Annotated in this window: 49 protein-coding genes (1 of these 49 running past the window's edge); 29 read left to right on the top strand and 20 right to left on the bottom strand. The window is 42.0% G+C overall.

The window, feature by feature from the left end; all coding sequences use genetic code 11:
• The 7 genes from ABDW32_RS09745 to ABDW32_RS09715 form a co-directional block, all read right to left on the bottom strand.
• Positions 1 to 1,034, bottom strand: the 5' portion of a protein-coding gene (locus ABDW32_RS09745; RefSeq protein ID WP_343561837.1) for an enolase C-terminal domain-like protein. It extends 139 nt beyond the left edge of the window; 1,034 of the gene's 1,173 nt are visible here — the first part of the coding sequence; it begins with the start codon at positions 1,032 to 1,034; the stop codon falls past the left edge of the window.
• Positions 1,031 to 1,927: an aldo/keto reductase gene (locus ABDW32_RS09740; protein ID WP_343561835.1), complete on the bottom strand. Its 897-nt coding sequence runs from the start codon at positions 1,925 to 1,927 to the stop codon at positions 1,031 to 1,033. Before ABDW32_RS09740 ends, ABDW32_RS09745 begins: the two co-directional genes overlap by 4 nt.
• Before the next feature lie 31 nt (positions 1,928 to 1,958).
• Positions 1,959 to 2,495, bottom strand: coding sequence for an RNA polymerase sigma-70 factor (locus ABDW32_RS09735; protein ID WP_343561833.1), 537 nt, complete (start codon positions 2,493 to 2,495; stop codon positions 1,959 to 1,961).
• Positions 2,496 to 2,754: 259 nt separating this feature from the next.
• Positions 2,755 to 4,581: a glycoside hydrolase family 97 catalytic domain-containing protein gene (locus ABDW32_RS09730; protein ID WP_343561831.1), complete on the bottom strand. Its 1,827-nt coding sequence runs from the start codon at positions 4,579 to 4,581 to the stop codon at positions 2,755 to 2,757.
• A gap of 134 nt (positions 4,582 to 4,715) precedes the next feature.
• Positions 4,716 to 6,329: a glycoside hydrolase 43 family protein gene (locus ABDW32_RS09725; RefSeq protein ID WP_343561829.1), complete on the bottom strand. Its 1,614-nt coding sequence runs from the start codon at positions 6,327 to 6,329 to the stop codon at positions 4,716 to 4,718.
• A gap of 94 nt (positions 6,330 to 6,423) precedes the next feature.
• Complete coding sequence (locus ABDW32_RS09720; protein WP_343561827.1) at positions 6,424 to 8,871, bottom strand: hypothetical protein; 2,448 nt, start codon at positions 8,869 to 8,871, stop codon at positions 6,424 to 6,426.
• Positions 8,872 to 8,917: 46 nt separating this feature from the next.
• On the bottom strand, positions 8,918 to 10,909 hold the full coding sequence (locus ABDW32_RS09715; protein ID WP_343561825.1) for a DUF5054 domain-containing protein: 1,992 nt from the start codon (positions 10,907 to 10,909) through the stop codon (positions 8,918 to 8,920).
• Between the two features lie 449 nt (positions 10,910 to 11,358).
• Between ABDW32_RS09715 and ABDW32_RS09710 the strand changes: the two genes are divergently transcribed.
• The 3 genes from ABDW32_RS09710 (at position 11,359) to ABDW32_RS09700 (ending at position 14,174) form a co-directional block, all read left to right on the top strand.
• The gene (locus ABDW32_RS09710) at positions 11,359 to 11,934 is read left to right on the top strand and encodes a Crp/Fnr family transcriptional regulator (RefSeq protein WP_343561823.1); all 576 of its coding nucleotides are present in this window, start codon (positions 11,359 to 11,361) and stop codon (positions 11,932 to 11,934) included.
• 115 nt (positions 11,935 to 12,049) lie between these two features.
• A complete protein-coding gene (locus ABDW32_RS09705; protein WP_343561821.1) occupies positions 12,050 to 12,745 on the top strand; it encodes a type 1 glutamine amidotransferase domain-containing protein in 696 nt (231 codons plus the stop codon).
• A gap of 661 nt (positions 12,746 to 13,406) precedes the next feature.
• Complete coding sequence (locus ABDW32_RS09700) at positions 13,407 to 14,174, top strand: DUF4382 domain-containing protein (protein WP_343561820.1); 768 nt, start codon at positions 13,407 to 13,409, stop codon at positions 14,172 to 14,174.
• Positions 14,175 to 14,253: 79 nt separating this feature from the next.
• Here the strand turns inward: ABDW32_RS09700 and ABDW32_RS09695 are convergent, their stop codons facing one another.
• On the bottom strand, positions 14,254 to 16,716 hold the full coding sequence (locus tag ABDW32_RS09695) for a PIG-L family deacetylase (protein ID WP_343561818.1): 2,463 nt from the start codon (positions 16,714 to 16,716) through the stop codon (positions 14,254 to 14,256).
• Between the two features lie 302 nt (positions 16,717 to 17,018).
• Between ABDW32_RS09695 and ABDW32_RS09690 the strand changes: the two genes are divergently transcribed.
• From ABDW32_RS09690 to ABDW32_RS09680, 3 genes are all read left to right on the top strand, one after another.
• Positions 17,019 to 18,050, top strand: a complete 1,032-nt coding sequence (locus ABDW32_RS09690) for a fatty acid desaturase (protein WP_343561816.1) — start codon at positions 17,019 to 17,021, stop codon at positions 18,048 to 18,050.
• Between the two features lie 419 nt (positions 18,051 to 18,469).
• A complete protein-coding gene (locus ABDW32_RS09685; RefSeq protein WP_343561814.1) occupies positions 18,470 to 18,766 on the top strand; it encodes a hypothetical protein in 297 nt (98 codons plus the stop codon).
• Between the two features lie 181 nt (positions 18,767 to 18,947).
• Positions 18,948 to 19,415 (top strand): PA2169 family four-helix-bundle protein, encoded by a 468-nt coding sequence (locus ABDW32_RS09680; protein ID WP_343561812.1) that lies wholly within the window; start codon positions 18,948 to 18,950, stop codon positions 19,413 to 19,415.
• 94 nt (positions 19,416 to 19,509) lie between these two features.
• On the opposite strand, the gene ABDW32_RS09675 is transcribed toward ABDW32_RS09680, so the two are convergent.
• Positions 19,510 to 19,767: a hypothetical protein gene (locus ABDW32_RS09675; RefSeq protein WP_343561810.1), complete on the bottom strand. Its 258-nt coding sequence runs from the start codon at positions 19,765 to 19,767 to the stop codon at positions 19,510 to 19,512.
• A 344-nt stretch (positions 19,768 to 20,111) separates the two neighbouring features.
• The gene (locus tag ABDW32_RS09670) at positions 20,112 to 20,618 is read right to left on the bottom strand and encodes a pyridoxamine 5'-phosphate oxidase family protein (protein ID WP_343561808.1); all 507 of its coding nucleotides are present in this window, start codon (positions 20,616 to 20,618) and stop codon (positions 20,112 to 20,114) included.
• Between the two features lie 287 nt (positions 20,619 to 20,905).
• Between ABDW32_RS09670 and ABDW32_RS09665 the strand changes: the two genes are divergently transcribed.
• On the top strand, positions 20,906 to 21,040 hold the full coding sequence (locus ABDW32_RS09665; RefSeq protein ID WP_343561806.1) for a hypothetical protein: 135 nt from the start codon (positions 20,906 to 20,908) through the stop codon (positions 21,038 to 21,040).
• 62 nt (positions 21,041 to 21,102) lie between these two features.
• On the opposite strand, the gene ABDW32_RS09660 is transcribed toward ABDW32_RS09665, so the two are convergent.
• The 3 genes from ABDW32_RS09660 to ABDW32_RS09650 are packed head-to-tail and all read right to left on the bottom strand — an operon-like array spanning position 21,103 to position 24,606.
• The gene (locus ABDW32_RS09660) at positions 21,103 to 23,304 is read right to left on the bottom strand and encodes a TonB-dependent siderophore receptor (protein ID WP_343561804.1); all 2,202 of its coding nucleotides are present in this window, start codon (positions 23,302 to 23,304) and stop codon (positions 21,103 to 21,105) included.
• A 13-nt stretch (positions 23,305 to 23,317) separates the two neighbouring features.
• Entirely contained in the window at positions 23,318 to 23,482 is a 165-nt protein-coding gene (locus ABDW32_RS09655; protein ID WP_343561802.1) for a hypothetical protein, read from the bottom strand.
• Positions 23,479 to 24,606 (bottom strand): PepSY domain-containing protein, encoded by a 1,128-nt coding sequence (locus tag ABDW32_RS09650; protein ID WP_343561800.1) that lies wholly within the window; start codon positions 24,604 to 24,606, stop codon positions 23,479 to 23,481. The genes ABDW32_RS09655 and ABDW32_RS09650 overlap by 4 nt, the downstream gene beginning before the upstream one ends.
• Before the next feature lie 388 nt (positions 24,607 to 24,994).
• Here ABDW32_RS09650 and ABDW32_RS09645 point away from each other — a divergent pair, with 388 nt between their 5' ends.
• From ABDW32_RS09645 to ABDW32_RS09610, 8 genes are all read left to right on the top strand, one after another.
• Entirely contained in the window at positions 24,995 to 25,588 is a 594-nt protein-coding gene (locus ABDW32_RS09645) for a sigma-70 family RNA polymerase sigma factor (RefSeq protein WP_343561798.1), read from the top strand.
• Between the two features lie 117 nt (positions 25,589 to 25,705).
• Positions 25,706 to 26,773 carry a FecR domain-containing protein gene (locus tag ABDW32_RS09640; RefSeq protein ID WP_343561796.1) on the top strand — a complete coding sequence of 356 codons (1,068 nt, stop codon included), beginning with the start codon at positions 25,706 to 25,708 and terminating at the stop codon, positions 26,771 to 26,773.
• A 152-nt stretch (positions 26,774 to 26,925) separates the two neighbouring features.
• A complete protein-coding gene (locus ABDW32_RS09635) occupies positions 26,926 to 30,438 on the top strand; it encodes a TonB-dependent receptor (RefSeq protein WP_343561794.1) in 3,513 nt (1,170 codons plus the stop codon).
• A gap of 10 nt (positions 30,439 to 30,448) precedes the next feature.
• Positions 30,449 to 31,888, top strand: coding sequence for a RagB/SusD family nutrient uptake outer membrane protein (locus ABDW32_RS09630; RefSeq protein WP_343561792.1), 1,440 nt, complete (start codon positions 30,449 to 30,451; stop codon positions 31,886 to 31,888).
• A gap of 38 nt (positions 31,889 to 31,926) precedes the next feature.
• Positions 31,927 to 33,006 (top strand): TlpA disulfide reductase family protein, encoded by a 1,080-nt coding sequence (locus tag ABDW32_RS09625; protein WP_343561790.1) that lies wholly within the window; start codon positions 31,927 to 31,929, stop codon positions 33,004 to 33,006.
• Between the two features lies 1 nt (position 33,007).
• Positions 33,008 to 34,195: a TlpA disulfide reductase family protein gene (locus tag ABDW32_RS09620; RefSeq protein ID WP_343561788.1), complete on the top strand. Its 1,188-nt coding sequence runs from the start codon at positions 33,008 to 33,010 to the stop codon at positions 34,193 to 34,195.
• Between the two features lie 28 nt (positions 34,196 to 34,223).
• Positions 34,224 to 36,500, top strand: coding sequence for a redoxin domain-containing protein (locus ABDW32_RS09615; protein ID WP_343561786.1), 2,277 nt, complete (start codon positions 34,224 to 34,226; stop codon positions 36,498 to 36,500).
• Positions 36,501 to 36,651: 151 nt separating this feature from the next.
• Positions 36,652 to 39,144 carry a mechanosensitive ion channel domain-containing protein gene (locus ABDW32_RS09610; protein ID WP_343561782.1) on the top strand — a complete coding sequence of 831 codons (2,493 nt, stop codon included), beginning with the start codon at positions 36,652 to 36,654 and terminating at the stop codon, positions 39,142 to 39,144.
• A gap of 26 nt (positions 39,145 to 39,170) precedes the next feature.
• On the opposite strand, the gene ABDW32_RS09605 is transcribed toward ABDW32_RS09610, so the two are convergent.
• Positions 39,171 to 39,557, bottom strand: coding sequence for a hypothetical protein (locus tag ABDW32_RS09605; protein ID WP_343561780.1), 387 nt, complete (start codon positions 39,555 to 39,557; stop codon positions 39,171 to 39,173).
• A gap of 122 nt (positions 39,558 to 39,679) precedes the next feature.
• Here ABDW32_RS09605 and ABDW32_RS09600 point away from each other — a divergent pair, with 122 nt between their 5' ends.
• Positions 39,680 to 40,933 carry a putative DNA modification/repair radical SAM protein gene (locus ABDW32_RS09600; protein WP_343561778.1) on the top strand — a complete coding sequence of 418 codons (1,254 nt, stop codon included), beginning with the start codon at positions 39,680 to 39,682 and terminating at the stop codon, positions 40,931 to 40,933.
• Complete coding sequence (locus ABDW32_RS09595; protein WP_343561776.1) at positions 40,933 to 41,691, top strand: TIGR03915 family putative DNA repair protein; 759 nt, start codon at positions 40,933 to 40,935, stop codon at positions 41,689 to 41,691. Before ABDW32_RS09600 ends, ABDW32_RS09595 begins: the two co-directional genes overlap by 1 nt.
• Positions 41,692 to 41,732: 41 nt before the next feature.
• On the opposite strand, the gene ABDW32_RS09590 is transcribed toward ABDW32_RS09595, so the two are convergent.
• Positions 41,733 to 42,929 (bottom strand): GTP-binding protein, encoded by a 1,197-nt coding sequence (locus tag ABDW32_RS09590; RefSeq protein WP_343561774.1) that lies wholly within the window; start codon positions 42,927 to 42,929, stop codon positions 41,733 to 41,735.
• 159 nt (positions 42,930 to 43,088) lie between these two features.
• Positions 43,089 to 43,226, bottom strand: coding sequence for a hypothetical protein (locus tag ABDW32_RS09585; protein ID WP_343561772.1), 138 nt, complete (start codon positions 43,224 to 43,226; stop codon positions 43,089 to 43,091).
• 15 nt (positions 43,227 to 43,241) lie between these two features.
• On the opposite strand from ABDW32_RS09585, the gene ABDW32_RS09580 reads away from it, so the two are divergent.
• From ABDW32_RS09580 to ABDW32_RS09570, 3 genes are all read left to right on the top strand, one after another.
• On the top strand, positions 43,242 to 43,838 hold the full coding sequence (locus ABDW32_RS09580) for a porin family protein (protein WP_343561770.1): 597 nt from the start codon (positions 43,242 to 43,244) through the stop codon (positions 43,836 to 43,838).
• Positions 43,839 to 43,923: 85 nt separating this feature from the next.
• A complete protein-coding gene (locus tag ABDW32_RS09575) occupies positions 43,924 to 44,964 on the top strand; it encodes a histidine kinase (RefSeq protein ID WP_343561768.1) in 1,041 nt (346 codons plus the stop codon).
• A 6-nt stretch (positions 44,965 to 44,970) separates the two neighbouring features.
• Positions 44,971 to 45,699, top strand: coding sequence for a LytTR family DNA-binding domain-containing protein (locus ABDW32_RS09570; RefSeq protein WP_343561766.1), 729 nt, complete (start codon positions 44,971 to 44,973; stop codon positions 45,697 to 45,699).
• Here ABDW32_RS09570 and ABDW32_RS09565 read toward each other — a convergent pair.
• Positions 45,696 to 46,607: a DUF6268 family outer membrane beta-barrel protein gene (locus tag ABDW32_RS09565; protein WP_343561764.1), complete on the bottom strand. Its 912-nt coding sequence runs from the start codon at positions 46,605 to 46,607 to the stop codon at positions 45,696 to 45,698. The two genes, ABDW32_RS09570 and ABDW32_RS09565, sit on opposite strands and share 4 nt — an antisense overlap.
• A 270-nt stretch (positions 46,608 to 46,877) precedes the next feature.
• On the opposite strand from ABDW32_RS09565, the gene ABDW32_RS09560 reads away from it, so the two are divergent.
• Positions 46,878 to 48,113, top strand: coding sequence for a hypothetical protein (locus tag ABDW32_RS09560; RefSeq protein WP_343561762.1), 1,236 nt, complete (start codon positions 46,878 to 46,880; stop codon positions 48,111 to 48,113).
• A gap of 149 nt (positions 48,114 to 48,262) precedes the next feature.
• Here ABDW32_RS09560 and ABDW32_RS09555 read toward each other — a convergent pair whose 3' ends face one another.
• Positions 48,263 to 49,210: a hypothetical protein gene (locus tag ABDW32_RS09555; protein WP_343561760.1), complete on the bottom strand. Its 948-nt coding sequence runs from the start codon at positions 49,208 to 49,210 to the stop codon at positions 48,263 to 48,265.
• Positions 49,211 to 49,243: 33 nt separating this feature from the next.
• Complete coding sequence (locus tag ABDW32_RS09550; protein ID WP_343561758.1) at positions 49,244 to 49,651, bottom strand: hypothetical protein; 408 nt, start codon at positions 49,649 to 49,651, stop codon at positions 49,244 to 49,246.
• Between the two features lie 486 nt (positions 49,652 to 50,137).
• Here ABDW32_RS09550 and ABDW32_RS09545 point away from each other — a divergent pair, with 486 nt between their 5' ends.
• The 4 genes from ABDW32_RS09545 (at position 50,138) to arsB (ending at position 52,698) form a co-directional block, all read left to right on the top strand.
• Positions 50,138 to 50,470, top strand: coding sequence for a metalloregulator ArsR/SmtB family transcription factor (locus tag ABDW32_RS09545; protein ID WP_077436641.1), 333 nt, complete (start codon positions 50,138 to 50,140; stop codon positions 50,468 to 50,470).
• A gap of 70 nt (positions 50,471 to 50,540) precedes the next feature.
• Positions 50,541 to 51,014: a DUF6428 family protein gene (locus ABDW32_RS09540; RefSeq protein WP_343561755.1), complete on the top strand. Its 474-nt coding sequence runs from the start codon at positions 50,541 to 50,543 to the stop codon at positions 51,012 to 51,014.
• A gap of 19 nt (positions 51,015 to 51,033) precedes the next feature.
• A complete protein-coding gene (locus ABDW32_RS09535; RefSeq protein ID WP_343561753.1) occupies positions 51,034 to 51,648 on the top strand; it encodes a protein-tyrosine-phosphatase in 615 nt (204 codons plus the stop codon).
• Positions 51,649 to 51,651: 3 nt separating this feature from the next.
• Positions 51,652 to 52,698 carry an ACR3 family arsenite efflux transporter gene (gene arsB, locus ABDW32_RS09530; protein WP_343561751.1) on the top strand — a complete coding sequence of 349 codons (1,047 nt, stop codon included), beginning with the start codon at positions 51,652 to 51,654 and terminating at the stop codon, positions 52,696 to 52,698.
• Positions 52,699 to 52,730: 32 nt separating this feature from the next.
• Here arsB and ABDW32_RS09525 read toward each other — a convergent pair whose 3' ends face one another.
• Positions 52,731 to 52,901 carry a hypothetical protein gene (locus ABDW32_RS09525; protein WP_343561750.1) on the bottom strand — a complete coding sequence of 57 codons (171 nt, stop codon included), beginning with the start codon at positions 52,899 to 52,901 and terminating at the stop codon, positions 52,731 to 52,733.
• Positions 52,902 to 53,156: 255 nt separating this feature from the next.
• On the opposite strand from ABDW32_RS09525, the gene ABDW32_RS09520 reads away from it, so the two are divergent.
• From ABDW32_RS09520 to kdpB, 4 genes are all read left to right on the top strand, one after another.
• A complete protein-coding gene (locus ABDW32_RS09520) occupies positions 53,157 to 53,300 on the top strand; it encodes a hypothetical protein (protein WP_343561748.1) in 144 nt (47 codons plus the stop codon).
• 100 nt (positions 53,301 to 53,400) lie between these two features.
• A complete protein-coding gene (locus tag ABDW32_RS09515; protein ID WP_343561746.1) occupies positions 53,401 to 53,784 on the top strand; it encodes a hypothetical protein in 384 nt (127 codons plus the stop codon).
• 166 nt (positions 53,785 to 53,950) lie between these two features.
• A complete protein-coding gene (kdpA, locus tag ABDW32_RS09510; RefSeq protein WP_343561743.1) occupies positions 53,951 to 55,639 on the top strand; it encodes a potassium-transporting ATPase subunit KdpA in 1,689 nt (562 codons plus the stop codon).
• A 22-nt stretch (positions 55,640 to 55,661) separates the two neighbouring features.
• Entirely contained in the window at positions 55,662 to 57,671 is a 2,010-nt protein-coding gene (kdpB, locus tag ABDW32_RS09505; RefSeq protein ID WP_343561741.1) for a potassium-transporting ATPase subunit KdpB, read from the top strand.

Here is a 57,671-nt window from a genome sequence, read left to right as displayed (position 1 = left end):
CCATTTTCCAATGATGGTCGAATCAAAAAATACTTTTCCAAGCCATACATCAGTGAATACAGGTATTCTATCATGCCGGTTTCTTTGGCTGTAGTCATTAAAAAGCTCGAATATAAGGAATAACCGCCAGAAGATAACTGCAAATTGCGATCCGCACATAAATCCCTAACTTCCATCCATTCTTTTATTCCACCAAATTGGGTCGGAACGGGCTGTAAATGTTTTATCCCACAATTGGCAAGCATCGGAAATATTTTAGAGGTCCGCTCAGATTCGCCATAAGCTACGGGAACTGACGTACGCTTGCACAGCTCCTCAATCTGATCATAGGCCGCTGAATGTAACGGTTCTTCGAGCCAAGCCAATTCATCCTCACCAATAGCATCCAAAAATCTAAATACCTCTTTGCAAGACCATATCTGATTGACATCCACCGCTACCCGCATGTCTTTTCCCGCCATTTTGCGCACATGTTTTACACGTTCGATGTCAGCCGCCAGATTTGTACCGAAGTCCTTTCCAATCTTCATCTTATAGCAATCCACTCCAGCATCCAAAAAGAGCGCAACTTCCTTTTCCAGTTCCTGTAATGTATAGTTAGTTCCACCACCACTTCCATAGATTTTTACGCGGTTCCGATTGCCACCGATATAACGATATAATGGTAGATTACGACGCCTGGCTGCCAAATCGTATAAAGCCATATCCACCTGTCCTAAAAGAGCTGATGCCGCACCTTTAAACCCTTCATTTCGAATAGACCAGTACAACTTAGGAAAAAATTCTGCATAGGTTAAACCTTCACAATGGAACAATATGGGAAATAGGCAGGTTTCCAAGATATTGGTATAACTATTATAAACAGGTGCTTCTCCTACAAATCCCTCAGCATCTTCGATGCGAATAACTGATATGCCAAAACTTGGAAATGGCCCCATCGTCGCATCCTGAAAAGGAGTTATGTTGGCAACAGGTTCCAAAACTCGAATACTGACTTTTTGGATATTAAAAATCTCCTGATCTATTCTATTCATTTATTATCATTAAACGTTTGAAGGATTTCGTTATAAATATTGACTGGCAGCACGCCTTGTTTGATTGCGTCTAAAGAATTCTGCAGCTGTTGCCTGTTAGCTGCCCCCAGGACTATTTTGAATACAGCATTCATATTCAATAAAAACCGTAATGCGAGCACTTCCAATGGTAAATTATGCCGTTCTGCAATAGCCTGAATTCGTCGCGCTTGTTCAACCGTCCCAACGTCGAGCCATTCAGGTATACGCTGTGAAAACTCCTGAAACTTACAACCTAAAAGCCCCATATTCAGTGGACTCGCCGCACAATATTCCGTTTGGGACTTTTGGCATATCGGTATACTATTTTGGAGCGCCTCTATACTACATGCGTTCAGCTTATTATACTCCATAAGAATATCAAATCGACCTTCTTTCAGAAATGGTAGGAACCAACTAGGGGGATTTCCGCCGATGCCAATTTTTTTGGCCAATCCTTGTTCTTTAAAATGCTCTATAGCTGAAATTACCCTTTCAGCGTTATCTACCGTCAATACTGCAGGTTCATGTAAAAAAAGTACATCAACAGTTGATACCCCAAGTGTCTTTAAACTTTCGTCTACACTACGCTGCATGCCAGCAGTGGAGTAATCGTATTTAGCTTCGGTAGCGACATAACTTTTTAATCGGCCAACTTTTGTGCTAATTAAAGGTCTTTCACCGGTCCATAGTTCCAGAGCCTGCCCAACAATGGACTCTGCATCTCCATAAGCCGGAGCGGTATCCAAAGCATGTATACCATGAGATAATGCTTCATGAATTGCCTGTATAGATTCTTCAGGATCTACGCCCCCCCATACACCACCCAATCCCGCTGTACCTAATATTATTTTATCTATTCCCAGATTACCCATCGCTTTTAGTTGAATTATAAGATCTAAATTACTAAGAAGCAACCATATAATCTTTAAGATTTACAGTGAGAACTTTTAATGCTTTCGTAATATGATATTCCACCCCTTTTAGCGAAATTCCCATTTGTCGAGCAATGTCTTTACCACTGATGTATTGATGCCGGCTCAGTTCAAAGACTTCCCGGGTCTTAATGGGCATTGTGTCCAACGCCTGCTCTGTTATTTTCTTAATTTCTTTCAGAAAAATTCGCTCTTCATTTATTTCATTGAGATTATTGATCTGCAATTGCAGCTCCCATTCGTTCCAACTATCTAATGGTTCTATCAGTTGACGATGGATTCGTTGGTGTTTCAAATAGTCTAAGGCCTTATTTTTTATGACTTTTAACAAGAAACATCTCGGAGACAACAATGTTTCTTCTTGCATACGTTCCCATGTTGCCATTAAGGCATCAGCTGTAATATCTTCCGCAACAGCATCAATGCGAACAAAAGATTTGGCAAACAAAAAGGATCGTTGATGATACTCTTTAAATAATTGATCAAAATGCTGTACTATCTGTTTCATTACATAATTAGGTAATAGGAAAAGTCAAATCATTTCCCATCTATTTTTATGTAAAGTTTAAAATCTACCAGCGACACAACTAGGTCAAATTTGACCATTATCGGTGTTTTATTTGCAAGGCTATTCTTACATACGACTTTCGATGAACAATACTCCTCCTACAAATATCACATCCATTCCAAAGAATAGGTAATGAAACAAAAAACAGCTGCGAACAAAGATGTCCGCAGTTGTTTTGAATTGTTAAGGTTGTAAGTTCTTACTTTATTTTATCCAGGATCAATACCGCACCAGCATCGGGCTCTAATGTTATGGTAAAAACCTTGGACGTAAGTCCAAATTCTTTCTTATCAACCACATTTTTTCTGAGTGCCTGTGCATCCTGACTCCACAATTGCGCTTTGAAACGATCAGGTGTTCCAAGAAAGGGAAGATCAATTTTCATATCCTGTTTTATCTTTGCCCCAAGCATAGCAATATACCAGCGATTACCCGAGCGACGTGCGATAACACCACATTCACCAATGTCCGATTTGAGCACTTTAGTTTCATCCCATGTGACAGGGAGGCCACGATAGAATGCTGCCGCATTTTCAGACTCATCGATCAGCGTTTCGTGCTCTCCTCCCGCTCCTCCGGCTTTATGTGGTGCATCCGCCGGACGATCGTACCAATAGATAAACTGCCATGGACTGTACAACATCACTGCTTTAGCCATTTGGGCAGCCTTTCCCCCCATTTTGGTATTTACGCGAACAGCATGATAACAGTTGGTATAATCACCAGCACCTGCAATAGCACGTGTAAACATTGTGATCAAACTCTGTTCAGAACTTGGTGATTCTTCATCGCCACGTATGCCTTCTTGCGTAATGAGATTGGGAAAAGTTCGTGAATACCCAGTAGGTCGGTATTCATCATGTACATCAACCATTAACTTGTATTTAGCAGCCTTGCGGATTGCTTCGTGCAACCAAACCGTCGCCTGTTGCCCACCGACATTGACAAAACCAAATTTAAGTCCTTTGATACCCCATTTATGATAGATCGGCAAGATTTGGTCCAATTGCGTTTCCAAAGCTCTTTTATTCACATATAGTAAGATGCCTATATTTTTCTTAGCAGCATAGTCAATAATTTGCTGCAGGTCCAGAGGTCCTTTTGAACGTGCCGGATCAACATTTACGCTAGAAGCATCAGATGATGTCGATTCTTCGGGCCCATACCATCCCGCATCAAACTCAACGTATTCAATCTGATTTCGGGCAGCGAAGTCAACGGCAGCAACCCCACCGGCAGTCGTTAATGTTACTTCACGTAACACTTTACCCGGTTTTATCCAAGAAGTATCTGCGATTTCGTTGGACTTATTTAAATTAAGGATGAAGTAGTTGTTTTCAAGCAGTTCCCCCGCTGTCTTTCCAACCATAATATAACGCCATGGGCTCTCATAACCTGCTTTATCCAAGGCTACGGGTCCGGATAATGCAGATTGAACGGTATAACTTTTCGAATCACCTCTATAAGTAAACTTCATTCGTGAAAAATCCACCAAAGCTGCCTCCCCAATGGCCATAAATAAATTTGGTGCTGGATTAACCACCAAAGGTCTTTCAAACTCTCCTTTAAGCTGGCTTAATGTCGTTTTTGTGTAAGCGCTCTGCGCTGCGCCCGCGATCCAAGTTGTGGCGTCACTGCCAAATTGGAAAGCCGTTTGTTCAGAATTGATAACGGATCCAGCAAAATCATCGGCGTCAAAGCCGTATCTTAATGCGATCCCTTCGTCGTACAAGCGAATATAGAGCTGCATATTTTTATGATTTCCACTGGACTGTAATTGTAACTCAAGTTCATTATAGTTGTCTTTGATAGCGTTGCGCTCACCAAAAAGAGGTTTCCATTGATGACTTACAGCCCGTTTATCGCTCTTGATCAGCTGCCAGTTACCTTGAACTATATCTTCGGTCCAGTCAAAATTTAAGATCTTGATGTCCGTCAACCTTTGGGAGGCTGAAGATAAATGTATCTTATTGTTACCCGAAGCAAGATGGACCTCGGCCGATAGAACCTTATTCGGGCTTTCCAATCTTAATTTTTGACCTTGCACAATTATAGTACAGGATATAAATAAGGTTATTAAAATAAATCTAAACATACATTAGCATTGAATATATTGATGTACATTTCTAATAATAAAAGATTCTTAATGTTAAGACGTATTTACTTATTGGTAAATCTAAACCAATTAAAGTCAGCATAACCATCTACTCCTTCTGCCGTTTTACTATAGTTGAACAATGCAAAACGATTTGCTGTCCAAGGTAGCCCCAACTGCATCTTTAAATCATTTCCAATAGCATAAAAGTTCTCACCATCGGTGCTATAATAGAATTTTGCTATAAACCCCTTATCAGTAACACGTGCCCGTACCCAAAGTTTGTCACCTTCAAAGTTCTCTTTACTCTCGATAATCTTATCATCATTACTCATGATAATTTTACGTTTACCGTTAACCTGCTCCACAGCCACAAAAGCATATGGGAATTCAAAAACACCAAATCCAGCCACATTGCCATTTTTTAGTCCTTTCAAATCGATTTCAACAGTACCTTCCGAACTTGGCCCCTGCACCCGTTGTGTTAACGTATTACGGGCAGTTTTTAAAGAATCTGCTCGAGAAGCATGCAAACGCATATACCCTTTTCGTTCCCGAAGGGACCACTTGCTATTGTCAGGGTTGTGATTCCATTGCCATTGCAATCCTAGTTTTGTACCATTGAACTCATCAGTCGTAGCTGGAGTTTTTATTGGGTAAGTCTTTCCCACATTTGGTTTCTTGTAAGTAATCACGTCCTTGTTACCCGTTCCGAGCATAGGCCATCCATCCTCCCATTTGACAGGTAAAAGATGGGGAACCCGACCTATCGCACCACGATCTTGCATAATAATAAACCACCAGTCCCCGTTTTTCAATTGCACCATTCCACCTTGGTGCAGGCCGTTATCAGGATAGGAACTGTTATCATTGAGAATCAATTTATGCTCATAAGGTCCATAGATATTATCTGAGCGCAAGCAGATCTGCCAGCCCTGTGTTCCACCCGCCGGACAGGTGATATAGTACTTGCCATTGATCTTGTACATATGTGCTCCTTCCATTCCAAAATGACCACCAAGCTCGTTCGCGTTCTTAAAACTGCCTTGCCAGATTTTGACTTTATCACTCTTGACCGATTTAACATCTGCATTCAGCTCTGTTAGGTATAATGTACCTTGACCATGTACAACATAAATTTTACCGTTATCATCAAAGAACAATCCAGGGTCATACAGATATTCGGGAAAGATCGTTCGCTTCCATGGTCCCTCTGGCTTATCCGCTTCGCAGATCGAGAAGTTACCCTTTTCACGTCCCCAACCATACGGCGTACAAAATCCAGCATAGAATTTCCCATTGTGATGCTTTAAAGTTGCAGCCCAAGAGCCATTGAGATACAATGTACCTCCTTCCATATTGTAACGGGGGTCTTCCTCATAATGATCCACGGCATAACCTACCATTTCCCAATTGACCAAATCTTTGGATTTTACAATCGGAGCACCTGGTACATAGTGCATGCTCGTTGAGATCATATAAAAGTCGTCGCCCACACGGATTACATCGGGATCTGGCCAATCGCCCCAAAGCAAGGGATTGGTAAAGGTTCCATTGCCATTATCAGGGCTCCATACCTGCTGTGCCGACGTCTGACCAAAAAGTGATAATGTCAATGCCAAGGCTAGCCCCAACTTCGTGGACAGCTTACCATAGCGCTTCGTTATAATTGTATTCATCTTAGAGTTATTCGCTTTTATCAAGTACAAAGCAACTTCAGTAATCTATCCCATACTGCAATGCTCGCTATATTCATGATAACTATTTGTATTTTTATTTTTTTACTAAATTCAACGGTTCTCCTGTCATACGGGTATTATACCTTACAATGACTTCCGGTTTTTCCTCGCCGTTCGTATCACAAGAAAATGCTACTGCGGAACCGCCTTTTGGCAGCACAGCGTTTCCTTCTACGGACAGATCACCAATAAGTCGATAATTCTTGTCTGTCAATGTTGCCTTTCCTTTATGGTCTAATAGGATATATTGATCTTTTTCCAGTTTACCCAGGATTTTGACAACTCCCTTATCCGTTTTAAAAGATGGATTTTCAATGGTACCATCTCCTTCAATTTTCATACGTAAGGCAAAAGTGCTTTCTTCTGGCGACTCCCATGACCAGTCTGCTCCCCCGGGTTGTCCCGGCTGCATCGAAGATAGGTCACAATGGTATTTTTTAGAGACAAATAATGGATATAACATAAATTTCGTCTCGTCAATCTTCTCCAAATGCCATTCGGTCTTTGGATCCTTCAACCTGAGCTTTTGTTCGGCCGTAAATATATCCGCAAGCCGCAATTGATCCCAATTCTTCATGCTTTCTAATAACAGGTCTATCTGTCCATGTTGTTGCAAAGTTTTCATATCAATACTCATGGCGTACCCTGAGTCAAAACCTGCAGATTCGGAGAGTGCCCATTCGAGATCCTCGAGGGAAGTGGCCTCAAATTTACGTTCCGCTAAACGTACCAAAAACCAACCCAGCATTCGCGGAAACAGATTCCGCTGAAAGTAATCCTGATTTTTGATTCGATTTTCTACCTGCCCTGCGCGCATTTCTTCTCCCCATGGCTCCCCCCAGTTCATTCGCGTATGAATATGCCATAGGTAATGATCGAGACGACTGGCATCGTTGATAAGATCAGTCTTGTTATCAAGTCCTTGATAAAAATCAGAAACAAATTTACCTGTTGCATAGTAGTCCTGACCTGTGTACATGCACCCCTCAAGACCATCAAACGAAATCTGTTTAATACCCGTTTTATTGAAAATAGCGGCTAATCGTTTAGCGTATTCAGCTTGAAGGGTCAAATCAGGGAATAATGTTTTGTATGGATAATCCCATAATTTATAGACTATATTCTCCTGTCCATGACTCGCCCTTTGTGTGCCAAAAGCCCCACGCACACAGTTTGTCAATACCCATTGTTCACCCTTTTTCTCGGCCTTACCATAAGTAATCAGTTCGTCTTCAATCTGAAGTGTGTTGAGTGTAAGCGGTAGGGAAAATAGTTCACTTTGCTGAACAGCAATTTCTTGTTGATTCGCATCCAATGCCCCAACAACTTTCAATTCACCTTGTTTTAGCAAATGCTTACTCGGGATCGGTGTCACATAAGGATCGTTTGTTGTCGTAAAATTTGACAAAGTATGGATACCGATATTGATGCCCTGTTGCGCAGCCCTGTCCACCAGCTTCTTCATACCCGCGTCAGCCTCGGCACTCAATTCTTTGCGCCATTCAAAATGCCCCCAGTTCAGGAAGGGATCGGGATGGTATAGATTTTTAAATCCGGCACGTTTTGTTTTTTCCAATGCAAAATCCAGATTGTCAGCTGAGAAATTGGTGATCAGGTATGAACGCATGGCATTACGTGATACCTTAGCCCATTCACCGGCAATCATTGGATGAGGTAAACCCTGCTCAACTTCTACTCTTCCTATACGCGTTAAGATCTGGCTTCTTTTATCTCCGAAAAGCGCCACTTTGGCCCCTGCGATCAACCCATCGGCACCTTCGACAGGCAAAGTTACCATATGATTTAGGCCTTTGACATTATGCACTTCTTTGGTATTTCGGTTCTTGGCCGACAGCTGAAACACTGCTCCGTTCCCGGCATCCACAGCAGCAAAATGACCAAAAGAAATACTAGCTACCGAAAGATTACTATTCTGCCCTTGATAGTTGAATGCTTTACTATATGCTCCAATATAATCCTCCGGTATACCCGCAACAGTCTTTACATGCAGCGCCTGCATACCAAATGCGAGATCCTCTCCCTGCGCGACACCCACCACTTCACCCACTACCTCATGAAGTTTGATCTTAACCGGTCCAAACACCAACAACTTATAGGCAGGAGACAACTTTAGGACTTCATATGTAATTGCTTCCTTCTGCTGGCCAACTCTCAGTTCCACAGCCTGGCCATCCTCCATCGTCAATGAAAAATGGTCACCATTCACTTTTAATGCCTTCGGTTGTATAATTTTTTGGTCCTTATAAACTGATACGATTGGATATCGGCCCAATTCCAACAGCTCTTTGCCATCTACTTTGATCGAGGTATAAAAGCCTTGTTGATCGAAGCGCACTTGTGTTAAAGTCGTTTTTAGATCCTGTGCCCATGTAGGGTTTCCAAATCCCGAAATCAATAGGCCAACTATACAGGCAATAGTTTTCATTGGGTATAATTTGATTGTATTTAAATTTCTATTCATTCATTTAATTTCCATTGGATGTATACTATCCTTTTACTTGACCTTCCTATGGAATCAACTCAACATCGAACCGATAGGTCACTGTCCCACCAAACCACATGCTAAAGTTTGTTCCCCAAACATTGTTATATAGACAAAAATGCAGGCCTTCACGTAAATCAGGCTGATCTGTGGAATAATTCAACAAATCCCGTTTGCCGATTGCTACCAGCAGCGCATCTTTGCTATGGATGCGAATTTTACCTGCGTTTGTCACAATATCCACATAATGATCCAAGCCATGTAGCTGTCGATTACCACCTTCAACCACATCCAACACCCGAACGGGCTGCCCCAGCTTCTCAACAAGTATGTCCACAACCCGCTCTGGGTAGAAACTTAACCAATAGGCTTCCGGAAGACGATTGGCCGGTTTGTCGACCAAGGTATAACTTAACTGAATATGATTCGTTTTTTCATTAACGTGATAAGTGCTATAAACCTGTTTGGGTAGTACTGCCTGTTCAATCTTCCCTAGAGCAGTAAAGTCTAGCTGGCTATAAATTTCATTTTTGCTTTTAATATATTTAGACTTTTCAAGAGAGGCCGCTAGCGTACGACTTTCGGACATTTCGGGTGTTAAACCCGGTTTGCCAAAATCCCGAATTGCCCAATCCACTTTTTGAGTGATATAGGAATCCCTAAAACGTTCAAAATCCTCAGTCGAAAAGCTTTGATAACTAAGTTCTCCCATTTTCATTCGAAAACCCTTTTTATTCAGTTGGAATGTCCCATCTTTACCAAGTTGTTGCGCAGCATCCACCCCTTCAAAATTAGGTTTAGGAATCGATGCCAATTGTTGTAAAACGCTCTCGGCCTCAGTACGCAGGTCTTTAGGCAGAAACTTTAACGATTCATTTATATGGGCTTCTTTTTCCGCCCATGACGCTTCTATTTTTTTAAATTCAGGTAAATTTAGGGCTTGATTGAAATCAGCAAAGCGATAAGTATCCCAATGTTGGAGGTGAGTTTTCACGTCCAGTCCCCAGGTATGTTCTGCCACCAGACCAAGATTAATGGCAAATCGAATAGCAACATCGCTATTGGGATTTATACGTCCATCCTTAACCCAGGTTTCGTAACATCTAGACAACGCTCTAAAACGAGCCATCATCAAGGGTGAACTTCCAAAGCCATGAATCCATGTATCGCCAATTTCCTGTGTCATCAAAGGAAGTTTGTCCTTCATTGGACGCAATACATTAGCAACATCACTCAGGGTAGAAGCATGTAATGTAGCATTTGGATAACGCTTCTGAATCGATGCATAAATTTCCTTAACTTGTTGTACCGTATGTGGCCCATGATTATCTCCAGTAAAGGCAATGACCATGGCAGTCTTTCCGTCGGGCAGGATCATATCGCTACCATAATCTTTTTGGTACATTAATGTCACTTCACTGCCATCGGGACTCTTCCAACGACATAGTGCAGGGACATTAGGAACCTTACTTGCAGGGTTCACACCGATCTGTAGAAAGTCAATGCCATTATTCTTCAGTAAAGGAACAATGCCTCTTGTATGTCCCGGAACATCAGTCATCTTCGCAGCCTTGGTTTGTTTACCAAACTGACGATCCAATTTTCGCGACAGCTGTAGCATTGTTCCAAAAAGAGCTTGGTTTAAGGATTCCGATTCAACAGTGTAAGGGATTGCATTCCACACAATATCTCCACGGCGGATTGCAGCTTCCAATTTCATCTTATTTTCTGGACTCGCCCGCTCCAGATAGGTGGCGATCAACCAAGAGCCCGTTGTCCAGACATAACGCTCTTTGGCTCCTGAATTTCGAAGCTCTTCAGCAACTGCAATGGCCTTTGGAATAAATTCGTGGATATAACGTTGTTCCACAACGGAACTAAGTTCGGTAAATCCAATATCCAGGTGCGTTTTAAAGATCAGGTGTACCTTTTGGACAGCATCATTTTGCTGCTGCCCAAAAGCAAAAAAAGAAGTCAGCACCAAGAGACAGGAACAATAAAATTTTCTATGTTTCATGGATAATAGTAGGTTTATCTTCTGTCAAAAATCGTTTATTCTCAAATAATGACGATTGAAATGAAGTAATCCCTAGCGGAAAATCGAGATTAATAGAAAAAATATTCCTCTATCGAGAAGTAAATAGCCGGCTTACATCAAATGAGGATAGAAAATAAAAAATCTTAATAAAAAAAACACCCGATAGCATGGGGTACTCCGGGTGTTTTAGCCATATTATTAACCTATTTTATGAAAAGTGCCCTTGAATGGGCAACACTAAAATAGAAAATAACTTTGTATAAACAAAATAAAATTAAAAAAAAATCAGATTTTTACTCTTCGCTAAACCGGTTAAACATCAATCTGACCAATCATCTCATCTTCTATATGCCTGCCAAGGCAGGTACCTAAATTAGGTTCAGATTAGGGGATTTTCCTTAATTTTAGACCATTAAATAAGATAAACTATGACCGGGCGCGAAATTCTTAGGCAACATATCGATAAAACCATTCAGCTGAATGATGAACAATTTGATTATTTCTTTTCCTTTTTCAGACCGGTATCTTTTAAAAAGAAACAATCGATTATCACTGTTGGCGATACGGTAGACTGCGAATATTTTGTCCTCAATGGCTGTTTAAAAACTTTTGTGGTCAACGACGAACAAAAAATGCATATTCTGCAGTTTGCAACACAAACCTGGTGGGCATCGGATTATAATGCCTTACTTAACCATACGAAAGCGACGGTCAACCTGGATTGCATAAGCAATGCGGATACGCTTTGTCTATTTGATGAGGACCGTGAACGTGTATGTAAGGAAATCCACGAGGTTGAAACATTTTTGAGATGGCGTTCAAATAGAGGCTATATCGGTTTACAAAAACGGATTCTGTCTCTGCTCAACAATGACGCCCGCAGTCGTTATGAGGAACTGATGCTGCAATATCCCGAACTTTATAACCTTGTTCCCAAACATTTGATCGCAGCCTATCTGGGGGTTTCCAGAGAAACGCTCAGCCGGCTCTATCATAGTAAATAATGTGATCTATATCACCAAAACAAACCATTCCTTAAAATGTGATGTATATCACATAAGGGTCTAATGATTTATACCCTACTTTGTGTTATCATTTAAACAGCTAAATTTTTTTAAAATGAAAAAAGAGAATTTAAAAGTATTGGTCGTTTTGACATCACATGACCAACTGGGAGATACAGGAGCTAAAACAGGTTTTTGGGTTGAAGAGTTTGCTGCTCCGTACTATGTTATGGCTGATGCTGGCATTGACATCACCATCGCTTCTCCAAAAGGCGGGCAACCACCTATAGATCCCAAAAGTGCACTTCCTGATTTTCAGACAGCGGCCACAAAACGCTTTGATGCAGATACGGAACTTCAGAACAAACTGGCAAACAGCATTGCCCTAACAGAAGTTAATGAGCAGGACTACGACGCGATATTCTACCCCGGCGGCCATGGCCCGCTTTGGGATCTTGCCAATGACAAAACTTCGATTGCTTTGATCGAATCATTCTGGAAACACAATAAGCCTGTAGCAGCAGTATGTCATGCACCAGGTGTTTTCCGGTTTGTCAAGAATACCGATGGCAGTCCTTTGGTACAGGGCAAAAACGTAACGGGCTTTTCCAATTCAGAGGAAGAAGCTGTACAGCTGACCGACGTCGTCCCTTTCCTAGTGGAAGACGAATTGGTCAAACTCGGTGGACACTACAGTAAAGCGTCAGATTGGAGCAGTCATGTAGTCAAAGATGGTAAACTGATCACAGGTCAAAATCCCGGCTCATCGGAAGAGACCGCAAAAGAACTATTGGCCCTATTGGAGCAATAACGCGCTATCAATTAATACAATTTTGCCTTTTTGAGAGCTATAAAGCAGTATTAGCTTATAGCTTATGCAGGTAACATAATTTGAAAATCCCATTTTAGCTTTCTTAACAGCTAAAAATGGGGTTTTATCGGTTATCATTTCTCCCCATCACTTCGGAATATGAATTCATAAGCCATTACATGAAGCATCAGTCACAAGACGATCAATATCTATCTAATGACCACCTTAAATTAAGTACCAATTCCACCCCTTATTCCCAGGATTAAAACAGCGATAGCCATAGACAACCAAAATAGGGATAAGAAATGCGCTAAATAGCCAATCCTTTTAAAGGTATATTTACTGACGTCCCATGTAAATTATTTATAATTATGTTCTTCCAGTTCTATTGTTTTTATCTGGGACACCCCAGTTTTTAAAATTATTTATGATCATAAATAAAAATAACAATAGACCAGTATTACAGCCCTTTTAAAATCTGATAACACCATTTAATATTCGCAAAGATTAAGACAATTTATCAAACAGACACCGGTCTTAGCCCCTCTCTCGGTCAACAGTTAATACATGTCCGATAGCCCCGAAGGACATAAAGTTTACTAATGTGGCACAACCTTTGTAATGGCAGGGTATATAAAGTATATGTAATAAGTTACTAACTATGAAATCAAATTCTATTTTTGTTGCTTTGGCAGCCATAGGGCTACTAGGCAGCTGCAGTAAAGACGACAATCAGTCTACACAAACGACCCCAGTAACCATCAAAATGACCGATGCCCCCGGCTATTATGATGCCATTCATTTAAACATTGATGAAATAGAGATTCGTACGAGCTCAGGTGTTGAGAGCCTGGACGTTGACGGCGACCCATTCAACATTCTGGAATATACAATGGGAAAAGATACTGTAATTGCAGGCGATGATGTTCCTTCAGGTATGATCCAGGAAATTAGACTTAAACTTGAAGATGAAGGAAATGATATCTGGGTTGATGGCGTGCGTCATTCACTTAAAACACCAAGTGGCCAATCTTCTGGTGTAAAAATCAAGGTACAGGATGAGCTGATCCCGAATGTTGCCTACACCCTATTGCTTGATTTTGATGCGTCGAAATCAATCGTAAAAACTGGTAACGGTCAGTATCTACTTAAACCTGTTATCCGCGCAATTCCTGTTGCAACCTCAGGAGCGATTACTGGTACGGTTACCCCAGCAGCCTCATTGGCTCATGTATTTGCCATCAATGGCGTAGATACCGTTGGAACTTTGGCAAATTCCGTGGGAAAATTCTACTTCCCGGGCATGTCTGAAGGCACCTATAAAATAGTTGTTCAACCTTCGGTTGCTGGCTATCTGGACAAAACCATTGAAGATGTTCAAGTGGTAAAAGGAAGCGTTAAGGACGTAGGTACTATCTCAGTACAATAACTAACTTTGGTAAAAGAAGGAGCATAGCGAATATGCTCCTTTTTTATATAGCTATGTTAAAGGTTACAACACAGCTTCTCTATACCGAAATCTCCGATACACCTATTGAAAGCATATTAGCAAAAAGACGATAGGCTCCGGACACAGCAGCAGGAAGCTGTCTGAATAAGGAGAGACTGCTGTAAATGTAGTATCCCTTTCCTTTTCTACTGACAAGCAATAAGCCGTCCTCATCTCCTCTATCGAAATTTTGGATACGCAAGATGGGTTTAAATTCACTATTCCAGGATTTAGGCAAAAACAGTGCACGGTCCTGTACCCAATTGGCGAAATCATGCTGTCTTATTTTATTTGGATAATTCAAGATCCGATGCTCGGGCTCCAGAAAGATAACAACAGAATCCACATCCGTAATCCGTTCGCCACTCAGCGTTAAAGGATAAGCGCCCAACTCCTCTACAGATAAATCATAGGGTGTATTATATTGGGTGATCAGGACGCCACCAGCTTCAACATAGTTACGCAATTGTGTATGGAAATTCACCAGCTGCGGATCAGTATTGTAAATCCGGATGCCCAATACCACAGCATCAAAAGCCGAAAGATCTGTATCTTTCAAGGCTGACACAGCTATAAGTTCGAGCTCATCCACCAGTTGTTCCAGTCCTGTTACCAGTTCATCCTTTTTATTGGCGATATAGGCAATTTTCCTGGCCGTGTTAACAACCGAACTATTTAAAACGCGTAAACCGGCCTTAGGAAAATATGAAATATCCTCAATATGGGGATAGCTAAGCGATTTTGAAATCCATTGATGCACACCATAAGAGCTTTCTATCTCAAAGCCAATCTGTTGTATTTGTTCAACGGGGGCTACGGAAGTTAGCTGAAAATGAATTTTTTCAGAAGCATTGCCCTGTAGGGTCAATGACTGTACTTCGGGAAACAGCTTTAACCCATCTGATCCCTTGATCCGTACCGTAACGGTTTCGGCAGTCGCTACATGGGATTGTAGGTCGATCGAGACAGAACGGCTGGGAGAATCTGTCAGAACAATAATATCGGTATGAAAGGTTCCTGTAATAGCAGGAGAAATAGTAACAGGTCTATGATTATTCAATACAGGTACATTGATCGCGATGGATAAACCTCCAAACTGTAATTGTAACTGTGCTCCGAGCGGATGATCATTTTGGGCGAGTACAATATCGCTGAATGATTGTGGGGAATAATTACCGGAATCTCCTTCCTCCTTTAACCAGGCAGGAAATGACGGTTCAATAGCCGGACTGAGCCGACCGGTAATCGGTATCCGTTCCGTATGTGCTAATTGAAGCTGTTGCTGATATACTGTTTCAAAAAAAGGAATTGTCACATGAGTCAATACCAGATCCGAATCTTGAGGTATATTTACCTGCAAAAATAAGTGTACATCAGTGCCGGGCACCCAACGGTCAACAGGTGAATTTATTTCAAAGGATACTGCAAGTGAGCGAAGCAAGAGAAGTTCGAGGTCAGCACGTTTTTCATGTATTATACTACTTGCGGGTACCGTCCTCATCCAGATCAAAACTGTCGCGATCGCCAATGAAAATTCACGGTTCCCCCCTTGTGCCTGTTTCAGAAGAAAACCGTCAACAAGTTTCTTGAAAACAGGAATATACAGATCTTCGGTTTCAGTTGAAGTAAACAGCAAATCAACAGTCTTGGCGTCAACAGGTTTTCCCCTCAATAATTCAAAATATTCAGGCGTAGGCTTATATTGTGTTAAACTGGCCATCGCCTGAGAACGGTGTTTATTACGGCTTTCAGCCGCAATCTCACCATGATGTAAGCCCGAATAACGATTATATATGGGAATATTTACCGAAAAATGATGTGCCAAAGGCTTTACTTGCCCGCCGATATCTTTGACACCGCTCTCCTGATAAACATTCCAAAATAAGCGCTGCGTCTGCAAGACAGCTAATTCCTCCAATTGTTCAGGATAGGCCTGCGGATCCGCAGCAAGGTCATATGCCTTTTGCGCCAGGATTGCCGAACTCTGGTGATGTCCATGAAGATCGGGAATATCCGGTGAAAACCTAGTAATGATAATATCTGGCCGAAAATACCGGATGGTCCATACGATATCGCCAAGCACTGCCTGTTCGTCCCAACGGAGCATAGTTTCAGTTGCAGACTCTACAAATCCAAAATCTTTGGCACGGGTAAAAAATTGTTTTGTCCCCTCCGTCTTCCGGGCAGATAAGGATTCTTGCACGCGAAGGACACCCAGGTCGGCACCTTTTTCTGTACCTATAAAATTCTGCCCCCCCTCACCGCGCGTAAGCGACAAATAGGCGGTATCAACAAGCTGTTCCTGGGCAAAAAAGGTCAATAACTTATTGTTCTCATCATCTGGATGGGCACCTACGTACAAAATCCGACCAAAAACCTTCAACTTGCATAGTTCGCGCATAAAACCATCATGGTTATTTTGCGTAGAAATGCCGTTTATGGGTTGTTGTAGGGATGATTGTGCGAGAAATTTTAGTGCCATATCCATTTGTTTTAATACCTGAAACGGTCAAATATAGCAATAATTTTCAAAAGACTACTAATTCTATAGATATTATTACAAATATAAAGATTCAAGCTTAAGATAAATCAGCCCTGGCGGGTATTGATCGGGAACGTATAATTAAAAGCCCATCCACTATTTCGTTACATTTGACTTTCTTGAGCAGACTAGTCCTAGCAGCAAAAGACTTGGGATTATATGTTAAACTTTTGTAATTAACACTTTTTAACCGATATATAGCGTAGCTTAGCGCTTTATCAACAATTAGATCAACCCACAGAATGCCCTTTTTAGATCATGTACTCCAAAAACCCAGCTACGGCTGGAAAGACGACAACGGAGACCTTATTAAACCTAGCTCAAAACAAATATTAGGTGAATTTTTCAAAAGATTGAATGTTTTTAAGGACCAGCGCAACTGGTTACCTTTTTTTAGCTGGTTGAAAGTAGCTTGTCTTATTCCATTTTTCTTTGTCTTTCTCTTTGCTCACCTGAGCTGGTGGACAGTACTGGCAGCCTTTATCTATAGCATGATCATTATGGGGACACATGGGACCATCTGGCACCATCGTTTTTCCACGCATGGCGCTTTTAAGTTCAGCAATCCCTTCTGGCGTTTTTTCACGCAAAACCTTACGATCAATGTGATACCCGAAGAGATTTATGTCATCTCGCATCACGTACACCATGCAAAATCAGATCAGCCCGGAGACCCTTATAATGCGCAAGCTGGATTTCTGTATTGTTTTTTGGCCGATGTCAACCATCAACCGATAGCCAAAGATCTGACTGAAAACGCTTACAACCGCGTCAAGTTATTGATGAAGCATACAGGTGTTACAGCCAATACATATACACAATATCAAAAATGGGGTTCTTATGTTAATCCCACCCATGCAATCTTATCCTGGATACTAAACTGGTCATTTTGGTATATTGTATTCTTTCTGATCGGTGGCCATGCCCTAGCCTGCTGTCTGTTTGGTGCGGCTGGTTTCTGGGCCATAGGTGTACGTACATTTAACTATGAAGGCCATGCCAAGGGCGAAGATAAACAACGGGAAGGAATAGATTTTAATGAAAAAGATAAATCCATCAATCAATTGTGGCCCGGTATTGTCGCCGGAGAATGGCACAACAACCACCATCTCTATCCCAAAAGTGCGCGAAGTGGATTCAGACCCTATCAGATCGACCTCGCCTGGTGCTATATCAAAATGATGCATAGATTGGGCGCCGTCAGCAGTTATCGTGATGATAAAAAACGCTTTAATGAACAATACCACAAACCTTATCTTGATGCTAAAAAATAAAAATAGATAGGAAAACCGATTATATCAGTCCATATTGCGAATACAAGAAAGCCAAAACTTACTTTTCAGGCTATAAAGAACTTGGCAAAATCAAAAATATAGATTTTATCATCGACTTCTCAAAATCAAACAAATGGCATCTTAATGATGCCATTTGTTCTCCCTACTTAAAAACCTTCATCGTTTACCCCGCCATGATCGTTCAACGCTGCCCCTTAAAATCGTTTCAAAATCACAAACTTTTGAAAATATAACTCGATTCAGGCGAATTGGCATATCCATTTATCTTATTTCCTGATTACCGTCCTTTGTTTTAACGGAGATAACGCAATACTATTTAGGTAGAAATGCAGCAAATTGGGTATTACTTCGGTCAACCTTAAGCTGATGCGTTCGGTTCTAGTTAAAAAGTCAATTGTATGAAAACACCCAATAAACAAAAAGATTTAGGTCCCGGATTACTCATCTTTGTTATTTCTGCTATTCCCAATCCAGACCCGCGAGAACCGAGTCCCGATATCACGAGGTCAGATGAGGACTCTTTTTCCTCCGATGGAGACGATCGCCCATTGGATACACGTGAAGATAACGTAGATCCCAATACGGATCTGTCAGGTATTAAAGACGACCGCACCCATGATCCCGAAGAAGCGCTGAACGAGCAACGGGAAAAAGATGATGATGAACCCGATCTCTCAGGTGATATTAACGTGTAAGACGGCAACTACACAGCAGAACGAGTGATCAGATCAAGTATTAGCGTATGCCATTTTTAAAATCTTCGGAATTTCCATCGGTAAAAATACGCGACATGCATTAAATACCTGAATCACATTTATAACAAACGAAACAATCCACCGGAATGTTTTTTAGTCAGAAAACAAATCAAATTGAAATATGGAAAATAACATCAATGACCCCGCAGTTATTAATGACATTATCAAAATCAATAACGATAGAATTGAAGGTTATAATAAAGCGATCGAACTTGCGCACAACCACGGCCTGCATGAACTGGAAGCGGATTTCAGAAAATATATCGAACAATCCGAATCCTTCATTACCGAGCTGACCCCTTATGTGAAATTAGAAGGAGAAGAGCCCACAGACAGTACCATGCTTAGTGGTAAACTATTTAGAACATGGATGGGTATCAAGGTAACGATCGCTGGCAATGATAAAAAGAGTCTACTGGAAAGTTGTGAAAAAGGTGAGGATGCTTTTAAAGCTACCTATAAAAAGGTTTTGGAGGACGATGTTGATACACTTTCGCCCAGTGTAAAAAATGTTTTAACCATCCAATTAAACAAACAGCTCGAAGCGCATGACCATATAAAAATGTTGCGCGACAATGCTTCAATATAAATAAGCCCAACTCATATACTAAGGGCTAATAAATTCTTGACGATTTCAAAACCGGGGGCTTTCAGGCCCCGGTTTTGTTTTCAATGCCTAAAAGCTATTTTTCATTCAGGTTTCTGGATTTCAACTCATTGTCCAGTGCTTCATCCGTTTTCCTCCAGCGTATAAAAGCCCAAGCCCCCATCACGATAAGCATAAACGTAAAAATAGTAATGCCTTTATTTACAACACCGTAAACCACAACTCCGGCACAAAAACCAACCAGTATGGCATTGATCAATTTATTGCTTTTTTGTTGCTTTTTTCTATCCAACAATTCTTGATCGGTTAATTCGGTTAGTTCCTTTTCTTTCATAGTTTTGATATTTGGTTCAATATAGTTTAACCAAATATACGAATTGAAATAACACCTGCATGTTTCATTAATAAGGTATATACATTTTTTTTCGCGTAAGGGAGAAGCATCAAACGCTGTTATTCATTTGCTCCACATTATTAGTGGGACATCACTTATGAAAGTGCAAAATGTCGAGATGAAAAATGAAAAAGCCTACACACATATTTTATGAATGTAGACTTTTAAATCTAATCTTCGCCTTCGAATTGGCACTATGCCTGTTTCGATATACTTTTCGATCAAACATTTAAAAAGTAATCTTTTTATCCTAGGCAGGCATAGATAGTATCTGAGTATCCGGCTCAGATATTTAAATCACCCTCTTTGCCAATATCTTCGGAATTACCAGTTACCGCCGCCTTCAGCATATTAAAAAGATTGACAATCATATTGGAATTCGAATCCCAATAATGCGCATCTTGAGGAGTTATGCGCAGTAACCTAATATTGGGATCTTCCTTTCCCTTTTCAAACCAGCCTTCCATCATTTTGTTCCAGTAACGATCAATTCTTGCCTGATCCCTGGATAAGCTAGCCATACCATTGACGCTCAAAAAAATATAATTTTTTGGATCTGCATAAAAGAGCGAGACTCTAGGATCGTTCTCAATATTTTGATGTGTTTCGCTCTCAGCGGAACAAATATACCATATGTTTCCTTCTGCGTCCACTTCTTGTCTACTCATCGGAACACCATGTGGATATACAGAGTCCTTGCTAAAAGAACAAATAGTGCCTACGTCAATCTGATCAATGATTTCTTTCAGTTTATCCAATGCTTCCCGGTTGTTCATATTTTTTTCTGCCATAATATGTTGTTTACTATTGAACAACCGCACCTTCAAAATAGTTCAATTAAGTTTAAAACTGGCTACAGATATTTCCCGATAAAAGGTTGCATCCCTTGGGCAATATTTCACCGCCTTATAGCCGATTTTATCAGCGCGATACGGATAAATATAACGGTAAAATTTACACCACTGATCCCATTAAACTTCTTCTTTATTATAGGCAAGTTATAATATATTCGGCTCGACATGAAATCATTCCTTTGTTCAGGTATTATAGATAGAATTGTAGAATTAAAAATAGTGGGATGATTGAAAGAATAGCAACCTATTGGGATGGAAGAAGTGCTTCCTGGCTTAAGGAAAGAAAAGAAGCCTGGTCTCGTCCGAAGACAGAGCGATGGCTTGAGTTTTTCCATTATAATCGGAGCAAAACTTTATAAAGGAAAACAAAAGCCGTCAGTTTTAACCAGCTGAAGGCTTTTGTTTTTTCAGAAGAAGCGGATTAAAATTTATAGCTGAAGCTTCCCACAACGTTCAACAATCGCTGTGCATTTGCAGTCGTATAACCGATCCAGTAATGCTCATTGGTCAAGTTATCCGCCTTCACTCCGATTCTAAATTTAGGGCTGTCATAAAATGCATTGGCATTTAAGATAAAATATTGCGGTAGTTCGAAAATACCAGCTGTCGAATTGATGATTTTATTAGCACTTGCATAGTTTCCACCCAGCCCTAGACCAAGTCCTTTTAGGTTGCCATCAACAAACTGATACGTAGCATTGAAGTTTGCCAGCCAAGGTGAAGAAGCCGTGTTGGGTCGTTTGCCTAAAACTGTCGCGTCAGTTGTTTCTGTAAACTTCGAATCGTTGTAACTCAATCCTGCAATTAGAGAGAATCCTTTGACCAGATAGGCATTAACTTCCAGTTCAACTCCGCGGCTATTACGTTTTCCCATCTGTTGTTCGATCGCCCTCCCCTGCGGTGTGTAGCCAATGGTTTGAAGTGTATTCTTCACATCTATATTATAATAATTAACAGTCGCATTGACCTTACCATGCCATAGGTCTGCTTTTAATCCTCCTTCCCATTGATTCGCTCTTTCGGGATCCGAAAGCGAGAGATTGGATGCTGTGTCTGAGACAAAATATCCATTGCTTGTAAAGCTGTTTTGGTAATTACCAAATACCGATAATTTATTTTTGATAATTTCATACACCACTCCCAATTTGGGTGACCAGGCGCGCTGTTTATAATCTGGTGTCTCATTGGATCCTTTTACCCCACCTTTAAACTGAATACGCTCATAACGAATTGCGGTCATGACATTCAATCCCGCGACAGGTGTGATGACATTAGACAGATAAGCGCTGTAGGTATTTGATTTATTTTTCAAAGGCCAGATCGCACTCTCCCAGGCGGGCGTATTTCGAATGCTGCTATAATATTGCGTCACATAATCTGCATTAAAATTGCTGTAATCCATATCGCCTGTAAAAGGTACAAAATCGATTACCCCAAAATAAAAAAACTGATCATTACGCGTACGTAGGTAATCGCCGCCCACAACAGTACGATTTCGCATTCCGCCGATATGGAAATCAAAATTGAAGTTCTGTTGCAACTGTAGATAACGCTGTTTACTATCCTGAGTGGACTGGTCGCCCCTGTATAAACCAACTTCTTTGTCGTTCACATCGGCACCATAGGATTTTGTCGTGATATAAAAATAAGGATTAAATCCATTAGAATAACTCGAAGCACTGTTTATTGATGTAGACGAGCGGATATGCTCATTGATCTTGTAATTGGCCTGTCCAAAAAAGTTGTTTGTGCGGCCCGTATTATATAGTCCAGATCCCACGTAAGACTTTTTGTAATCAAGTCCTGCTCTCTCCAGGTCTTTTATACCGGAATAACCAAATTGTGACAATGGCCCCATGAGGAAAAAGTTCTGTTCAGACTGCGCTTTGTTATTGAATAGTTCGTATTCTAGGTTTACGTCCAGGTTATCATTTATTTTCCAGGTAAGACTGGGGGTAAAAGCAAAATATTTATTGTGCACCTTAGCATTCTGGAAATTTCCTTCCGCTGTATAAGCAGTGTTGACACGAAACAACAGGCGCTTATCTTTTGTCAGAGGTGCATTGATATCAGCCTGCGCCCGGTAATAATTATAACTTCCTGCAGCTACCTGAACATTCGCAGCCAAGCTGTCATATGGCTTTTTGGTGACCCTATTGATTACGCCACCATAAGAAGTCACATTACTCCCGAATAGCGTAGCAGAAGGTCCTTTTAACACTTCTATTTTTTCGATGTTAACGGCATCAATTGTTCCGCTGACAGGTGCGACCAGCCCATTTCGCATGGAGTTATTAGAAATGAACCCGCGTAGATTGACATAGGCTCCCCCATCTCCGGCACGTCCTGTCGCATTCCACATTTTTTGCAAGCCCGTTACATTTCTGTAAGCATCATCGACAGTGAAAATAAGTTGATTTTCCAATGCTATTCGGTCAATAGAGGAATAAACCTGCGGATTTTCAATTGTCCTAAGCGGCATTTTATTCGCATATTCACTGTCTTTTTTGATATAGGCATTGATGATCACTTGATCGATTTTATGTGTTTTGACAGAATCTTTTTGTTGCGCAAAGGCAGTGATACTTGATAATACAGAAGCACTAAGTATTAACTTCTTCATGATGATGGAAAATTTATTTGTAATAATTTCTGATAATGATAACGAGCGGGACCGAAAGGGTAAGCCATCCTAAGAGGTCCCACCATCCCTCGCCCAATAGCGCGGTGGTCAGTCCAAAAAGAGATAGTGCGGCTAGTAAGATGGGCATTCCCCAAAGTTTTAGGAAAGACTTTTTCATGATAAGGGTGATTTGGCGATAAAAATCTGCTGTTGTTTTTCGGCACGTCGTCTGGCGATCCAAAGATACAGACCAGTGATAAGCACGATAATTGTAAATACATCAAAAACAGCCCATACAATCTTTAAGATGGGACCTCCATAATTCCCAAAATGTAATGGTTCGGAAAGAAAAAGCGTATTGACGTACCAAGGCATTTCACGGCTATCAGTCACCGATCCTGTTTTTGCATCTATTAATACAGGTTTCAGCAACTTGGAGGTAAGTTCAGTATTGCCGCGCATAAAAACTGCGTAATGATGTTTACTGGTAAATGGAGTCCCCGGGTAGGCAATGACCGACACTTTCATATCCTTAATAGTGAGCTCGGCAGCTTTCTTGGCCTCCTCCAGTGAACTGAATTTGCCGTTCAGTGGTTCCTGATTTTTATAAGGAGCGGTCATTTCTGCGAGCTGCCCTTGCTGCCAGAGTCCCAAAATTACATCGGACAAGCTGTTGATGACTCCGGTAAATCCAACGACCACCATCCATGCCGTGAGAGCAATACCAAGTAAATTATGCGTATCCAGCCATTGCAGTCGTTTTGATCTATTTTTACGCACCATCCCAAAATCATATTTCTTCATAATTGGGCCGTATAGTACGATGCCTGATACAATAGAGATCATAAATAATATCCCCATCAGTCCCAAAAACAGTTTTCCGGGAATCCCCAAAAACATATCCGTATGAAGTTTAAGGATGATGTGCATAATTCCATCAGTCTTTGGTGCTCCTAACACCTCCCCTGTGTATTCATTCAGAACGAGATACTTACTTTTTTCATAGGGCGCATCCGGTCTAGCTACCACATCAAATAGAACTTTGTTCTTTTCATTTTCATCCCAGAAAGCATAACGTACTCTTTCTCCAGGATATTTATATTCAGCAATCTGCGCAAGTTGATCCAAACTAAGTTTCTGCCCCTTAGTCACAGCTTCTTTATTTTCTTCTAAAAAATGCTCGATTTCCTCGTGGAAAATTAGGGGCAATCCCGTTAAGCAAAGGTACAGTAGAAAAATAGTGCAGATCAGGCTTGTCCATTTATGCCAGTTGAACCATTGCTTTGCAGTCTTCATTTTCATTGGTAGTTTTTTGCAAATGTATTGTTTTTAATTAATCTAAATAATAAAATTTAATAAATTTTCCATCACTATCCCGACAGGTGCAAAATATGGCTGCTCAAGGTATGGCATTGTAACATAATATTTCTCGTAAATCTACCGAGTAGCTTCCCTAATCCACTTTTGTATCTTAAATGAGAAAAGGTCGAATCACCACTCATATAGCCATTCAAAAAAGTATTCTTTAATCAAACAAACCTTTCATTTACTGGTTATCACGAGCGGTATAGCAACCTCGAGTTAGCATGGTTTTACCTATTCTACCCGCTAAAAATCCTATTAGTGCATTTTTTAAAACAATGTCGTTTTATATATCCATAATGTTAACTTTGTAGAGGATAAGACATTCATGAGCAAGGATCGCGACATACTAGAAATACAATTGTGGGAGGCGCTACGAAGTGGAGAACAAGCTGCTTTACAGCAGTTATACATGTCTTATTACAAAGGCCTGTTACAATATGGACTACGGTATACAGACGATCGGGATACCTTAAAGGATAGCATCAACAATACCTTTCTTTATTTCTGGGAAAAACGCGAAAGTATAGGCAACGCCAACCATGTTGGCAACTATATCTTCAAAAGTTACCAGCGACAGTTAGTCAAGGACCTCAACAATACAAACAAATTTGAAACGCTGCTCGAAAATAATGAAGATACCGACACCGTTGATGTAGAAGAGTTTCAGTTCATTATCCGACAGGAAGAAAATACGCGGGTTAATGTCCTTAAAAATGCGATTCTCCAATTACCCAAACGCCAACGTGAGCTCGTTCTCCTGCGTTATTATGAGGGACTTAGTTACGATGAAATTACCCTAAGAACAAACCTGAGCAAACGTGCTGTCTACAATCAGATCCATAGCGCCATCAATACATTAAAAAAAGACACGAATCTGCAAAATCTCAAACAGATCCTCCCGCTATTAATCTTGTTTTAGTTTTTTATAAAAAAAATAACAAGCAGGCACACAGCATTTTACATATTTAATTAAAAAATAACTGGTAAAAACCAAAACTGGTACGCTCTATCTATATAAACGACTAATTTTTAGACCATGAGTGCATACCAGTCTGTTCAGGATTTTATATTGGATGAATCATTCTTTCGCTATGCGGTAACACAGGATCCATCGGAAATCTTGAAATGGGAAAGTTATATTAAACAACATCCCGAGCAGCAGGAACTTATGCAGCATGCCAAGCAAGAATTGCTGGCTATGCAAGATGCACTGTATCTGATTGATGCCGAACAAAATTATGTCCGGCTCGCATCTCATTTGGATCCCCCTGTCAAAACCATACCACTAAAGAAAAAATGGTCCTATTATGCAGCTGCGGCTATTGTTCTGCTGTGTTTGGTCACTTCGCTGTATGTCTTCCAATATCATTTCAACCAGTCGCAGACGAATGCTTATCTAACGCAACCTGCTGAAAAGAAAACAATTAAACTCGCTGATGGTACACTGGTCAAGTTAAACGCCGCAAGTAAATTAGAGATCGCTGATGGATTTGGTAAAACAAACCGTGCGGTCAAACTTGTTGGTGAAGCGTATATGGAAGTTGCTAAAAACAAAGCATTACCCTTTACTGTAACGACTCAGGCGCTGCAAGTCCGGGTATTGGGAACAACCATCAATGTCAGAGCCTATGCCAACGAGGAACTTACTGCTGCCTCACTGATCGAGGGCAGTGCGGAGGTTATTTTGAAGAGCAGGTCCCAAGCCCCTATCCGTCTAAAACCAAAAGACAAAGTCGTTGCTCCACTAGCAGAAGCACAGCTTAGTTCCGAAAACAATACAACAGACATCGAAAAAAAATCCGATTACAAATTGGAAACCGTTACACAATATGATGCGGAGCAACGATTGGCCGAAACCTCTTGGGCCGACCAGAAACTTGTCTTTGTTAACGAACCGCTGTCTTCAATTGCTAAAACATTGGAACGCTGGTATAATATTACTATTGAATTCCAAAATTCGGACATCAGTTCCCGAAAATATACAGCGGCATTCGATGACCGCGAAGAGCTGCAGAACGTGCTTCAAAGCCTACGGAGCAGCCTCCCCTTCAACTATCGGAAGATCGGACCACGCAGCATTAGAATTTACCTAACTAATCCATAAAATAAAACTTATGAAAGATACAGCTACCTAACCAACAGAGAATAAAAAAGGAGTATGCCAGGCATACTCCCAAAATCGTTAATTAACACAACAGGCTGTGACTGCGAATCCTAGGCGCTGTTGTCAATTGTTTACATTAACCTTGCAAACTTATGAAAAATAACGCAATTCGCGTTAAGGGAAGATATTACCCTAAACTTTTTAATACGATCATTCTCGTGAAACTGACCATCATCCTAACCCTGCTGTTCCACCTGACTGCGATAGGTAATTCTTTGGCTCAAAATGAACGTGCAACCATACACCTCACATCGGTGAAGTTGAGCACGGTTTTAAAAGAAATTGAAAGCCAGACCAAATATCGCTTTGTTTACGGTGACGATCTCGTCGAAGGTCTGGGCGCAGCATTTGCTGTTCACGCCCAAAATCAACCTGTAAAAGATATCCTCGATGAACTATTGACGAATACTGACCTCAGTTTTCGGATGCATCGGGAATACCTTATCATTCTTTCAAAGGAAGAAAAACAGGCACTCGCGACCCAGTCTAATATTCGAGGACTTGTTAAGGATAATCAAGGCCGACCATTGCCAGGTGTCACAGTGAATGTGTTAGGGGAAAACAACAACACGGTATTGACCGATCAAAATGGAATTTTTCGGATCCGAGCATCCGCTGGACAAGTACTCCGGATCTCGTATGTCGGGCATATTTCACAAAATATCAAACTTACGACAGCACATAGCATAGAAGGAATCAAAGTGCAGCTCGAAACTGGCGTAAACACGCTGGAGGAAACCGTTGTGGTTGGATATGGTAGTGTCAAGCGGAAGGACTTAACTGGATCGGTTGTCTCTGTTGACGTCAAAGAGATCAGGGATGTGCCTTTTACCAGTATTGATCAGGCCTTAACAGGTAAAGCGGCCGGTGTGCAAGTCATACAGGCCGATGGCTCGCCAGGTGGGGTCGCCAAAATCCGTATTCGAGGTGGTACTTCGCTAATGGGTGGTAACGATCCCCTTTACATTATTGACGGAGTGCAGATGACCGTGCAAAACCGGTACGTGAGCAGTTCAGCTGAGGTGGTCAATCCGGTAGATCGCTTTGGATCTGATGATCCAAACAGCGCTGTATCTGGTTCATTCGCACGTGGGCTCAATAGTCTGGCCGGACTGAACATCAGCGACATTGAGACCATAGATGTATTGAAAGATGCCTCTGCAACAGCCATTTATGGATCCCGGGCTGCTAATGGCGTTGTGATTATCACGACCAAACGTGGAAAACGAGAACAAAAACCGACTTTGGAAGCAAATTACTATCACGGTATTAGCAAGCAGCGTCCGATCAACCTGCTCAATCGCGACCAATATATCATGATTATGCAGGAGGCTAATCGCAATCTCCTTGATGCCCGTAAAGCAGCAGGGGAAACATTGACTCCTGAGGAACTCGTCGAATTTGACAACCGGATCAATAACCCTAATTTTTATGGACCAGCGAACACCGACTGGTTGAATATGGTCACCCGGACGGGAAAATCCGACAATGCTGATCTCTCTGTCAGAGGGGGTGGTAATGCTTCGCAGTATTTTATTTCCTTAGGATACACCGGCAATCAAGGCGTTGTATTAGGTACTGACTTCCAACGTCTGTCGGGACGGATTAACCTAGACAACGAAATCACTAGTAAGCTCCGCACGCAAGCTACCTTTGGTTATGGCTATACCATTAACAATATCACCAATGGTCTTTATACACAGGCTCTGTTTGCCCCTCCAACATTTGCGGCTTATAATGCAGATGGTTCCATTGCTAAATATACCGGAGAATCTATTGGTGGCTATGATTACCAGGGCTATCAAAATCCGCTTGTACTCCTCGATGGTATAAACAGAGCAGCCAGCCACGCTCTTCTAGGATCTGTGGCAGCCGATTATAAAATTTTACCGGAACTCATCTTTCGAAGCACTGCTTCAGTCAACTATAACAGTACGAATCAGCGTAATTACGTGACCGGCGATGCCTTAATCGCCGCATCAAATGGTGTGGGAACCTCAAGCCTCGGGACAGGATCACAGTCGCAGAACCAGTTGACAGACCTATTTTTTGAAAATACATTGACCTGGGACAAAGTTTTCAATGCGCAGCACCGGTTCAATATCGTTGGTGGTACCTCTTGGCAAAAAACTCGCTCCCAGCTTTTTGGTGTTACCGCTCAAGGTTATCCAGATGACAAGTATCTGAATAACCTTTCATCAGCCAGTCTCGTGACAGCAGCCGTTGGAACCAGCGGTCAAAACTCGCTATTGAGTTTTTATACGCGGGCGCGCTATGCTTGGAAAGACCGCTATATTGTCACCTTTACAGGTCGTTCCGATGCTTCTTCCAAATTTCCTAAAGTTAACAGGACCGGATTTTTCCCTTCTGGAGGCGTGGCTTGGCGCATCTCCGAAGAACCTTTTATGAAAGGCATAAAATGGGTAGACGACCTCAAATTACGGGCAAGTACAGGTTATACCGGTACCCAAAATATTGGGGACAACATGTTCTACACCTTATACAGTCCCTTTTCTTATGGTGGCAAAAGCGCCATGGTCCCCACACAGCTCGGTAATGAAGCTATCCGCTGGGAATCTACCCTTCAGAAAGATGCTGGCCTGGATATCAGTTTATTTGACTCCAGGTTTGGTGCCAGTATAGAAGTTTACGAAAAAGCGACTTCGGGCATTTTGTTTACGAAGGCAGTAGCCGGCAGTTCATCCTATGGTAGCGTCATTGCGAATCTGGCCAATATTCGGAACCGAGGCCTGGAAATCGCGTTACGTGGTACTTTTCTGCAAACGAAAGACCTCTCCTGGAATGGTGCTTTCAACATCTCATTCAATCGCTCGCGGGTGACCAATGTAAACCGCGATTTTACCAATCCCAACGACATTACGGACTATAATCTTGGAAATGCAATTGTCCGCGAAGGTGAACCGCTGGGCCTGATATATGGAAAGGTTTTTACAGGACTTCTGCAAACTCAGGAACAAGTGGATGCTTATAAAGAGAAAAATAAGTATTGGATGTATTTTGATCCTTATTTAGGCATTGGTGATCCAAGTTATAAAATCCCCGAAGGTGAATTTTTCCCAGCAAACGAAATCATCGGGCATGCCGAGCCTAAATTCTATGGCGGTTACACAAATAGTATAACTTATAAAGGACTTAGCCTGACAACCTTATTTACATTCAGTTATGGGAACGATATCCTATACCAAGGCGACATCCAAAACAATAATGTGAGCAACCGGTCAAATAAAACAACGGAAATTTTAGGTCGATGGACCCCTGAGAATCCCACATCTACACGACCTAGACTCATTTATGAACAAAATGGAACAGCATACACCAATAGCGCTGCCGTATATGATGGTTCGTTTTTGCGCCTTAAATCACTGACGCTTACTTATGTCCTACCGGAAGCATGGCGTAAACGGATTGGTCTGCCGCAAGCTTCTGTCTTTGGTTCGGCAACGAATATCCTGACTTGGACCAGTTACCCGGGCGTAGACCCTGAGGTTAGCAACGACCCCTACAGCTTAATCAACGGGGCAAGTGATCCCGGGACATTCCCAGCCGTTAAGCAATTTATTCTAGGACTACGTTTTTCACTTTAATAAAGAGAATATGAAAAGAAAATTCATCAATATACTCGTTGGATTAGCCTGTATGTCAAGTGCCCTAAGTCTGATTTCCTGCGAGAGTCAGCTCGGAGCCCTGCCTGAAAACGCGAAAGTAGACGGCAATACGGTATTAGATGCGCCAACGGCACGCATAGCGCTAAATGGTGTTTATTTTCGCTTTGCCAATGTTTCCTTAGGAAATAACACCGCGCAATGGACAAACAATGAACGTCTTCCAGCACAGTTATCCGGGTATATGACCTATGGATACGGTACGGGAGCCGGAGCACCCGAAGATAATCAAATGGTCAGTTCATCCGAAACCTATTGGTCTTATAGCTATGGTATTATCAATGCTGCCAACTCATTGATTGGCGGGATGGATAAATTGCCTCAGGGCCGCATTCCCGCAGCCGAGCGTGAACCGATCGAGGCAGAGGCACGTTTTTTAAGAGCATACGGACACTTTAAACTCCTGACTTTTTATGGTCAATGGTTTGATTATTCAAGTCCTTATGGCGTATTATTGCGCGACGAGGCAGTGACCATCGGCAATATTCCCAAGGCACGCTCCTCTGTTGCTGAAAGCTATACCTCTATTTTGCAAGATCTCGATTACGCGATTGCGCACTGTCCCGCGCAAAATGAAAAATTTTATGCGACCATTTGGACGGCAAGAGCATTAAAGGCCCGTGTTCTTATGTGCCGAGGTCAGGCGGGAGATTACGCCGAAGTCATTAAACTCACGGATGCCATCATCAATGAAAGTCCTTACCGACTTGAACCTTTAGCCAAGGATATTTTCCGGACCAAAGGGGCCAGTAGCACCGAAGTTATGCTGACCATTTCGCCCCAACCCAACCAACCTGCCTACCCCTATAACCGCAGCCGGCAATTTTATCCCGGCGCATCCTCGCTATACTGCGCCACTCAAGGTTTACGCAATCTGCTAACAGCTGATCCAAGGCAGGAATGGATGGTCGGCAGTTTTCGTAAAAACTATGCCAACTATTTTTTTACCAAATATATCGCTGAAGGCACCGTACCAACCGTTGTTTCTGAAACCTATTACGCAATCCGGCTAACGGAAATATACCTGCTCAAGGCTGAAGCGCTGTTACGCAATAACGGGTCTATCCCTCAGGCAAAAGCTATCCTAAAAGAAATTGGCACACACAATGGGTTAGCTGATTTTTCAAAACTTGAGGCGTTGACCAGTCGTGAAGATATGCTCCGCTACAATTTTGAAGAGACCTCCAAAAGCTTGGTCGCAGAGGATGGACAGGAATGGTTATGCCTGCTGCGTCTGCCATTAGCTACCGTGACGTCTATCCGTCCTAAACTAACTAATATCCAGCAATACATATTGCCAGTACCAAAAAATGAATTTGCGGATAATTCCAAATTTGGCGCACAAAACCCGGGGTATACGATTGATCTGTAAGATAAAAGATTTTGATAAAACATTTAAAAGATAACAATATGAACTGCAAAAATTATATACTTATTGCTTTACTGCTCACAACAGCGCTAGGTGCCCTAGCACAAAAGACTAAAGTATCCGGCCTGATCAAAGGTATTGGCGACGCTCAGGTGGCTATTGGATACCTAAAAGATGGCAAAATGAAAACAGACACTGTTCAGATCCAGAAAGATAAATTTGTTTGGGAAGCAGATATGCCCGAACCCCAAAAGGTCTATCTGATGTTCCCATCGCGTTACGCCGAACTCTTCCTCGAAGCGGGCAATATCAGCATCACTGGCCAGGCCGATTCATTACACTTGTTAAAAGCCAAGGGTAGTAAAATACAGGCCGAGGCCGAACGTTATCAGGCGACTTTAAAAGACCTGGAAAAACAATCCAACCCACTTTATCAGCAATGGGGAAAAGGTACAGCCGCAGAGCAATTAAAACTCGAACAACAACTGGATGCAATCAGTACCGAACGTCGTGCCCGGGCAGCGGCTTATACCACTGCGCACCCCAAGAGCGCCTTTAGCCTGAGTCTGGTCGCTGACCGATCGGCTATGGGAAGTTACGAGGAGGTGAAACCTCTTTACGACCTACTCGACAAATCTGTGCTTGCCATGGCAGCGGGCAAGCAGCTTACCGAACGCCTGGACGTACTCAAACGCAGTGCCTTAGGGGCAACAATGTTAGATTTCACACAAAATGATCCCGACGGTAAACCGATAAGCTTCAGCAGTTTCAAAGGAAAATATGTATTGGTTGATTTTTGGGCAAGCTGGTGTGGGCCTTGTCGTGCTGAGAATCCCAATGTCCTCAAAGCTTATAACAAATACAAGGACGATAATTTTACTGTTATTGGAATCTCTTTGGACGATAATGCCGAAAAATGGAAAAAAGCCATCAAAGATGATGGTATGCCCTGGTCACAGGTATCCTCATTAAAAGGCTTCGAAAATGAAGTATCTACCTACTATGGCATCCAAGGCATACCAAGTTCGCTTCTGGTAGATCCCAATGGAAAAATCATCGCCCGTAACCTTCGTGGCGCATCACTACAACAAAAGCTGAACGAAATCTTTAAAACCCAATAAGATGAAATATACGTTATTATCGTTTATAGCCCTGCTGCTTATGCAGGGTTGCAAAAATTCACAAACAGACGGAAAATATACATTACATGGACAAATCAAAGGTATTACCTCAGGAACTATCAAATTACAACGTCTCGATGATGCCAGCAGAAAGTCGGTTACTATAGATAGCACAACGCTACAAAACGGCAAATTCGAGCTGACAGGTCCCATTGATCGGCCTGAGATGATGTCTCTCAAGATCGAACCCGGCAACTGGTCGGCCGCCCTGTTTATCGAATCTGGTGAACTTCAATTCCAAGCAGATACGAGTGGAGCCACCCATTATGATTATACCGCGTATGGTGATAGCAAAGGCGCCATCTTACGCAATTTTAGTTTGAGCGGTTCCAAAAACCAGGGCCTGTTTGATGAATTTGAGAACCACCCCAAAAGCCTCGCCGCCAAGAGGATGTTTGAACAGCTCAACAAGAAATATGAAGCCGCAGGCAAATCTGAAGAAAAAGAAGCCATCCGTGCAGAAATGGAAGCCTTTGGTGATAAACACAAAATCTGGGAACTTCACTGGATCGATAGCATCACGCAACGGCACCCATCACTCGTCGCCGGAGCTTACCTCTTACAGCGCTATCAGCTCTTTAATGAATCCATGCCGGTTGCGGAACTCGACAAGCGTCTTCAGGTGTTTCAGTCTCCCGCAAAAGAATCCAATTACATCAAAGATCTCCAAGACAAAGTGGCCGTAAAAAAAGCACTGTTGCCCGGTAATCAAGCGCCGGATTTCAAAGCTTTAAAACCCGACAGTAGCGATTTCCGGCTTTCCTCCCTTCGTGGCAAGTATGTCCTTCTCGATTTCTGGGCCAGCTGGTGCGTACCCTGTCGCCAAGCCATCCCCCATTGGAAGGAAGCCTACAAAACATACCATGATAAGGGCCTAGAAATCGTTGGCATCACCAATGACAGCCGCTGGCCAGACTGGTTCAAAGCACTCGATCAGGAAAAAATGCCTTGGATTCAGGTAGCCGATGATTTCCCGATCAAGAATAGTCCGGCGAGGATCGCAACCCTGTATGACATTCCGAGCTTGCCGACTTATGTCCTTTTAGACAAAGAAGGAAAAATTATTATCCATACCACCTCTAAAGAAGAAATGGATGCCCAATTAAAAGCAGCATTCAGTACCTTATAGCCCATACGAGCATATAGACCACAGCAATATGAAAAAGAGCACATTATCATTTCTGTTTTTAGCCCTGGCCAGTCAGGCTTTTGCACAAAAAACAAATACCGTAGTGACGGGCAAGTTAGACAATCTGCCCAAAGATCAATGGATTTATCTTTCCGGATTCGGAAACGGACAGAAAGATTCAGTCCAACAGACCGATAAAGGCTTTCGGTTCGATCTGGATATCCCCGAAGGGAAGGGCGATTTCTACATCTTTCAGGTAGGTAAAATGAAAGCTTCCGGAGAGATAAACGGTGCCTTTATATTTTTAGAAAAAGGCAAACTTAATATCAGCAGCAAAACTCCTATGCTGAAAGATGCAAAGTTTAGCGGCGGCAAACTCGCAGATTATTACAACCTCTTTCAGCAACGCGCCAAAGTAAAGGGGTTAAATGCGTTAATTGATCAGTTTGGTGAAGCCCGCAAAAATAAGGATCAAGATAAAATCGCCAAATTACGAAAAGAGATAGACAACAAAAATACTGAACAAGCCACGCTGGACAAGGACTTTGTACTAAAACATAAAAACAGCCCCGCAATCGTATATCCAATGTTTTTCACTTTGCGCAATGCTGATGATCTTGCTTCACTGGATGAGCTATTGCAAAAGGCCAGCCCGCAGGCAAGAAATAATGTCCCAATCAAAGCCATAGAACATAGCATCAAAACCGATAAACTGACTGGTATCGGCCGCACAGCACTGCCTTTCACACAAGCCGATACCTTAGGAAACAAGGTTTCCCTAGCTGATTTCAAGGGCAAATATGTCTTGGTTGATTTTTGGGCCAGCTGGTGTGTACCCTGCCGTATGGAAAATCCAAATGTAGTGAGTGCCTTCCAGCAATACAAAAACAAAAACTTCACCGTATTGGGTATTTCATTCGACTACCCTGGACAGCAAAAACGTTGGTTGGATGCGATCCATAGTGATCACCTAAACTGGCCCCAACTTTCTGACCTCAAAGGCTGGAAAAATGAAGTCGGCGTGCTTTATGATATCAAATCCATTCCCTCCAACATTCTGATTGATCCCAATGGTGTGATCATCGCTAAAAATCTTCGTGGTGAGCATTTGGACAAGAAATTAGCGGAGCTTCTTGGTGCGCCCGCCATGGACAAAAATACCCTTGTTGTAAAGGGAGAGATCGAAAATCCGGCAAAAGCATCCTGGTTCCATATACGCTATACAGATGCTGCAGGGAAGAACGTCACTGATAGCGCACAGATTTTTAATGGAGTATTCAGTTATCTCGGCAAAGTGCAAACCCCGACCCATGCCACAGCCTATTTCAGCGATGGAAAAAGCGGTGCGCCACAGTCCTATGAACAATACCTACAGTTTTACATTGAGCCCGGTGTTCTACAAGTCAGCGGCAATGCCAGTACCCCACAGGAAATGGTCTTAACTGGTCTGAAAACGCAGGAAGAATTCAATACCTACAATGGTTTGATTAAGGCTGAAATCATTTCCTTAAAACCACTCAACGAATTGTACAACAAAAAAAACAACGAATACATTGCGTTAAAAAAACAAGGCGCCTCCGAGCAAGTACTCAATGCAAAACTTGACGAGCTTGAAAAAATCAAAGAAGATATGGTCCCTATGCAGCAAACAATACGCGACAAACAGTTTTCTTATATCAAGCAGCATCCTAATTCAGCTATTTCCGCTGCACAACTTCGCTTTTTCGTTAGCAGTATAGACCTAGCAGAACTTCAAAGCATTTATGAGCAGATGGGGCCTGAGATCAGAAACTCAGCCAATGGTCAGGAACTGGCGGAGGAAATTAAGAAATTAAAATCAGGGTCACCGGGAAGTACAGCCACGGATTTCGCAGGAATGGACATCAACGGTAAGCCACTTAAACTATCCGATTATCGTGGCAAGTATGTATTACTGGATTTTTGGGCCAGCTGGTGTGTGCCTTGCCGTAAGGGTAACCCACACCTCCTGCAACTCTACAGCAAATACAAAAAGAAAGGTTTTGAAATTATCGGTGTCTCAGATGACGATTCCAATCCCAAAGCTTGGAAAAAAGCGGTCGATCAAGATAAAATTGCGGTATGGAAGCATGTCTTGCGGGGCTTAAAGATAACTCCTCAAGGCGATTTTGATAAATCAGAAGACCGCTCAGAAGCTTATGGCATCCATACCTTGCCAACCAAAATCCTCATTGACCCGAATGGCGTTATTGTTGGTCGTTACGGTGGCGGTGGTGGTAGTGATCAGGATCTCGACGCCAAGCTAAAGACGATTTTTAAACTTTAATGTAGAAGCCGTAACGAAGATATGTTCGTTACGGCTTCTTACGTTAATCAGCCTGCCTTTATCGGATACAAGCCTATTCTTTCCCTGCTGATTGAATCAAATGTGCGTTTTTTTTTCTATTTTTATAATGATCGGATCCCAATTTGTAATTATGAAAAGAAAATATGCCTGCTACTACCTGTTGTTGATTATCTTCTTTCACCTTGGGTTGTCGCAAAAACTTGCTGCAGCGACAGCGCAAATCAACGCCATAAGCAGTGACTCCACAAAAGATGATTATGTATCCCGGATGCAGGACTTTTTTAGCAGGTCGGCCAAACAGAGTGTCATCGACTTGGAACAGGACCGTGCATCAATAAGGCGAAATCAGGTTTTCGAACAGATAAAAACAGTATCTAGACATGCAGGAGCTTTTTTAAAGAAAGGATTTGATACCGCAACAGTCCGTACGGAATTAAAGGAGATCATTCGTTGGCATCAACTATCAAAAGATGGTGTATTTAACAATCAGGGTTCCGCCCATTCTTCCAGAAATTTAACAACCACCTTTAATATTCTAAATACACTCACCACCGAAGTATCGACCTACAAAAAGCGAGTAGACAGGTATCAGGAGCAATTGATCAATTATCGTTTACAAATAGATTCCCTCACAACAGATAAGTCCCTCTTTATTATTTCGGAAGATTCTCTGCAACTGAGTCAATACATGGGAAGGTTACATGTGTTGTCTAAAGAGATATCACCAGTGAGCAAGCAGCTTACAAAAAACATCAGTATTATCCAGACGCTTCAAAATGAGCTGAATCTCGAACTCATGGCTTTGGAAAATGATACCCAGGAGATACGGTATTATCAGCAACAGATTGCTGAAAAAACATTTAACAAGGAATTTGCCCCGCTTTGGGAAGATAGCATTTACAACCGACCAATAGAGGAGATAATCCATCTGTCTGTCATCAAGGCAAAACTGGCGCTCACCTACTATCTAAAGGGAAATTGGGGAAGGCTTTTATTATTAATTGCTTCAGTGGTATTGACTGTTTATTATCTATCCGCATTGAAAAATAGTTTAAAAGATCAGGGGCATATGCTTTCTGAATCCATTATGCTATTAGCTCAGCCCCTCGTTTCGGGAACTGTCATTGCGCTAAGTGTTGTACAGTTTCTGTTTATCAATCCACCTTTTGTATTTTCAACAATCTTTATTATTACTCAGGCCATACTCATCAGCATTATACTCCGCAAACATATTTCCAGTTATTGGATGACGATCTGGCTGAGCTTATTGGCGCTATATTTCTTAGCCGCTGTCGATAATATGCTGCTGCAGGCCTCGCGAGCAGAACGATGGTGTATGGTATTCATTGCCTTATCGGCTTTTTCACTAGGACTATTTTCGTTATTAAACAGATACCGTCATACCGAACTACGTGAGCGCTGGATACTGTTCCCAATCGGATTGATGGTAATCATGGAACTATTGTCCTTGGGACTCAACCTTACCGGCAGCTTTAATATTGCCAAAGTACTACTGATCGCGGGTCTATTGAACGTCGTGGTGACTATTATTTTTTTATGGGTTCTGCGTCTGGTTAATGAAGGTCTCACCTATGCTTCCCTGGTCTATAAAAAGCAAGAAAGAAGGCTCTTTTATGTCAACTACGACCGTGTCGGCAAACGGGCGCCTTTATTTTTCTATCTCATTCTTATTATAGGCTGGTTTGTGTTATTTGGACGCAATTTCTACGAATTTAGGTTATTGGCAGACCCCATACACGATTTTTTCTACAACACCCACAAAGTGGGCAGTTATAATTTTACAGTCATCAACATCGTGGTTTTTGTCCTGATCATGGCCTGTTCAACCATACTTTCCAAGATTGTTTCCTTTTTTGCTTCTGGTCCTCAACCCCACCATGCCGAACGCGACGGATCTCAGTTCCATCTTGGAAGCTGGCTATTGTTAATCCGCATCGCAATTATTTTTTCCGGCTTTTTTCTTGCTTTTGCTGCTGCAGGTATCCCCATTCAGCAGATCACCCTGATCATTGGAGCATTGGGCGTAGGCATAGGTTTTGGTCTACAGACACTTGTCAATAATTTGGTCAGTGGTTTAATTATCGCCTTTGAAAAACCGGTCAATGTAGATGACACGATTGAGGTCGGTGGACAATCCGGTCGTGTTAAATCCATTGGATTTCGGAGTAGTGTCATCGTAACTCCCGAGGGAGCAAACTTAATTATGCCCAATGGCGACTTGCTTAGTTCACGCATCATCAACTGGAGTCAGGGATCCGCCCGCAAGCGGCTAAGCAGTCGTATCGAAGTCAAATATGGGACCGATCTAGACAAAGTAAAAAGCTTGCTCCTTGCAATTACGGAAAAGAATGAGCAGATCCTTAGCATCCCAGCACCTATTGTACAGTTTACCTCCGTATCCGCCCAATCTGTCGCAACAGAATTCTTTTTCTGGGTCAGGACAAACCGAGATACGGGTCAGATCAAAAGTGATATCATGGTCGCTATTAGCGATACACTTCAAAAAGAAAACATTGAACTCGCTTTGCCAACACAGCAGCTGATCCTCAATAACGAGGAGTCATGCGGACAAACAATCCAACAGTCTAATCCAACAAGCTAATATCTTCGTATTTTGACATCAAATAGCTACTGGCAATTCGGTATGGCGGTCAATACATCCAATGACATATCCATAGCTTGTTTAGCCCATTTTTTCAGACCATCTAAGTCTTTGGATTTTAGCGCCTTACTGCCAAATGTAACAGCATTCAATGCATAATTTTTGGCATTCTGACAGTTACAGTCCGGGACGATTGTATAGGCTGCAGCTTCTTTCGCCTTTGCCAGCGCTTCCTTCAACAAAGATTTTGCATCATCCTGCGATTCAGCTTTGTATGCTTTTTTGAAACTGGCAAAAGCCATTTCTGCATATGTAGATGCCATACCACAGCCATTTACTTTCTTTTTTTCTTGGGCCATGACCGAGAACAGCATATTGGCCAGAATTACAATTAAAAAATATGTTCTTTTCATATTGCTACACTTATGGATAGAAACATACATGGTTAAAAATAGTTTTCGGTCAAACAGGATTATTTTTAATACTATTTACTAAAAAAAATAGTAAATTTACAGCGTTTACTAAGATATTGATCATGATAGGATTTGATGATAAGTTGAAGATCTTAGCTGATGCAGCAAAATATGATGTCAGCTGTAGTTCCAGTGGCGGAAAACGAAAAAATACGAATGGCATTGGTGATGCATCAACGAGTGGGATTTGCCATACCTATACAGAGGATGGTCGATGTGTCTCTTTGCTAAAAATTTTAATGACCAACTATTGTATTTATGATTGTTCGTTTTGTGTCAGCAGACGTAGCAATGATGTTCAACGAGCGGCATTTTCAGTGAAGGAAGTCGTTGATCTAACGATGAACTTTTATCGCCGTAATTATATCGAAGGCCTATTTCTAAGTTCCGGTATTTTTAAATCCGCGGATTATACCATGGAAAGGTTGATGCTCGTCGTAAAAAAACTGCGCACCGAAGAAAGATTTAATGGCTATATTCATTTAAAAGCTATTCCCGGAGCCAGCGAGTCGCTATTGAAGCAGGCTGGCCTATATGTTGATAGGATGAGTGTCAATCTGGAGATCCCTACGGAGGAAGGCTTAAAACTTGTTGCGCCGGAAAAAGACCATCAATCCGTACGCGAACCTTTGGCGATTATCAAAAATGAAATCCTTAACGTTCAGCAGCATAAAAAGATTGTTAAAAAATTACCGCTCTTTGTCCCCGCAGGCCAAAGTACACAGATGGTCATTGGAGCCACGCCGGAGACCGACCTACAGATTATGCAGACCGCGCATGAATTCTATAAAGATTATAAGCTCAAGCGCGTTTACTATTCAGGTTACATTCCCATAAACGCCACCGATAGCATGCTTCCACAAATCGGTACCACTCCGCCGCTTGTGCGTGAAAATAGACTTTATCAAACAGACTGGTTATTGCGGTTCTACGGATTCTCCCTGCATGAAATCCTAAATACCAAACATCAACAGCTTGAACTGGATATAGACCCCAAGCTCGCTTGGGCTTTACGTAATCCGCAGTTTTTTCCGATCGATATCAATACAGCGGATTACAGTTCAATTATTCGAATTCCCGGAATTGGTAGACAGTCCGCAAACAAAATCGTGCAGGCACGTCAATACGGAAAATTAAAGGAATACCAATTGCGTAAGCTGGGGATCGCATTTAATAGAGCAAAATACTTCATGATTTGCCTAGATACTGTCATCGGTGCCGGGTTCCATTATCCGGAACAGATTCGGAAATCTCTTCTGGGACATCAGCCCGGCACCAAATCAAACAGCATTCAAACCCAGTTAACATTATTTTGATGAACTATATTTTCGACGGGAGTTACCAGGGCTATTTATGCTGCGTTTTCGAGGCCTTTGAACGAAAAGAATTTGACGCTATTCCAACAACTTCACAGCAGCTGGAAATCAATATCTTTTCACAGAAACGTCAGATCTATACAGATAAACGTAAAGCCATCCGTATTCTGACCGCGATGAATAAGCGAATAGGATTACAAAATGCCAAGATCTTTTACCACAATTTTCTAAGCGACAGTCCATCCGAATGGGCCAACGGATTCCGTCTGATCGTCGAGCTTTTCAAATCCGGAAAAATGGATATGCAGAACTACGGGCGACCTGATCTGTTGCGTATGCATCAGATGATAAAGAAAGTGAGCCGCGAAAGACACCGGATGAAAGCCTTTATACGCTTTGTTAAATCCGATACCGGTCTGTATACAGCTATTGTGGAACCCGATTTTAATGTCCTGCCTTTGGTCATTGATTTTTTTAAGAACCGCTTTACTGACCAACAGTGGCTGATCTATGATATCCGACGAAATTATGGATTTTATTATGATTGCCACCATGTAGAAGAAGTAGCTAGCTGTGCTGAAAATGAACTTCATACCCCCCAACGTTTGGAAATAGATCTGGACCCAAAGGAAAAAGAATTCCAGCATCTCTGGAAAACCTATTTTAAAAGCGCAACGATCGAATCCCGGAAGAATTTAAAACTTCACTTGCGACATGTTCCCAAGCGATATTGGAAATACTTGACCGAAAAACAATAGGAATAATCTTGCCGATCGTACGGCAATCGCTAAGGATTTGTTTAAAGATTCTTAGGAAACTCGTCTTTCCACCAGGTAAAGCGCCAATCATCGCTTTCCTCCTCCGTCAATAGGCAAGATTCCAATTCATCCAAATATTGCTCCTTGTTCAAATGCTGTCCAATAAAAACCAGTTCATTCTTCCGGTCCCCCCATTCACTGTGCCAGCGCATCAACAAATCGTCCTTCACTTCCGCATACATCGGATACTGCTTGCGAGTCGATTCAGGCATACTGCTCCACCAGACCCCAGCGCTTTCCATCCGCACACTTCCCCCCGCCTGACTAAAGCTAATCGCAACATCCGGACGGGAGGCCAACCAGAGAAGTCCCTTTGCCCTGATGATATTTGGTGGATATTGTTCATTTAAATAAGCGTGCAAACGCTGTGGATGGAAAGGGCGTTGTGACCGGAAAACGAACGAAGATATCCCATATTCTTCTGTCTCTGGAGTATGCTCCGTATCGAGCTCACGTATCCAGCCAGCAGAAGCTGAGGCCTCCTCAAAGTTAAATGCACCAGTACCCATAATCGCTTCCGGGTTTACCTGCCCAAATTGTGTACGGATCAACTTTGCTCCCGGATTAAGCTTAGCAATAGCGGCCTCAAGCGTACCTATTGTCTCTTCGGCAACGAGATCCACTTTATTGAGTATGATAACATTGGCAAATTCGACCTGATCTGTCAAAAGATTGACAATAGCCCGGTTGTCACGATCATCGTCCGTCAATTCCCTATCCCACAAAGTCTCAGCACTGCCGAAGTCCTTCCCAAAATTCAAACAATCGACTACGGTAACCATTGTATCAATATAACTAAATGCGGATAGATCAATATTGTTGTTAGCATCCATGTAACTGAATGTCTGCGCTACTGGAATTGGCTCCGAAATTCCTGTACTTTCGATCAGGAGGTAATCAAAGCGATCTTCCTTCGCCAAACGTTCAACTTCGACCATAAGATCCTCCCGTAGCGTACAACAAATACACCCATTACTCATTTCCACCAGCCTTTCCTCTGTTCGCGACAATACATTTTCCCGTTCTACAGCCTGCACATCGATATTTACTTCACTCATATCATTGACAATAACGGCAACTTTCTTACCGTTTTTATTGTGTAGAATATGATTCAATAATGATGTTTTTCCTGCCCCTAAAAAGCCACTCAAAACCGTTACAGGTAATTTTTTTCTCATCTTGATTGCTATTTAAATTTAAATTTTCGATCTATTCTCCTCTTTGGGTGTCGACTCACGCTAATCTCCAACCGCGTGCTCATCTCGACATTGTCTTGAACAAAACTAATAATACTATTTAACAAATGCAACATAGTTGCTTTATTTAATGAATCTATTTTATGTCAAAAGATATCCTACATCATTGAAATAGTCGTTAACACCATGGCTCCTCTTCATTTTTACTTTCGTCACTGCGAGTATACCGTTCGTCAAAGACTTTTCTGTATCAGCGTCGGCCTTCGTTTTTTTGTGCATATCAAAACAATAAAAATGAACAGAAAAGCAATTTTATCATGCGTTGTACTCTTCGCAATGATGTTAAGCAAAATGGTATTTGCACAGGAGCAACCCCTTATTCAGATCGGTATCAAAGGTGGAAGCAGCATCAACAAACTCAACACCGATCTGGCAGACCTGGACGACAAATATGCGCTGGGGCTCCATGTGGGTGGTATGGCCCGGGTGAATCTCGGAAGGGCATACCTTCAAGGAGAAGCACTTTTCAGTAAACGTAAGGCAGCAATTAAACCACAGGGGCAAACCGAAACCAAACTCAAATGGAATGCAATTGATATTCCAGTGATGGTCGGTTATAAAATCTACCAACAACAGGACATGAACTTTCGGGTATTTGCCGGAGCGGTGTATAATTATACACTGAATGACAACTTATCACCTTTAAAGGCCATCAAAGAGGGAGTCAAACATTTCGACAAGTCGAATGTACAGTTTACAGGTGGTCTTGGGATCGATATCCAAAAATTCAGTATCGATGTCCGCTACGAACGTGGGTTTTCGGACTTATCCAAATCTTTTAAATCCAAACCACAGGCCTTTTCCATTGGCGTAGGTTACTTTATATTCTAATACAACCCTTAACACAAAACACCTTTGAAGGCAATCCCGTATTTGCTTTCAAAGGTTTTGTTATATATTTGATTATTTTTGTTCCATGTTGCTCAAAAAAAACTACGTCCATCGGCACCTCTTTCTCACACTCTTCTGGCTTGTCCTCTGGTTTGCCGTCTGGATACAGGTGAAGCAGGATATGGACACCATCAACGCGCTGATCCATAGTTCATCGGTCATGATCTGTTCCATCAGCATCTCGCAACTTCTGAGCGACAGTATCTTACCAAAAGCCATTAAGACACAGAAAATGAAGCCCTTTGTTTTCAAAGCTATCTTTTTTGTGCTTATTTTGGCCGTTCTGATCGGCGCAATAGATGCCTACTTTATTCTCCATAGCCAAGTTCTGTCAGAGGAAGATCGGGCCACGCTTTTGTTTGTACAGAGCTATAAAGCTATTCCCTCTTCCGTTCTGATCAATGGTACTGCCTGTGGTATCCGGTTTTATCAGGAACATGCCAATATACAGCAGGACCATAGCCAGTTGCAACAAAACTTTCTGGAAAGCCAGCTCAAAATCTTACAGGATCAGGTCAATCCGCACTTTATGTTCAATGTATTGAACCATATCCATATCCTGATGAAAAAAAATGTGGACATGGCCGATTTTTTACTGTTAAAATTCTCAGATATCCTACGCTACCAGCTCTATGAATGCAACCAATCGTTTGTATTGCTGAGCCGTGAACTGCAATATTTACAGAATTTTATCACGATTGAACAGATGCGTTGGGGAGACGAGCTGGAGGTTGACTGCAGCTGGTCGCAGTCAACAGAAGATCTGCATATTGCACCGCTGATGCTCATCTGTTTTGTTGAAAATGCCTTCAAACATGTGGATCGGCTTCCGGATCAAAAAGGCAAAATCAGCGTCAATTGCGCTGAGAAAGACGGCTATTTTCAGTTTTATATCAGAAATAGTTATCAGACTTATCCCCTCCCGGCTTCAACAAGACACTCTGGCATTGGGCTGGAAAATGTCAAAAAGAGGCTTGAGCTACAGTATGAAAATCAGTACACGTTAACCATTGACAAGCAAGACGACAGCTTCTGCGTCGACCTGACAATCAATCTTAACTGCTAAACAAGTATGGAACAGACAAAGATGAAATGTATCATCGTAGACGATGAACCCCTATTACGGCAGAATATTGCCGAGATGACCGAACAGGTCGATTTTTTGGAGCTCGTCGCAACTTTTCCGTCAGCACTGGCGGCAACCTCCAGATTGCAACAAGGCGATATTGACCTTATATTTTTGGATATCAATATGCCCTATCTTAATGGCATCGATTTTTTGGAATCACTTGAAAATCCCCCCTTATGCATCTTCATTACAGCTTATTCGGAGTATGCCCTGGAAGGATTCCGTCTCCAGGCCGTGGATTATCTGCTAAAACCGATTGTATTTCCGCGCTTTTTCCAGGCGGCAACCAAAGCCTTTCAGCAATTTGTACAGCGTAATAAATCGACACAGGAACCCAGTACCAACGATACCATGCTTTTTGTCCGGCAGGGGGACGCTTTCGTCAAAATCTCCTGGACTGATCTGCTCTACGCTGAAAGCATGCAAAATTATACCAAGCTACATTTTAAAGAACGGATTCTTACCATTCACCAGACCATGCTGGCGCTGGAAGTCGCTTTACCGGATAGCCATTTTTTTCGTATCCACAAATCCTATCTGGTCAACGTCAATCACATCGATATGATCTCGGGCGGAAGAGTATATATTGCAGCGCAAGAATTGCCCATATCTCGTACAAAAAGAGAGGAGCTTCTTCAAAACGTGGTTTTTAAGAAGCTCCTGAGCCGCTAGTAGGGCATATTCCATTTAAATGCTACTGAGGTGTAGAAGGTCGGTGAAAAGCGTGGGTCGGCCTGTTTCTTATCCTTGAAGAAGCTCTTTAACGATCGGTCATTTTCAACATACATCCTTGCGAGTGTGCTTCCCCCCGTTAGTTGCAATTTAAGGTTCTTACCGAGGTTAAATTGAGGTTGAAGACCAGCCGTCAACAACATAAATCCACCGAGTGTGGACTTGCCGTTCTTCTCCCGTTCGGCCGTCATCCCATCCAGATTGACTACCGCACGGAGATCCATGAACTTGTTGACCTGATAAGCAGCGGCAAGACCTTGTGGGAAGTTTACATTGAATTTGACCTTTCCATTGGTCTTCCAGTCAAAATATAGTCCCGGCAGGATCATAGGTACACCGAAACTATTGCTCAATACTGGTCCAAATCCGAAGGCCAGATTCGGTTTAAACCGTTTGATAAAAAGAGCTCCCCCCTGTCCCAGTACATCCTTACCGTTTACTTTGACCAGATCAGAATAGATGCCGACCGAAGCAAATGTCAGTAGCGACCAGTTTTTCTTTAAAGAAGTCAAGTATTGCAGTCCGATTTCGGCATTCAACATTTCAGTTGGAAAAAGCTGCTGTTCATAATCACGGTTTTGCATCTTTGCGTAGGCAGCCCCCATTTTCCATGACCAGCGTTTGATATTGCCCAAGGAATCCACTTTGGTCGATAAAGGTATTTCAAGATTGAATTGTATCCTCTTGAAATCACTTTTAGACCCAGTCTTTACACTGTCTTCCGGTCGGATATAGTTTGACAGGGGGACGTAATCGACAACAACCTGTCCGGATACTGCATTTTGGGCTTGCGCCGTCAGCGTCGCTAAGCTGCTGAACAGCATTGCACATAAAACTTGTTTCTTCATGTTTTTTCTGCAAAGGAACACCTTGATTCCCTGAAGCAGCAAACATTTTGACGTACCGCTACTATCCATTGACCAAATGCAAAGCTATTGCGATCTTAAAAAAAATCGGCACAACTTTTCTCCGGATCATAAAAGATCTTACACGGATTGTAAATAGGTTTATTTTCTGTTTTATTTAATGAATAATTTAGTAATCAATGGGACTATCCAATTGGAATTGATAGTCGCCTGTTTCTGAAGGATAAACTGTAAGAACATTTTAACAAATATATGAGCAAAATATTTAAGATTGTTTTCACCATTTTGTTGATCACCAACAACAGCTGTTCCAATGGACAATCCAAGCAGGATTGTCAGGATATGCTGGACGATAACCTTGCTTTGCTTGAGTATCTTTTGAATAACGATAAAAATGTTGCCACAGATTTCAAAGAAATGCAGGCTGCCTTCAACGATCAACCCTATAAAAAAGAAAATAAGACCAAATTTGACGAAAGCTATCATTTTCGCCGAGGATATCCGCCCATAACGGAATATATCTATCCAAACACCTATATTAAATTAAAGTTCGACAGATTTAATATTGCCTATACATTAGACAGTGATTATCCTTTTACAATGGATTTTATCAATAATATTGATCAGGCGATATTTAAGTTGAAAAAAATCTACTTTATGGATGGAACAATCCAGGACCAAGAAATTAAAGTTATTGATAAAATCGTGTCAGCGGAGTTTGGCGACCAGACCCTAATTCTCCCGGGCACAAAGCCTATCAAGAGTTTCGACTATAGCATGGAAACCCATCTAAACAAAGAGGTGAACTATGAAATTACCCAGGTGGGACAACGTATAGAGACCTCGGCGGGTCGCATTGAAGTGATACACTGTAGTGATGGATATGTTCGCATTAAAACTGCTGGGCCCATGCGGCATCTCGTAAAAATTTTGGCAATGGATGAAAAGGGACGCTTATTAACAACGGTATCAAACGAACAACGCAGTGCTTATAAAAAAGAAGACTTACGCATGCTTATCGCAAACATGGAGCAGGTTAAAGTTCTTTTGGACAAAGGCGAAATTACCGCTACGGAAGTCCATCAGCAGTTTTCATCAAAAAAACTGAATGCCGAGCTTGCGGGACTCACCGATTCGTTATTTCTGACCCAATATTTCGTCGCTGATTTCAAAAAAGCATCCATCCTATTTTGGGACAATGCCAAAGAAGTCAAACAAGTGTACGAACGAAATTCTGCAGACCAATCCCCCTCAAGACCTGAAGACTTTTACGAAGCATGCTCCTGTGCAATCGCCCAGGATAAAAAATCCGAACTGTACGGTCTGATTGGCTTGGATGGAAACTGGATTATCGAACCTAGATTTTTAGAGCTTAAAGCACAATGGGGAACGAACGGTCTTTTTTGGGCCCTTACTGATGCTGATGAGAAGTGGATTGAATATGTATTTGACAAGGAAAATAAAAAGCTTATAAAAACGCGCGAATAGCAAAAATGGTACCTGTTCCAGTAATTTTCGCTTTCTCCTCTCACATGTCCGCATAGCATTGTGATTACTTTTGGGCTTGGCTTTATCATTTTTTTGGATCGGTCCGAGAGATTGGGCTTAACCTTCTGATCTGTTCTTTTCTGCGCTCGCTAGCAGGGAGACCACCAGTGTATAGATTGTGCTTTACCATCTTTAAAGTACAATCTGATATGACCATCCACAATTCCTTCATTGTCCTCCCGCAGTCTGATTACCCACAATCTTCCGGCTTTATCCATCCCCTGTCGTTCATTCACAGCTGTAGGGAAAAGCTGTTGTATATCTTCAAGGGTTGTATTGGCATCGATACGAATCCCATGGTAGCTGATAAAATTTCCATTCAGAAACCAGAAGTCTTCTATAGCGACACTATCCCCACTGGTTTCAAAGCGTGAACCACTTTTGTACAGGTATTTATCATCTGGCGCTTCGGTATCAAAAAGAGTGATACAGGGGGCTTCATCTTTCAACAGGTGGATACTATCGGGCCGGCCGAAAACCTGATCAAATTCACTGCGCATAAAAAACCTATCCAACTTACCGTTAAACTTGATATCTTTTTCCAGCATAACATCTCTTAATGCATATCCGCTGCCCGGTCTGTCATGGATAGTTGAAGCCCTACATAATGTAAAAAGATTATGTCCTTGGACTATCCCCTTGTCGTACCGTAAGTTGACGGGATGATCAGGATCGTTGGTTATATCTAAGAGCTGTCCGGTTTTCTGATAAAATTCCAGCCAGCCAACAGCACGTTCCACCAGTCTTTTTTCTGCGGCTGTTTCCGATATGTCGTTGATCACATACAATTTGATGGTCAGCTTGTCCGGTTTTAGGTATGCTACCCGGGCTTGGACAAGCGAATCGCTAAATTGATTAAACGCGATCGCATTGCTCGACTTCACCAGCTGTGCAATCAGCTGCTCACAAGAAATAGTCTCATTTTCTGTACCAACAGCTGTAGCCCCAACAGTATCTACCTTCGGTTGTGCCTGTCTGTCCGACTGTCCCTGGCACGAGAAAAGAGTTAGCGCAAAAAAGACGATTATTCTTGACATATTATCTATTAAATTTAGTTTACACGGGGATCCCTAATACTGGTCGGGAATACGTTTAAAAAATGTTGTCTCTACATTTCCTTTTTGCAAAATATTTCCATCGTTATCCCAAGTAATGTATCTCGCCCTTAAATTCAACTTCCCTTTGACGACCTCCAGTTCTATCTCGTCATTAATCCCCTGCTTGGCCGGAATAAACAATACCATTCCTTTCACCTGCGCCTGAAAAGTTCGTGGTGGAGCTTCTCCGCTGCCGATATCTTTAAAACTGGCATAATCTTTACCAGGTTCAAACCAAATGACGACAGTATTGGTTTGGAACCTGGTCTTATATCCCCAGGTTCCAGTAAAAGTAGATTTGATACGATCCGGGATCTCCTGGACCTGCGCTTCCGAACGTCCGATGAAGAGCAGGAATATGATAAATAAAATCGGTCTCATGTCTTGTTGCAGGCTAATTTAGTTTTCTTTAGTTATATGGCATCTCTACCGCAAGATCAATTTGATACTGACCTTGGCTGCTGTGTGATCTTATGGCGCATACGCCCCCTTTGACTTCGTAATCCGCATTACCTTAACAAAATTTTTGCCAAAAAAAGACAGCTTACAAACTATCGAATGTTCCGGCTCCCTACCGATCCCAGCAATGCCCTTGCAAGGCATGTACGGGCCAATTCGTTCACACTTTTTATTTTTCTGAACAGATTTTTACAATACGTTCTGCTAGCTTTGGAAAGGATAACAATGCATGTGTTGTCACCGGGACATTTGAAAACTTTCCAACAGCATGATTTAGTTCATCGATGATCCCTCCCTATTTAGGTTCCCATACAGTTACCTGTATATCATGTCTGATTGAAAATTTTACATTAGTATTTGGATATTCAAAATTATCATCGTAATATTGCAATATAATATTACCTCAATATGGGACTTACAAAGACAGAAATTTTCGCTGATGAACAGAATAAGCTTGCTGTAGCATTTAAAGTCTTAGGACACCCTGCACGTATAGCCATTCTTCAATATATCATAGACAAAAAAGCATGTATTTGCAATGATCTGGTTGATGAATTGGGTCTTGCACAGGCGACCATTTCCCAACACCTCAAGGAACTAAAAAATACCGGGATCATCCAGGGGACAATTGAAGGCAAATCCGTCTGTTACTGCATTAATGAAATGGTCTGGAAACAAATGCAACAGGAGTTTAATGCATTTTTCAATCAGGATGTAAACATATCGAGTTGCTGTAAGTAGTTTTTTTTACACACATCAATCGTAATATTGCAATATATAGTTACATATAAATAATAAAAATCAGTTTTTTATGAAATTATCAGAAATCAAAGAAATTTTAGCAACACTGGATCGTGTTGAGTTTCAATTGGAGAATGGCACATTTGTTCCCGAGCACTTCCATGTCACTGAGGTAGGTCAGATCTCAAAAAGTTTCATTGACTGCGGTGGGGTCATCCGACACGAGAAGGTCGTCAACTTTCAGCTCTGGAATGCAGATGACTATGAACACCGACTAAAACCGGGCAAGCTATTACATATCATTAATTTATCCGAAGAGAAATTGGGCATAGAAGATGGGGAAATAGAAGTAGAATATCAAAGCAATACAATCGGCAAATATGATCTGGATTTCAATGGTAAAACCTTTGTATTGAAAAACAAGACCACAGCTTGCCTCGCACAGGATGCCTGTGGAATACCATCCCAAAAACCAAAGATCAATCTGTCCACATTGCCAGTTAACGGATCCTCTTGCTGCACCCCAGGTTCTGGATGCTGCTAATCGTTTAATGCCCAATACGATGTATCAGAAAATAAAAGAAATATTCAACGCGATTACCAATGAATGGGATTTAACTGAAGAACGTAAGAAGCTATTGGTTCCACTGATTCAATTTATTCAGGATAAGGTAGACCGCGGTCAGGTAGTGAACCTCAATTTTATCTGTACACACAATTCCCGAAGAAGCCATTTCGCTCAGATTTGGGCTCAAGTGGCTGCATACTTTCACAATATTCCAGCAGTGAATTGTTATTCAGGAGGCACAGAAGAGACAGCTCTATTCCCCAAGGTAACCGAGACACTGGCTGCACAGGGATTTGATATTTTTAAAATAGCAGATACAGCTAATCCCATCTATGCGATCAAATATGGCGACAATATCCCGCCGCTTATCGGTTTTTCAAAAAAATACGATAGCCCGTTCAATCCAGCCTCTGCGTTTGCAGCCGTGATGACCTGCTCCCAGGCTGATGGCGAATGTCCTTTTATTTCTGGTGCCGAAAAAAGAATACCACTTGCTTTTGAAGACCCCAAGATTACAGATGGCACCCCCGAACAGACTAGGGTATATAAAGAACGTAGTTTAGAAATCGCAGCCGAGATGTTTTATGTTTTTTCACATATTAAAAAATAGTCCATGCAATCGAAACTAAAATTTCTGGATCGCTACCTCACCTTATGGATTTTTCTGGCCATGGTTCTTGGTATTTCTTTCGGCAATTTCTTTCCCGCTTCTGCAATCTGGATCAATAGCTACAACAGCGGTACAACAAATATACCACTTGCTATAGGGTTGATTCTCATGATGTATCCACCATTGGCCAAGGTGCGGTATGAACAGATTGGAAGGGTTTTCCGAAATTTAAAGGTTCTCGGCACTTCCTTGGTCCTAAACTGGATCATAGGACCGGTTTTAATGTTTGTACTGGCGCTTTTATTTCTGAACGGATACCCAGAATATATGACTGGACTGATCTTGATCGGACTTGCCCGCTGCATTGCAATGGTGGTGGTATGGAATGAACTCGCAGACGGCAACAGAGAATATGCGGCTGGGTTAATTGCACTGAACAGTATTTTTCAGGTCCTACTCTATAGTGTTTATGCCTATGTTTTTATTACCGTATTGCCGCCTCTTTTTGGTGTGAAGGGACTTTCGGTCAATATTTCCATTGCCGAGATCGCAAAAAGTGTCGCCATTTATCTGGGTATTCCTTTTCTTGCCGGAATCTTGAGCAGGTATGGGCTAATCGCTTTAAAGGGTGAAAACTGGTTTCAGAACCGTTTTGTACCGTTGATCTCTCCGCTGACTTTGATAGCGCTGCTCTTTACGATTACGGTGATGTTCAGCCTCAAGGGTGAAATGATCCTGCAATTGCCTATGGATGTATTCCGTATAGCAGTTCCTTTGATTATCTACTTTGCATTGATGTTTATTGTCAGTTTTTTCGCCGGCAAACGTGTAGGTGCAGACTATACACAAAGTACGGCCATCGCTTTTACTGCAGCAGGCAATAATTTTGAGCTGGCTATCGCAGTTGCAATAGGTGTATTTGGCATCAATAGTGGGCAGGCTTTTGTCGGGGTGATCGGGCCATTGGTTGAGGTACCCGCACTGATCGCTCTGGTCAATCTGGCATTCTGGATCAGAAAAAAATATTACCTAAAAGAACTTTCAGCGTAAATCTAGCTTGACAAGTAATGCAAAAAGCCATGTTAAACAGCATGGCTTTTTGCATGTCCAGCAGATTCACACGAAAAATAGCCGCCGCCACAATTCTTCTTAATAATTTCCAAGCAGATCCAATGGCCTTTCTTGGCTCTTTTTAGCTTGTCACCGATCAGTACAGACCCTACATTCAAAATATCCCCTCCACTTTTCATCATTGAAGGAGCAAATTTACTAACTCGAGGTCCGAGCCGCCCCCCGGCAGCAGCCCAAACTTGTATTCGGTGCTGTTCAGCTCCACATTTGATAAAAACGGGAACCTCTCATTTTGATAATCCACCTTATCAAAATGAGAGGTTATTTGATTCCTAGCTACATAAATAAAATAATAAAAACACTTAAAATCAATCAATTACAATAAAAAAAATGCTATTGGAATACATTTTGGCATATCGGATATAAAATAAATAAACATGAGCAAGACAGCTTTTAAATCGCAACAGGAACAAGAGACACGATCGTTTCCAAAATGGTTAAAGCCCTATCACCTATTGTTCTTTGCAACAACGGTGGTATTGATTTTCGGTGCATTGATAAAACACTTTAGTACAATCTAATACATAGGAAAATGGTAACATGCATATTAACACTGGCCGGCCTAGCCTGCTTTGGCCTATTCATCAAATCAATAGACTTTTTTGATAAAATCTGATCGCAATGAATAAAATAAATGAACAGTCGGCAAGTCAATATCTTGCCGATCATTATGGTGAAATAAAAGAAGAAATCAACGATCTATCGGCCCGAAGAAATTTTGCTGGAATTTTTCAGGCCATTGTAAATCATATCAATTATTTGCTTTCCAATGGTCAGGCCGAAAAAATCGGCAGCCGGTTAAAATATATGGGATGGCTTTACAGAAGAGGAAATGAACAGGTACGCAACATCATTGAAAATCTCTTTGTACGTTCCTTCCGGGGAATGAAAAGAAGATGCACCTCCGAACAATGGATCTATATGTATCAGCAGATTCCTAAAAATCTTAAACAGATTTATCTGTTACAGGACAACAACTATATCACTCAACAATCTTTTATATGACAGCACTATTTGTGGTAGCTATTGGTGTATTTATTTACATCTGCTACGTACTGCTAAAACCCGAGAAATTTTAAATCACTAGAGTCGATGAAAGACATTCCAACCTATAGAAGCAGGAGGATTTCATCAGACGGTTTTTAGAGACATTAAGTAATAATCAACAGAAATGAATACAGAAATTTTAGGAATAATCGTAATGTTCGTCTTAACAGTATTGCTTGCAATACCCTTGGGCAAATACATTGCAAAAGTCTATGGCGGTGAAAAAACACTGCTTGATCCGATATTTAGTCCCCTGGAACGGATCTTTTATAAAGTCAGCGGTATCAATCCACAGACGGAAATGAACTGGAAACAACAGATGGTAGCGATGGTCAGTATCAATATGATCTGGTTTTTGCTGGGCATGCTCATTCTAATGACACAGGGTAGCCTACCCCTGAACCCCGATAATAATCCGAGTATGTCTGCAGACCTCGCATTCAACACCGTCATTTCATTTGTCGTTAACTGTAACCTGCAACACTATTCTGGTGAGACCGGACTCAGTTACCTGGGACAATATTGGCTGATGTTCCTACAATTTGTAAGTGCAGGTATTGGTATGGCCGCCGCTGTGCTTGTCTTCAGGGCATTCCGCGATCGTACAGCAAATACATTGGGAAATTTTTACAACTATTTTGTAAAATCATGTACACGTATTTTGCTTCCCCTTTCCTTGGTGGTGGCCATTATCCTTGCTTTTGAGGGAACGCCGATGACCTTCGAAGGAAAAGACACCCTGACAACATTGCAAGGTGATACAGTAGCTGTGTCAAGGGGCCCTGCGGCTGCCTTTGTAGCGATCAAACATATCGGAACAAACGGAGGTGGTTTTTTTGGTGCAAACTCCGTCCACCCTTTTGAAAATCCTTCCTATCTGTCCAACATGGTCGAAATGGTCGCACAGATGATCATCCCCATAGCCATGATCTTCGCGCTCGGGATTTTTATCAAGCGGCGTAAGCTCTCATGGATGATATTTGGCGTCATGACCGCCGGTTTCCTTTTGCTTGTCATCCCTAATATTATGATGGAAACAAAAGGTAACCCTGCAATCGCAGCAATGGGAGTTGATCATACGCTCGGAGCCATGGAAGGAAAAGAAATCCGTTTTGGAGCACCCGCATCCGGTTTTTGGAGCATCGTGACCACAGTGATTTCGACCGGTTCGATTAATGCCATGCACGACAGTACCATGCCCCTATCAGGTATGAACGAATTGCTGGCCATGATGATAAATGCCTTCTACGGAGGCTGTGGGGTCGGTATATTGAACTTCTTTATCTTCATCATCCTCGCTGTATTCATCAGTGGACTAATGGTTGGCCGAACACCCGAATTTTTAGGAAAAAAAGTAGAAGCCAGAGAAATGAAAATTGCCATGATCATTGCGCTGTTACATCCCTTTCTCATACTTGTGGGAACAGCACTTGCAGCAGCAGTTCCGCAATATACGGGCGCTACGCTCAACAATCCCGGATTTCATGGCTTTAGTGAAATGCTTTATGAATACACTTCATCGGCAGCAAATAATGGTAGTGGCTTTGAAGGTTTAGGAGACAATAGCCTATGGTGGAATATCAGTACCGGTTTTGTGCTCATACTGTCCCGCTTCCTGCCGATCATTGGTCCAGTGGCCATAGCAGGTCTGCTGGCAGAAAAGAAATATATTCCTGAAGGAGATGGAACATTGAAAACAGATACCGCAACTTTCGGGCTTATGGTATTTGCCGTGATCGCCATAGTAGCTGCATTATCTTTTTTCCCAGCATTGGCTTTGGGCCCTATTGCAGAGTACTTTTCACTTTATTAAATATTGATTAAAGACATTAGAAATGAATAAAAACACATCACTGTTTCAAAAAGACATGGTACAGGAAGCACTGAAACAGTCTTTTGTGAAACTAAACCCGAAAACAATGTTCCGCAATCCGGTAATGTTTACCGTATGGATCGGAACCCTGGTCATGCTCATCGTCAGTTTATGGACCTTGGCTGGGGCACAAGGACAGGGAAGTTTTGCTTATAATTTCGTCGTATTCGTTATATTATTGCTGACACTGTTGTTCGCCAATTTTGCCGAGGCTATTGCCGAAGCAAGGGGCAAAGCGCAGGCGGATAGCCTGCGCAAAACAAGAGAAGAAACTCCGGCCAAACTTAAAAATGGCCAGACCATCTCTTCTGCCCAGTTAAAAAAAGGTGATATTTTTGTCTGCGAAGCCGGCGATATTATCCCCTCAGACGGCGAAATCATGGAAGGACTTGCAACAATTGATGAAAGTGCCATCACCGGCGAATCTGCTCCCGTCATTCGGGAGGCAGGAGGTGACAAAAGCTCCGTGACCGGAGGTACAAAGGTCCTTTCCGATAAAATAGTCGTACAGGTCACCACACAGCCCGGTGAGAGTTTTCTCGATAAAATGATTGCGCTAGTCGAAGGTGCTTCAAGACAAAAGACCCCGAATGAAATCGCATTGACCATCTTACTGGCCGGTTTTACATTGGTATTCATTATCGTCTGCGTAACATTAAAACCATTTGCAGATCATGCAAATGTCGGTATCACCATCGCATCCTTTATCTCCTTATTTGTCTGCCTCATCCCGACCACCATTGGCGGACTGCTTTCAGCAATAGGTATCGCTGGAATGGACCGAGCCCTACGTGCTAATGTCATTACCAAAAGTGGTAAAGCCGTGGAAACCGCAGGCGATATAGATGTATTGTTGTTGGATAAAACCGGGACAATAACCATCGGTAACCGGAAGGCTACCCAGTTTCATCCAGCACAGGGGATTGATGAGCAACAATTAATAAAAGCTGCAGTACTGAGCTCCATGGCTGACGAAACGCCAGAGGGTAAATCTATTATTGAACTGGCCGGTATCAACCCGATGAGTTATGAAATAAAAAATCCCGAATTCATCAAGTTTACGGCAGAAACACGAAGTTCAGGTGTAGACTATGACAACGTACGTATCCGAAAAGGAGCCACTGATGCGATTAAAAATCTTGTTACAGGAGCGGGCAACAGATTTCCGGAAGAGGTCGAAGAAAGCGTTAAGGCCATCTCCCAAAATGGAGGAACACCCTTGGTGGTTTCTGAAAATGAGATTGCACTCGGTGTAATCGAACTGCAGGACATCATCAAACCCGGTATCCATGAACGGTTTGAACGTCTTCGCAAAATGGGGATCAAAACAGTGATGGTCACTGGCGATAATCCATTGACTGCCAAGTTTATTGCCGATAAAGCTGGTGTAGATGATTTTATCGCTGAGGCCAAACCGGAAGATAAAATGAATTATATCAAAAAAGAGCAATCCGAAGGGCGTTTGGTGGCCATGATGGGAGACGGAACAAATGATGCTCCGGCTTTGGCTCAGGCCGATGTGGGTGTGGCCATGAATTCAGGTACTCAGGCGGCAAAAGAAGCGGGAAATATGGTGGATCTGGACAATGATCCAACAAAATTGATCGAGGTGGTCGAAATCGGCAAGCAATTATTAATGACCAGGGGGACATTAACCACCTTTAGTATCGCCAATGACGTTGCTAAATATTTTGCGATTATTCCGGCTCTTTTTATCAGTGCTATCCCAGCATTACAGGGGCTCAATATCATGAAATTGCACAGCCCCGAAAGCGCTATTCTGTCAGCCGTTATTTTCAATGCCATCATTATTCCGATGCTGATTCCGCTGGCGCTCAAAGGTGTCGCCTATAAACCGATCGGAGCAAGTGCTTTGCTGCGCCGAAATCTATTCATATTTGGATTAGGTGGAGTTGCCGTTCCTTTCTTAGGTATCAAGGTAATCGACATGCTCGTTGCTATATTCTTTTAA

This window comes from Sphingobacterium sp. (assembly GCF_039596235.1).
Classification (GTDB): Bacteria; Bacteroidota; Bacteroidia; order Sphingobacteriales; family Sphingobacteriaceae; genus Sphingobacterium.
This window is presented reverse-complemented; position numbering and strand designations above follow the sequence as displayed.

Bases quoted from the DNA above. Each gene is read 5' to 3' on its own strand.
- ABDW32_RS09740 (WP_343561835.1), bottom strand. From the start codon at position 1,927: ATGGGTAATCTGGGAATAGATAAAATAATATTAGGTACAGCGGGATTG.
- ABDW32_RS09735 (WP_343561833.1), bottom strand. From the start codon at position 2,495: ATGAAACAGATAGTACAGCATTTTGATCAATTATTTAAAGAGTATCAT.
- ABDW32_RS09725 (WP_343561829.1), bottom strand. From the start codon at position 6,329: ATGAATACAATTATAACGAAGCGCTATGGTAAGCTGTCCACGAAGTTG.
- ABDW32_RS09720 (WP_343561827.1), bottom strand. From the start codon at position 8,871: ATGAATAGAAATTTAAATACAATCAAATTATACCCAATGAAAACTATT.
- ABDW32_RS09715 (WP_343561825.1), bottom strand. From the start codon at position 10,909: ATGAAACATAGAAAATTTTATTGTTCCTGTCTCTTGGTGCTGACTTCT.
- ABDW32_RS09710 (WP_343561823.1), top strand. From the start codon at position 11,359: ATGACCGGGCGCGAAATTCTTAGGCAACATATCGATAAAACCATTCAG.
- ABDW32_RS09705 (WP_343561821.1), top strand. From the start codon at position 12,050: ATGAAAAAAGAGAATTTAAAAGTATTGGTCGTTTTGACATCACATGAC.
- ABDW32_RS09700 (WP_343561820.1), top strand. From the start codon at position 13,407: ATGAAATCAAATTCTATTTTTGTTGCTTTGGCAGCCATAGGGCTACTA.
- ABDW32_RS09695 (WP_343561818.1), bottom strand. From the start codon at position 16,716: ATGGCACTAAAATTTCTCGCACAATCATCCCTACAACAACCCATAAAC.
- ABDW32_RS09690 (WP_343561816.1), top strand. From the start codon at position 17,019: ATGCCCTTTTTAGATCATGTACTCCAAAAACCCAGCTACGGCTGGAAA.
- ABDW32_RS09685 (WP_343561814.1), top strand. From the start codon at position 18,470: ATGAAAACACCCAATAAACAAAAAGATTTAGGTCCCGGATTACTCATC.
- ABDW32_RS09680 (WP_343561812.1), top strand. From the start codon at position 18,948: ATGGAAAATAACATCAATGACCCCGCAGTTATTAATGACATTATCAAA.
- ABDW32_RS09675 (WP_343561810.1), bottom strand. From the start codon at position 19,767: ATGAAAGAAAAGGAACTAACCGAATTAACCGATCAAGAATTGTTGGAT.
- ABDW32_RS09670 (WP_343561808.1), bottom strand. From the start codon at position 20,618: ATGGCAGAAAAAAATATGAACAACCGGGAAGCATTGGATAAACTGAAA.
- ABDW32_RS09665 (WP_343561806.1), top strand. From the start codon at position 20,906: ATGATTGAAAGAATAGCAACCTATTGGGATGGAAGAAGTGCTTCCTGG.
- ABDW32_RS09660 (WP_343561804.1), bottom strand. From the start codon at position 23,304: ATGAAGAAGTTAATACTTAGTGCTTCTGTATTATCAAGTATCACTGCC.
- ABDW32_RS09655 (WP_343561802.1), bottom strand. From the start codon at position 23,482: ATGAAAAAGTCTTTCCTAAAACTTTGGGGAATGCCCATCTTACTAGCC.
- ABDW32_RS09650 (WP_343561800.1), bottom strand. From the start codon at position 24,606: ATGAAAATGAAGACTGCAAAGCAATGGTTCAACTGGCATAAATGGACA.
- ABDW32_RS09645 (WP_343561798.1), top strand. From the start codon at position 24,995: ATGAGCAAGGATCGCGACATACTAGAAATACAATTGTGGGAGGCGCTA.
- ABDW32_RS09640 (WP_343561796.1), top strand. From the start codon at position 25,706: ATGAGTGCATACCAGTCTGTTCAGGATTTTATATTGGATGAATCATTC.
- ABDW32_RS09635 (WP_343561794.1), top strand. From the start codon at position 26,926: ATGAAAAATAACGCAATTCGCGTTAAGGGAAGATATTACCCTAAACTT.
- ABDW32_RS09630 (WP_343561792.1), top strand. From the start codon at position 30,449: ATGAAAAGAAAATTCATCAATATACTCGTTGGATTAGCCTGTATGTCA.
- ABDW32_RS09625 (WP_343561790.1), top strand. From the start codon at position 31,927: ATGAACTGCAAAAATTATATACTTATTGCTTTACTGCTCACAACAGCG.
- ABDW32_RS09620 (WP_343561788.1), top strand. From the start codon at position 33,008: ATGAAATATACGTTATTATCGTTTATAGCCCTGCTGCTTATGCAGGGT.
- ABDW32_RS09615 (WP_343561786.1), top strand. From the start codon at position 34,224: ATGAAAAAGAGCACATTATCATTTCTGTTTTTAGCCCTGGCCAGTCAG.
- ABDW32_RS09610 (WP_343561782.1), top strand. From the start codon at position 36,652: ATGAAAAGAAAATATGCCTGCTACTACCTGTTGTTGATTATCTTCTTT.
- ABDW32_RS09605 (WP_343561780.1), bottom strand. From the start codon at position 39,557: ATGAAAAGAACATATTTTTTAATTGTAATTCTGGCCAATATGCTGTTC.
- ABDW32_RS09600 (WP_343561778.1), top strand. From the start codon at position 39,680: ATGATAGGATTTGATGATAAGTTGAAGATCTTAGCTGATGCAGCAAAA.
- ABDW32_RS09595 (WP_343561776.1), top strand. From the start codon at position 40,933: ATGAACTATATTTTCGACGGGAGTTACCAGGGCTATTTATGCTGCGTT.
- ABDW32_RS09590 (WP_343561774.1), bottom strand. From the start codon at position 42,929: ATGAGAAAAAAATTACCTGTAACGGTTTTGAGTGGCTTTTTAGGGGCA.
- ABDW32_RS09585 (WP_343561772.1), bottom strand. From the start codon at position 43,226: ATGCACAAAAAAACGAAGGCCGACGCTGATACAGAAAAGTCTTTGACG.
- ABDW32_RS09580 (WP_343561770.1), top strand. From the start codon at position 43,242: ATGAACAGAAAAGCAATTTTATCATGCGTTGTACTCTTCGCAATGATG.
- ABDW32_RS09575 (WP_343561768.1), top strand. From the start codon at position 43,924: ATGTTGCTCAAAAAAAACTACGTCCATCGGCACCTCTTTCTCACACTC.
- ABDW32_RS09570 (WP_343561766.1), top strand. From the start codon at position 44,971: ATGGAACAGACAAAGATGAAATGTATCATCGTAGACGATGAACCCCTA.
- ABDW32_RS09565 (WP_343561764.1), bottom strand. From the start codon at position 46,607: ATGAAGAAACAAGTTTTATGTGCAATGCTGTTCAGCAGCTTAGCGACG.
- ABDW32_RS09560 (WP_343561762.1), top strand. From the start codon at position 46,878: ATGAGCAAAATATTTAAGATTGTTTTCACCATTTTGTTGATCACCAAC.
- ABDW32_RS09555 (WP_343561760.1), bottom strand. From the start codon at position 49,210: ATGTCAAGAATAATCGTCTTTTTTGCGCTAACTCTTTTCTCGTGCCAG.
- ABDW32_RS09550 (WP_343561758.1), bottom strand. From the start codon at position 49,651: ATGAGACCGATTTTATTTATCATATTCCTGCTCTTCATCGGACGTTCG.
- ABDW32_RS09545 (WP_077436641.1), top strand. From the start codon at position 50,138: ATGGGACTTACAAAGACAGAAATTTTCGCTGATGAACAGAATAAGCTT.
- ABDW32_RS09540 (WP_343561755.1), top strand. From the start codon at position 50,541: ATGAAATTATCAGAAATCAAAGAAATTTTAGCAACACTGGATCGTGTT.
- ABDW32_RS09535 (WP_343561753.1), top strand. From the start codon at position 51,034: ATGTATCAGAAAATAAAAGAAATATTCAACGCGATTACCAATGAATGG.
- arsB (WP_343561751.1), top strand. From the start codon at position 51,652: ATGCAATCGAAACTAAAATTTCTGGATCGCTACCTCACCTTATGGATT.
- ABDW32_RS09525 (WP_343561750.1), bottom strand. From the start codon at position 52,901: ATGATGAAAAGTGGAGGGGATATTTTGAATGTAGGGTCTGTACTGATC.
- ABDW32_RS09520 (WP_343561748.1), top strand. From the start codon at position 53,157: ATGAGCAAGACAGCTTTTAAATCGCAACAGGAACAAGAGACACGATCG.
- ABDW32_RS09515 (WP_343561746.1), top strand. From the start codon at position 53,401: ATGAATAAAATAAATGAACAGTCGGCAAGTCAATATCTTGCCGATCAT.
- kdpA (WP_343561743.1), top strand. From the start codon at position 53,951: ATGAATACAGAAATTTTAGGAATAATCGTAATGTTCGTCTTAACAGTA.
- kdpB (WP_343561741.1), top strand. From the start codon at position 55,662: ATGAATAAAAACACATCACTGTTTCAAAAAGACATGGTACAGGAAGCA.